The sequence below is a fragment of the Lysobacter sp. DMC97 genome (assembly GCF_056313745.1).
In genome coordinates this window covers 1-55485 of sequence record NZ_JBQUZR010000002.1, presented here as the reverse complement: position 1 = coordinate 55485, position 55485 = coordinate 1, and the positions used below count along the sequence as shown (strand labels likewise).

56 protein-coding genes (1 of these 56 only partly in view) are annotated in these 55485 nt (G+C 68.7%); 38 read left to right on the top strand and 18 right to left on the bottom strand.

Annotated features, from left to right (window positions below; translation table 11 throughout):
* A protein-coding gene (gene dnaA / locus ACT53Q_RS03265; RefSeq protein ID WP_476185228.1) for a chromosomal replication initiator protein DnaA crosses the window boundary here: on the bottom strand, positions 1–753 show its 5' portion. Its footprint begins 585 nt before the window's first position; only the first 753 of its 1338 coding nucleotides appear in the window; it begins with the start codon at positions 751–753; its stop codon lies beyond the left edge, outside the window.
* A gap of 313 nt (positions 754–1066) precedes the next feature.
* Here dnaA and rpmH point away from each other — a divergent pair, with 313 nt between their 5' ends.
* From rpmH to ACT53Q_RS03235, 6 genes are all read left to right on the top strand, one after another.
* The gene (gene rpmH / locus ACT53Q_RS03260) at positions 1067–1207 is read left to right on the top strand and encodes a 50S ribosomal protein L34 (RefSeq protein WP_041043460.1); all 141 of its coding nucleotides are present in this window, start codon (positions 1067–1069) and stop codon (positions 1205–1207) included.
* A gap of 97 nt (positions 1208–1304) precedes the next feature.
* Positions 1305–1754, top strand: a complete 450-nt coding sequence (gene rnpA / locus ACT53Q_RS03255) for a ribonuclease P protein component (protein ID WP_476185227.1) — start codon at positions 1305–1307, stop codon at positions 1752–1754.
* Positions 1751–3436: a membrane protein insertase YidC gene (yidC, locus tag ACT53Q_RS03250; protein WP_476185226.1), complete on the top strand. Its 1686-nt coding sequence runs from the start codon at positions 1751–1753 to the stop codon at positions 3434–3436. Before rnpA ends, yidC begins: the two co-directional genes overlap by 4 nt.
* A 105-nt stretch (positions 3437–3541) precedes the next feature.
* Complete coding sequence (locus ACT53Q_RS03245) at positions 3542–3907, top strand: hypothetical protein (protein ID WP_476185225.1); 366 nt, start codon at positions 3542–3544, stop codon at positions 3905–3907.
* 13 nt (positions 3908–3920) lie between these two features.
* Positions 3921–5267 carry a tRNA uridine-5-carboxymethylaminomethyl(34) synthesis GTPase MnmE gene (mnmE, locus tag ACT53Q_RS03240; RefSeq protein ID WP_476185224.1) on the top strand — a complete coding sequence of 449 codons (1347 nt, stop codon included), beginning with the start codon at positions 3921–3923 and terminating at the stop codon, positions 5265–5267.
* Between the two features lie 112 nt (positions 5268–5379).
* Positions 5380–6441, top strand: coding sequence for an energy transducer TonB (locus tag ACT53Q_RS03235; protein ID WP_476185223.1), 1062 nt, complete (start codon positions 5380–5382; stop codon positions 6439–6441).
* A 102-nt stretch (positions 6442–6543) separates the two neighbouring features.
* Here the strand turns inward: ACT53Q_RS03235 and ACT53Q_RS03230 are convergent, their stop codons facing one another.
* The gene (locus ACT53Q_RS03230) at positions 6544–6750 is read right to left on the bottom strand and encodes a hypothetical protein (RefSeq protein ID WP_476185222.1); all 207 of its coding nucleotides are present in this window, start codon (positions 6748–6750) and stop codon (positions 6544–6546) included.
* 490 nt (positions 6751–7240) lie between these two features.
* On the opposite strand from ACT53Q_RS03230, the gene aceK reads away from it, so the two are divergent.
* Complete coding sequence (aceK, locus tag ACT53Q_RS03225; RefSeq protein ID WP_476185221.1) at positions 7241–9001, top strand: bifunctional isocitrate dehydrogenase kinase/phosphatase; 1761 nt, start codon at positions 7241–7243, stop codon at positions 8999–9001.
* A gap of 10 nt (positions 9002–9011) precedes the next feature.
* On the opposite strand, the gene ACT53Q_RS03220 is transcribed toward aceK, so the two are convergent.
* Positions 9012–9260, bottom strand: coding sequence for a hypothetical protein (locus ACT53Q_RS03220; RefSeq protein WP_476185220.1), 249 nt, complete (start codon positions 9258–9260; stop codon positions 9012–9014).
* Positions 9261–9510: 250 nt separating this feature from the next.
* Here ACT53Q_RS03220 and ACT53Q_RS03215 point away from each other — a divergent pair, with 250 nt between their 5' ends.
* Entirely contained in the window at positions 9511–10383 is an 873-nt protein-coding gene (locus ACT53Q_RS03215) for a class I SAM-dependent methyltransferase (RefSeq protein ID WP_476185219.1), read from the top strand.
* Positions 10384–10500: 117 nt separating this feature from the next.
* Here ACT53Q_RS03215 and ACT53Q_RS03210 read toward each other — a convergent pair whose 3' ends face one another.
* Positions 10501–11046, bottom strand: coding sequence for a DUF1003 domain-containing protein (locus tag ACT53Q_RS03210; protein ID WP_476185218.1), 546 nt, complete (start codon positions 11044–11046; stop codon positions 10501–10503).
* Positions 11047–11109: 63 nt separating this feature from the next.
* Here ACT53Q_RS03210 and ACT53Q_RS03205 point away from each other — a divergent pair, with 63 nt between their 5' ends.
* From ACT53Q_RS03205 to ACT53Q_RS03195, 3 genes are read left to right on the top strand one after another with little or no spacing between them, the layout of a single operon-like run.
* Positions 11110–11655, top strand: coding sequence for a pseudouridine synthase (locus tag ACT53Q_RS03205; RefSeq protein WP_476185217.1), 546 nt, complete (start codon positions 11110–11112; stop codon positions 11653–11655).
* 59 nt (positions 11656–11714) lie between these two features.
* Positions 11715–12362, top strand: a complete 648-nt coding sequence (locus ACT53Q_RS03200; RefSeq protein ID WP_476185216.1) for a BglII/BstYI family type II restriction endonuclease — start codon at positions 11715–11717, stop codon at positions 12360–12362.
* Entirely contained in the window at positions 12359–12997 is a 639-nt protein-coding gene (locus ACT53Q_RS03195; RefSeq protein ID WP_476185215.1) for an MT-A70 family methyltransferase, read from the top strand. The genes ACT53Q_RS03200 and ACT53Q_RS03195 overlap by 4 nt, the downstream gene beginning before the upstream one ends.
* A gap of 29 nt (positions 12998–13026) precedes the next feature.
* Here the strand turns inward: ACT53Q_RS03195 and hrpB are convergent, their stop codons facing one another.
* Positions 13027–15555 carry an ATP-dependent helicase HrpB gene (hrpB, locus tag ACT53Q_RS03190; protein ID WP_476185214.1) on the bottom strand — a complete coding sequence of 843 codons (2529 nt, stop codon included), beginning with the start codon at positions 15553–15555 and terminating at the stop codon, positions 13027–13029.
* Positions 15556–15799: 244 nt separating this feature from the next.
* Between hrpB and ACT53Q_RS03185 the strand changes: the two genes are divergently transcribed.
* The 13 genes from ACT53Q_RS03185 (at position 15800) to ACT53Q_RS03125 (ending at position 24021) form a co-directional block, all read left to right on the top strand.
* Positions 15800–17569: an endonuclease gene (locus tag ACT53Q_RS03185; RefSeq protein WP_476185213.1), complete on the top strand. Its 1770-nt coding sequence runs from the start codon at positions 15800–15802 to the stop codon at positions 17567–17569.
* 58 nt (positions 17570–17627) lie between these two features.
* Positions 17628–18281 (top strand): hypothetical protein, encoded by a 654-nt coding sequence (locus tag ACT53Q_RS03180; RefSeq protein WP_476185212.1) that lies wholly within the window; start codon positions 17628–17630, stop codon positions 18279–18281.
* Positions 18282–18448: 167 nt separating this feature from the next.
* Positions 18449–18952, top strand: coding sequence for a hypothetical protein (locus tag ACT53Q_RS03175; protein ID WP_476185211.1), 504 nt, complete (start codon positions 18449–18451; stop codon positions 18950–18952).
* A gap of 76 nt (positions 18953–19028) precedes the next feature.
* Positions 19029–19406: a DUF7674 family protein gene (locus tag ACT53Q_RS03170; RefSeq protein ID WP_476185210.1), complete on the top strand. Its 378-nt coding sequence runs from the start codon at positions 19029–19031 to the stop codon at positions 19404–19406.
* Positions 19407–19408: 2 nt separating this feature from the next.
* Positions 19409–19798, top strand: a complete 390-nt coding sequence (locus ACT53Q_RS03165) for a hypothetical protein (protein ID WP_476185209.1) — start codon at positions 19409–19411, stop codon at positions 19796–19798.
* Between the two features lie 117 nt (positions 19799–19915).
* A complete protein-coding gene (locus ACT53Q_RS03160; RefSeq protein ID WP_476185208.1) occupies positions 19916–20242 on the top strand; it encodes a hypothetical protein in 327 nt (108 codons plus the stop codon).
* Between the two features lie 59 nt (positions 20243–20301).
* Positions 20302–20769 (top strand): hypothetical protein, encoded by a 468-nt coding sequence (locus tag ACT53Q_RS03155; RefSeq protein WP_476185207.1) that lies wholly within the window; start codon positions 20302–20304, stop codon positions 20767–20769.
* Between the two features lie 20 nt (positions 20770–20789).
* Positions 20790–21173, top strand: a complete 384-nt coding sequence (locus ACT53Q_RS03150) for a GFA family protein (RefSeq protein ID WP_476185206.1) — start codon at positions 20790–20792, stop codon at positions 21171–21173.
* 135 nt (positions 21174–21308) lie between these two features.
* Complete coding sequence (locus ACT53Q_RS03145) at positions 21309–21710, top strand: GFA family protein (protein WP_476185205.1); 402 nt, start codon at positions 21309–21311, stop codon at positions 21708–21710.
* 36 nt (positions 21711–21746) lie between these two features.
* Entirely contained in the window at positions 21747–22130 is a 384-nt protein-coding gene (locus ACT53Q_RS03140; RefSeq protein WP_476185204.1) for a DUF1304 domain-containing protein, read from the top strand.
* A 34-nt stretch (positions 22131–22164) separates the two neighbouring features.
* A complete protein-coding gene (locus tag ACT53Q_RS03135; protein WP_476185203.1) occupies positions 22165–22626 on the top strand; it encodes a ribosomal maturation YjgA family protein in 462 nt (153 codons plus the stop codon).
* Between the two features lie 109 nt (positions 22627–22735).
* Positions 22736–23635 (top strand): hypothetical protein, encoded by a 900-nt coding sequence (locus tag ACT53Q_RS03130; protein ID WP_476185202.1) that lies wholly within the window; start codon positions 22736–22738, stop codon positions 23633–23635.
* Entirely contained in the window at positions 23632–24021 is a 390-nt protein-coding gene (locus ACT53Q_RS03125) for a GFA family protein (protein ID WP_476185201.1), read from the top strand. The genes ACT53Q_RS03130 and ACT53Q_RS03125 overlap by 4 nt, the downstream gene beginning before the upstream one ends.
* Positions 24022–24096: 75 nt before the next feature.
* On the opposite strand, the gene ACT53Q_RS03120 is transcribed toward ACT53Q_RS03125, so the two are convergent.
* Together ACT53Q_RS03120 and ACT53Q_RS03115 are read right to left on the bottom strand one after the other, a co-directional pair.
* Complete coding sequence (locus ACT53Q_RS03120; RefSeq protein ID WP_476185200.1) at positions 24097–25266, bottom strand: serine hydrolase domain-containing protein; 1170 nt, start codon at positions 25264–25266, stop codon at positions 24097–24099.
* A 146-nt stretch (positions 25267–25412) separates the two neighbouring features.
* Complete coding sequence (locus ACT53Q_RS03115; protein WP_476185199.1) at positions 25413–26588, bottom strand: serine hydrolase domain-containing protein; 1176 nt, start codon at positions 26586–26588, stop codon at positions 25413–25415.
* A gap of 178 nt (positions 26589–26766) precedes the next feature.
* Here ACT53Q_RS03115 and ACT53Q_RS03110 point away from each other — a divergent pair, with 178 nt between their 5' ends.
* The 3 genes from ACT53Q_RS03110 (at position 26767) to ACT53Q_RS03100 (ending at position 32173) form a co-directional block, all read left to right on the top strand.
* On the top strand, positions 26767–27588 hold the full coding sequence (locus ACT53Q_RS03110; protein WP_476185198.1) for a TatD family hydrolase: 822 nt from the start codon (positions 26767–26769) through the stop codon (positions 27586–27588).
* Positions 27589–28094: 506 nt separating this feature from the next.
* On the top strand, positions 28095–29087 hold the full coding sequence (locus ACT53Q_RS03105) for an efflux RND transporter periplasmic adaptor subunit (protein ID WP_476185197.1): 993 nt from the start codon (positions 28095–28097) through the stop codon (positions 29085–29087).
* The gene (locus ACT53Q_RS03100; protein WP_476185196.1) at positions 29084–32173 is read left to right on the top strand and encodes an efflux RND transporter permease subunit; all 3090 of its coding nucleotides are present in this window, start codon (positions 29084–29086) and stop codon (positions 32171–32173) included. Before ACT53Q_RS03105 ends, ACT53Q_RS03100 begins: the two co-directional genes overlap by 4 nt.
* A gap of 12 nt (positions 32174–32185) precedes the next feature.
* Here ACT53Q_RS03100 and ACT53Q_RS03095 read toward each other — a convergent pair whose 3' ends face one another.
* Positions 32186–33502 (bottom strand): APC family permease, encoded by a 1317-nt coding sequence (locus tag ACT53Q_RS03095; RefSeq protein WP_476185195.1) that lies wholly within the window; start codon positions 33500–33502, stop codon positions 32186–32188.
* Positions 33503–33651: 149 nt separating this feature from the next.
* On the opposite strand from ACT53Q_RS03095, the gene ACT53Q_RS03090 reads away from it, so the two are divergent.
* From ACT53Q_RS03090 to ACT53Q_RS03065, 6 genes are all read left to right on the top strand, one after another.
* Positions 33652–34968, top strand: a complete 1317-nt coding sequence (locus ACT53Q_RS03090) for an amidohydrolase (protein ID WP_476185194.1) — start codon at positions 33652–33654, stop codon at positions 34966–34968.
* Positions 34965–35450, top strand: coding sequence for a hypothetical protein (locus ACT53Q_RS03085; protein WP_476185193.1), 486 nt, complete (start codon positions 34965–34967; stop codon positions 35448–35450). The genes ACT53Q_RS03090 and ACT53Q_RS03085 overlap by 4 nt, the downstream gene beginning before the upstream one ends.
* 82 nt (positions 35451–35532) lie before the next feature.
* Positions 35533–36351, top strand: coding sequence for an NADPH-dependent 7-cyano-7-deazaguanine reductase QueF (gene queF / locus ACT53Q_RS03080; RefSeq protein ID WP_476185192.1), 819 nt, complete (start codon positions 35533–35535; stop codon positions 36349–36351).
* A gap of 122 nt (positions 36352–36473) precedes the next feature.
* The gene (locus ACT53Q_RS03075; protein WP_476185191.1) at positions 36474–36779 is read left to right on the top strand and encodes a LysM peptidoglycan-binding domain-containing protein; all 306 of its coding nucleotides are present in this window, start codon (positions 36474–36476) and stop codon (positions 36777–36779) included.
* 57 nt (positions 36780–36836) lie between these two features.
* Positions 36837–37364, top strand: a complete 528-nt coding sequence (locus ACT53Q_RS03070) for a hypothetical protein (protein WP_476185190.1) — start codon at positions 36837–36839, stop codon at positions 37362–37364.
* A 132-nt stretch (positions 37365–37496) separates the two neighbouring features.
* Positions 37497–38204 (top strand): UPF0149 family protein, encoded by a 708-nt coding sequence (locus ACT53Q_RS03065; RefSeq protein WP_476185189.1) that lies wholly within the window; start codon positions 37497–37499, stop codon positions 38202–38204.
* Between the two features lie 163 nt (positions 38205–38367).
* Here the strand turns inward: ACT53Q_RS03065 and ACT53Q_RS03060 are convergent, their stop codons facing one another.
* Both ACT53Q_RS03060 and ACT53Q_RS03055 read right to left on the bottom strand, forming a co-directional pair.
* Entirely contained in the window at positions 38368–39510 is a 1143-nt protein-coding gene (locus tag ACT53Q_RS03060) for a PIN domain-containing protein (protein WP_476185188.1), read from the bottom strand.
* A 108-nt stretch (positions 39511–39618) separates the two neighbouring features.
* On the bottom strand, positions 39619–40812 hold the full coding sequence (locus ACT53Q_RS03055) for an NAD-dependent epimerase/dehydratase family protein (RefSeq protein ID WP_476185187.1): 1194 nt from the start codon (positions 40810–40812) through the stop codon (positions 39619–39621).
* A gap of 189 nt (positions 40813–41001) precedes the next feature.
* On the opposite strand from ACT53Q_RS03055, the gene icd reads away from it, so the two are divergent.
* Positions 41002–42330 (top strand): isocitrate dehydrogenase (NADP(+)), encoded by a 1329-nt coding sequence (icd, locus tag ACT53Q_RS03050; RefSeq protein WP_476185186.1) that lies wholly within the window; start codon positions 41002–41004, stop codon positions 42328–42330.
* A gap of 236 nt (positions 42331–42566) precedes the next feature.
* A complete protein-coding gene (locus ACT53Q_RS03045; RefSeq protein WP_476185185.1) occupies positions 42567–43634 on the top strand; it encodes a DUF5694 domain-containing protein in 1068 nt (355 codons plus the stop codon).
* An 89-nt stretch (positions 43635–43723) separates the two neighbouring features.
* On the opposite strand, the gene ACT53Q_RS03040 is transcribed toward ACT53Q_RS03045, so the two are convergent.
* From ACT53Q_RS03040 to ACT53Q_RS03025, 4 genes are read right to left on the bottom strand one after another with little or no spacing between them, the layout of a single operon-like run.
* On the bottom strand, positions 43724–43972 hold the full coding sequence (locus ACT53Q_RS03040) for a hypothetical protein (RefSeq protein ID WP_476185184.1): 249 nt from the start codon (positions 43970–43972) through the stop codon (positions 43724–43726).
* A complete protein-coding gene (locus tag ACT53Q_RS03035) occupies positions 43972–45333 on the bottom strand; it encodes a hypothetical protein (RefSeq protein ID WP_476185183.1) in 1362 nt (453 codons plus the stop codon). The genes ACT53Q_RS03040 and ACT53Q_RS03035 overlap by 1 nt, the downstream gene beginning before the upstream one ends.
* Positions 45330–46226, bottom strand: a complete 897-nt coding sequence (locus ACT53Q_RS03030; protein WP_476185182.1) for an ABC transporter ATP-binding protein — start codon at positions 46224–46226, stop codon at positions 45330–45332. Before ACT53Q_RS03030 ends, ACT53Q_RS03035 begins: the two co-directional genes overlap by 4 nt.
* Complete coding sequence (locus ACT53Q_RS03025) at positions 46223–46612, bottom strand: GntR family transcriptional regulator (protein WP_476185181.1); 390 nt, start codon at positions 46610–46612, stop codon at positions 46223–46225. The genes ACT53Q_RS03030 and ACT53Q_RS03025 overlap by 4 nt, the downstream gene beginning before the upstream one ends.
* A 220-nt stretch (positions 46613–46832) precedes the next feature.
* On the opposite strand from ACT53Q_RS03025, the gene ACT53Q_RS03020 reads away from it, so the two are divergent.
* Entirely contained in the window at positions 46833–48644 is a 1812-nt protein-coding gene (locus ACT53Q_RS03020; RefSeq protein ID WP_476185180.1) for an SLC13 family permease, read from the top strand.
* Between the two features lie 112 nt (positions 48645–48756).
* Here ACT53Q_RS03020 and ACT53Q_RS03015 read toward each other — a convergent pair whose 3' ends face one another.
* The 4 genes from ACT53Q_RS03015 to ACT53Q_RS03000 form a co-directional block, all read right to left on the bottom strand.
* Positions 48757–49950: an ABC transporter permease subunit gene (locus tag ACT53Q_RS03015; protein WP_476185179.1), complete on the bottom strand. Its 1194-nt coding sequence runs from the start codon at positions 49948–49950 to the stop codon at positions 48757–48759.
* Positions 49947–50693, bottom strand: coding sequence for an ABC transporter ATP-binding protein (locus tag ACT53Q_RS03010; RefSeq protein ID WP_476171596.1), 747 nt, complete (start codon positions 50691–50693; stop codon positions 49947–49949). The genes ACT53Q_RS03015 and ACT53Q_RS03010 overlap by 4 nt, the downstream gene beginning before the upstream one ends.
* A 187-nt stretch (positions 50694–50880) precedes the next feature.
* Positions 50881–52392, bottom strand: a complete 1512-nt coding sequence (locus tag ACT53Q_RS03005) for an alpha/beta hydrolase (protein ID WP_476185178.1) — start codon at positions 52390–52392, stop codon at positions 50881–50883.
* A 235-nt stretch (positions 52393–52627) separates the two neighbouring features.
* Positions 52628–53425 carry an FAD-binding oxidoreductase gene (locus tag ACT53Q_RS03000; RefSeq protein ID WP_476185774.1) on the bottom strand — a complete coding sequence of 266 codons (798 nt, stop codon included), beginning with the start codon at positions 53423–53425 and terminating at the stop codon, positions 52628–52630.
* A gap of 95 nt (positions 53426–53520) precedes the next feature.
* Here ACT53Q_RS03000 and ACT53Q_RS02995 point away from each other — a divergent pair, with 95 nt between their 5' ends.
* Together ACT53Q_RS02995 and ACT53Q_RS02990 are read left to right on the top strand one after the other, a co-directional pair.
* The gene (locus ACT53Q_RS02995; protein WP_476185177.1) at positions 53521–54483 is read left to right on the top strand and encodes an ABC transporter ATP-binding protein; all 963 of its coding nucleotides are present in this window, start codon (positions 53521–53523) and stop codon (positions 54481–54483) included.
* The gene (locus ACT53Q_RS02990; protein WP_476185176.1) at positions 54480–55262 is read left to right on the top strand and encodes an ABC transporter permease; all 783 of its coding nucleotides are present in this window, start codon (positions 54480–54482) and stop codon (positions 55260–55262) included. Before ACT53Q_RS02995 ends, ACT53Q_RS02990 begins: the two co-directional genes overlap by 4 nt.
* Positions 55263–55485: the final 223 nt, after the last annotated feature.

The following is a 55485-nucleotide window of genomic DNA, read 5'->3' as shown; positions in this document are numbered from 1 at the left end:
GCGCGGATAGCGGTCGCAGGTCATGATGATCTGCTGCCGGCTGTCGAACAGCGCGTTGAAGGTGTGGAAGAACTCTTCCTGGGTGCGGTCCTTGCCGGCGAAGAACTGGATGTCGTCGATCAGCAGCGCGTCGATCTGCTGGAACTGGCGCTTGAACTGGTCCGACGACTTTTCCTGGATCGAGCGGAAGAACGCGTTGTAGAACTGCTCCGAGCGCAGGTACATCACCCGCATGCCCGGATTGAGCCGGCGCATCTCGTTGCCGGCGGCGAACATCAGGTGGGTCTTGCCGAGGCCGGTGCCGCCGTACAGCAGCAGCGGGTTGTGCGCACGGTCGCCCGGTTTCTGCGCGGCCTGCAGCGCCGCGGCGAAGCCCAGCTGGTTGCTGCGGCCCTCGACGAAATTGGCGAAGGTGTAGTGGCCGTCGAGGTTGCCGCCGAACTCCGGCGCGGAGCGGTGGGCCGCCACCGCGGCCGCGTGGGCCTGGGTCGGCGTGGGCGCGGTGCTGGCCGCCGGCTTCGGCGCCGAGCCGACCTCCAGCGAGACCGTCGCGCCGTCGGCGAGGTATTCCATCAGTTCGGCGATGCGCGGCAGGTATTTCTCCTGCACGGCATCGCGCACGAACGCGTTGGGGGCGTACAGCACCAGACCGTCGTCGCGCAGGCGGGCCTGCAGCGGTTTCAGCCAGGTCTGGACCTCCTCCACCGGCAGTTCGGCTTCGAGACGTTCGAGACAGCGGGGCCAGGCATCCATCAGGGGTATCGGGCGGGGGTATCGGGATCGTACGGAGGCGCAACGCGCGGGAATGCGGACGCGGGAGAGCGCCGGGCCGGCCGCGGTATGCGCGGGACGGGCACGGTCGTAGCGGAGGCGTCTGCCGAGCCGGTCAGACTACCATCGCCCCGCCGCCCCCGCACCCGGCCGGGTGCGGGGGCGGCCGCGCATTTGACCGAAGCGCCGGGCGCCGGGCATAATCGCCGGTTCTTGCGGTTTCGGTGGTGCGCTTCGGCGCGGTTCCGTCGTCTCCGCCTCCGACACACGACTCAAGAACGCAACGAGCCCGACCATGGCCACCAAGCGCACCTACCAGCCCAGCAACCTCAAGCGCAAGCGCGACCACGGCTTCCGTGCCCGCATGAAGACCGCGGACGGCCGCAAGGTGCTCGCCCGCCGTCGCGCCAAGGGCCGCAAGCGCCTCACCGCCTGATCTGGCAGTCTGATCAGGCAGTCCTGGGGCGCAGCCTGTCGTCGCCGTCCGCGCGACACATGCGACAGGCCACGCTCCGTCTCCGGGCGGCATGCACATGACCCCCGGCCGTTCCGGCATCGCCCGCTACCCGCGCTCCGCGCGGGTACGCGCGCGCCCGGAATTCGACGCCGTGTTCGCGCAGGGACGCCGCGCGGCCAACGCGCTGCTGGCGCTGCATCATCTCGGTGACGACCGCCCCGCCCGGCTCGGCCTTGCGGTCTCGCGCAAGGTCGATCGTCGTGCCGTCGTCCGCAACCGCATCAAGCGCGTGTTGCGCGACCGTTTCCGCCACCTGCGTTCGGGTCTCCCCGGCGGCGCCTACGTGATCGTCGCCCGCAGCGGCGCTGCGCGCGCCAGCGGCACCGAACTCGGCGATGCCCTGCGCCAGGCCTTGCGCCGGCTTGCGTTGCCCCCATCCAAGGCCGGCGGCACAATGCCGCCCGCTGCTCCCTCCACCGCACAAGCGCCACGCAACGCTGGCGCGACGGATCCGTCCCCCACATGAATTCGATGCGCAGTTTCCTTCTGTTCGCCTGGCTGATGGTGGCGGCGATCCTGTGGATGGAGTGGAACAAGGAACAACAGCCGGTGCCGCCCGCACCGGTCGCGGCCACCGCCGCCGGCACGCCGGCCGATGGCCTGCCGCCGCCGGCCCTGCCCGGCGCGGTGCCGACCGCCGGTGCCGCCGCGCCCGCGATGACGGCCACGCCGCCGCCGGCCGCCAACGCGCCGACCGTGACTTTGTCCAACGACGTGCTGCGCCTGGTGCTTGATGGCGGCCACGTGCGCCGCGCCGACCTGCTCGGCTATCGCACCAGCCGCAACGATCCCACGCCGGTGCGGCTGCTCGACGACGCGCCCGCGCATCGCTACCTCGCCGAAAGCGGCTGGCGCAGCGCGCAGGGCGCACCGAACGCCAACGGCTTCGTCCTCGAACAGTCCGCCACCGACCTGCGCCTGGCCGACGGCGCCAAGGATGTCAGCGCGCATTTCGTCTGGACCGGCGCCGACGGCGTGACCGTGCGCCGCACCTACACGCTCGCACGCGGCAGCTACGCACTGCAGGTGCGCGACGATGTCGTCAACGCCGGCAGCAAGCCGTGGACCGGCGATGTGTACCGCCAGCTGGGCCGCATCCCGCCGAAGATCGACCACGGCCTGACCAGCCCCGAGCGCTTCGGCTTCAATGGCGCCGCGTGGTACACGCCGGACGCGAAGTACAACAAGCGCGACTACGACAAGTTCGACGACGACGGCAAGCTCGACCCGATCCGCGTCGACAACGCCAGCGGCGGCTGGATCGCGCTGCTGCAGCATTACTTCTTCGCCGCGTGGATCCCGCAGGCCGACCAGCACTCGAACTACGAACTGGCGCATGCCGGCGAACTCCGCGGCATTTCCGCCAGCGGCCCGCAGTTCACCGTGCCGGCCGGCGGCAGCGCGCACACCGTGGCGCGGCTGTGGATCGGCCCGAAGCTGCCCGAACAGCTCGCCGCGCAGGCCCCGGGCCTGGAACGCGCGATGGACTACGGCATCTTCCGCATCATCGCCGAGCCCATCCACAAGCTGCTCGGCCTGCTCCACGGCGTCACTGCCAACTGGGGCTGGGCGATCGTGCTGCTGGTGCTGATCATCAAGCTGCTGCTGTATCCGCTGTCGGCCGCGCAGTACAAGTCGACCGCGAAGATGCGCAAGTTCCAGCCGCGCATGGCGCAGCTGAAGGAGCGCTTCGCCAACGAGCCGCAGAAGTACCAGGAGGCGATGCTCGACCTGTACCGCAAGGAGAAGATCAATCCCGCCGGCGGCTGCCTGCCGGTGCTGATCCAGATGCCGATCTTCCTGTCGCTGTACTGGGTGCTGATCGAATCGGTGGAACTGCGCCAGGCGCCGTGGATGCTGTGGATCCAGGACCTGACCTCGCGCGATCCGTTCTTCATCCTGCCGGTGATCAACGCCGCGGTGATGTTCGTCACCCAGCGCCTGACCCCGATGGTCGGCGTCGACCCGATCCAGCAGCGCATGTTCCAGTTCATGCCGCTGATCTTCGGCGTGATGTTTGCGTTCTTCCCGGCCGGTCTGGTGCTGTACTGGGTCACCAACGGCGCGCTGGGCCTGCTGCAGCAGTGGTGGATGCTGCGCAAGTACGGCGAGAAGCCGAGCAGCGGCGGCACCGTCGCCAAGGCCTGATCGCGTCCCGTGACGCGACACGCGAAAAGCCCGCCGACTGGCGGGCTTTTCGTTTTCCGGCGCCATCGCTATCGTGCATGCCGACCGGGACCGGAGAAGCGCATCGTGCGTCCGAACATCAGCGAAATCTGGATCCTCGGCAGCGGCATGGTCGCGTTGCTGCTGGCCGCGGTTGCCGTGAACCTCGTGGTGCCGCAGTTCCAGGACATCTTCGACGGCTTCGGTGCGCAGTTGCCCTGGCTGACGGCGGTGTTCGTGAAGCACCGCCACGCGTTCTTCCTGTTGCCGCTGCTGCCGCCACTGCTGTGGTGGGGCCTGGCGCGGACTGCGGGCACGGCGCCCGGCACGCGCAGGAACGCGGCGATGATCGCTCTGCTGGTGGCGCTGGGGCTGACGTTCGTGATGGTGCCGCTCGCGATCATCGCGATGTACCTGCCGATCTTCGGCCTCGCTGGCGCCGTCGACGGTTGAGATGCACGCCGCCATGACCGTCACCGACACCATCGTCGCCGTCGCCACTGCCGCAGGTGCGGCCGGCGTGGGCGTCGTGCGCCTGTCGGGGCCGCGTTCGCGCGCGATTGCGACGACGCTCAGCGGCCGTCGCCCGACGCCGCGTCACGCGCATCACGCACGTTTCCGCGACGCCGACGGCGAGGTGCTCGACGACGGGATCCTGCTGTATTTCCGCGCGCCGGCCAGCTACACCGGCGAGGACGTGGTCGAACTGCAGGCGCACGGCAGCCCAGCCGTGCTGCGTGCGCTGGTCGATCGCTGCTGCGCGCTCGGTGCGCGCATCGCACGGCCCGGCGAGTTCAGCGAACGCGCCTTCCTCAACGGCAAGCTCGATCTCGCCCAGGCCGAAGCCGTCGCCGATCTCATCGCCGCCGGCGATGCGCGTGCGGCCCGCGCGGCGCGGCGCTCGCTCGACGGCGTGTTCTCGCGCCGCGTCGATGCGCTCGCCGACGCATTGCTCGGCCTGCGCGTGCACGTCGAGGCCGCGATCGACTTCGCCGACGAGCCGCTGGACACGCTGGGCGGGGACCGGCTGCGCGACGGCTTCGCCCGTGCCGCGGCGGATCTCGACGCGCTGCTGGTCGAAGCCGAACGCGGCCGCCGCCTGCGCGACGGCCTGCACGCGGTGATCGTCGGTCCGCCGAACGCCGGCAAGAGTTCGCTGCTGAACGCCCTGGCCGGCAGCGAACGCGCGATCGTCAGCGACATCGCCGGCACCACCCGCGACCTGTTGCGCGAGACGGTGCGCATCGACGGCGTGGAACTGACGCTCGTCGACACCGCCGGCCTGCGCGCGGGCGGCGACGCGATCGAGCGCGAAGGCATGCGCCGCGCCGGCGACGAGCTGACCCGCGCCGACCTCGTGCTGGTGGTGCTGGACGCACGCGATCCCGACGCCGGCCGCGCCGCGGTGGCGGACGCGATCGCCGGCGTGCCGCAGCGGCTGTGGCTGTACAACAAGGCCGACCTGGTCGACGCCGGGGCCGCCGGCGCCGCCTCCCGTCCCGGCGAGGACACGGTGCTGGTCTCGGCCCGCACCGGCGCCGGACTCGACGTCCTGCATGCCCGCCTGCGTGCGCTGGCCGGCGACGGCGAGGGCAGCGAGGGCACCTTCAGCGCCCGCGCGCGCCAGGTGGACGCCCTGCGTCGTGCGGCGGAGGCATTGGACGCTGCGCGGCGGTCCCTGGACGAGGACGTCCTGGAGCTGGCGGCCGAATCCCTGCGCGCCGCCCACGACGCGCTGGGCGAAATCACCGGCAGACTTGCGCCGGATGAAATACTCGGTCACATTTTTTCCCGTTTCTGTATCGGAAAGTAGACGCCGGTCGCACGCTGCGTCCGGAGGCATGACGCCGGCGTCGCGCTGGCACAGGATGTGCTTGAATTTTCTTGAAATTCCGCCGTTCCAGCCTTCAGGGGAGCCCATCGCGATGTCCATCGCCCATTCGCCCGTCGACGTCACCCGTCGCTCCGGATTCCGTTTCGCCGCACTATCGCTCGCGTTGACCGTCGCCCTCGCCGCCTGCGGCGGCAAGGATTCGGCGTCGACCGATCCCGCGACCGCCACGGGGACCACGCCGACCGATGCCGCCGCGACCACCGCGCCGGCCCCGGCCGTGTCCGCCCAGATCGCCGCGATGAGCGTCGACCAGCTGCGTACCGCCGCCAGCGCCGCCCAGGCCGAACAGCGCATGTACGCCCCGGCCGGCAACAACGCGATGGAGTACTACCTCGCCTTGCGCGACAAGCAGCCGAACGACGCCGCGGTGTCGAGCGCGCTGACCGACCTGATGCCCTACGCGGTGATCGCCACCGAGCAGAGCATCGGCCGCGACGATTTCGCCGAAGCGCAGCGCCTGCTGGCGCTGATGGAAAAGACCGACAAGGCCGCGCCTGCGCTCCCGCGCCTGAAGCAGTCGCTGACCGAGGCCCAGACCAGCTTCGCCGATCGCCAGCAGAAGCAGCAGCTCGACGCCGAAGCCGAGAAGGAGCGGCTGGCCAAGCTGGAGGAACAGCGCAAGCAGGACCAGGAGAAGGCGCAGCGCGAAGCGGCGCAGAAGCTGGCCCAGCAGCAGTCGCAGCAGGCCGAGGCGGCGCGCCAGGCGGACGCCGCGCGTGCAGCCGATGCGCAGCGCCAGGCCGATGCCCAGCGTCAGGCCGAAGCCGCACGCCAGGCCGAGGCACAGCGCCAGGCCGAAGCGCAGCGCCAGACGTCGACGCCGGCCGTCGCGACCGCGAAGGACCTGCGTCCGATCAGCGCCCCGGCGCCGAAGTACCCGGCCGAAGCGCTGCGAGCCAACCAGTCCGGCGACGTGGTGGTCGAGTTCACCGTCGCCACCGACGGCTCGGTCAGCAGCGCCCGCGTGGTGCGCGGCAATCCGCCGCGCGTGTTCGATCGCGAAGCGGTGGCGGCGGTCAAGCGCTGGCGCTTCCAGCCGATCGCCAACCCGGTGACCATCACCCGCACCATCGGGTTCAAGCCGGGCAACTGATCCGGTCGCGCACCGCGCGTCGCATCGATCCGCCCACGACGAAACGCCCGGCCTGGCCGGGCGTTTCGCGTTCCGGGCGATCGACGCGCACGCGCCGCCCGGTCATGCGGCACGCTCCAGATCAAGGTCCGGATCGAGATCCCGGTCCGGCGTCGCCGCGGGCGGCACCGGCACGGACGGCGTTTCGGGTGCGCGCACGCGCGCATGGCCGTAGCGCGGCGCGGTGCCGCGACGGCGGCCGTAGCGCGCACGCGGCGCGACCGGCTGCGGCGGATGAAGGAACAGCATTTCGGTCCTGAACAACTGCATGGCATCTCCTGTGTGGAACATCGGGGGAAAGCGCCGCCGCTGGCCGCGGTGCAGGCGCGGTCATCGGCAGGCGGCAAGCGGAGGCACGCCGCGCCGCCCGCGGGACGGGCGGCGTTGCGGCCTGGCTGAAGCACTTGGTGAAGCAATCGGCGAAGCGCCGGTTGAAGCGCCGGTTGAAGCGCCGGTTGAGGCACTTCGTGAAGCAGTGCGGCCCCCGCACCTGGCGTGCGGGGCCCGGCGGCACGTCCCTGTGCCGGGGGATCACCGTCCGTGCGCGCCGGCGGCTGCGTCGCGGACTTCCCCTGTCGTCTGCGCCTCCTTGCGGACCGGGCGGACAGTGTCGCGCGAGGGTGTCTCGCGGACTGCGACGGGAGATCGAAAGACCCTTGTTTTCAAGAGGTTTCGTGCATTCCCGCCACGTGGGAAATGATACGGCGGGGTGGTCTCACGGACTGCGATGGCGATGCCCGCGCGGGCGTACACTGCGGGCATGTCCAGCGCTTCCGCCGCCCCCCGTGACACCGCCCGCGAGGCCGCCGCGCTGGTCGCCCGCGGCTTCGAGGATTACAACGCGCGGTTCTCCGATCTCACCCGCCGTACGCGTCGCCGGTTCGAGCGCCGCGACTGGAAGCATGCGCAGGTCGACGCCGCCGCGCGCATCGATCTGTACGACGTCTGCATCAACGACACCCTCGCCCGCCTGGAGGCATTGCTGGAGGAACGCGTGCGCTCGCGACCGCTGTGGCGCGCGATCCTGCCCGCGTACGCCGAGCGCATCGTCGCGCTGCCGGATCGCGAGCTGTACAAGACCTTCCACAACTCGCTGGTGCGGCGCTTCTTCCGCATCGACGGCGTCGCGCCGGACCTGGAATTCCAGGCGCTCGACATCGTCCCGACCGGCGATTCCGCCTGCCCCGGCGAACTCGCACACCACGGCTTCGGTGCGGAGGGCGCGGACGCGGCGGCGACATGGCGCGCGATCTTCCTCGCGCTCGGCTGGGCCAACGGCTGGGCCGATCTCGACGCCAGCGCGAACGCCGTCGCCGACGCGTTCCGCAAGCGCGGCGTGGTCGGCGTGTCGCTGCTGAAGACGCCGTTCTTCCGCGAACGCCGCGCGTACCTCGTCGGCGCCGCGCATGGCGCATCGGGCGCTGACTATCCCGTGGTGGTCGCGCTGGTCAGCACGCCGGCCGGCGTGCGTGCGGACGCGGTGCTCACCGATGCCGAGGACATCTCGATCCTGTTCGGCTTCTCGCGCAGCCATTTCCATGCCGACCTCGCGCGCGTCGGCGACGTTGTCGCGTTCCTGCACCGGCTGCTGCCGCGCAAGCCGCTGGACGAACTGTTCACCGTGCTCGGCCGGATCAAGCAGGGCAAGACCGAGCGCTACCGGCAGGTGTTCCGGCATCTCGCCGAGCATCCGGACGAAACGCTGGTGCATGCCGACGGCGAGCGCGGCATGGTGATGGCGGTGTTCACGCCGCGCGACTATCCGGTGGTGTTCAAGCTGATCCGCGACCGCTTCGCGTATCCGAAGGATCTGGCGCGCAAGGACGTCGAGGACAAATACCGGCTGGTGTTCCGGCGCGACCGCATCGGTCGGCTGGTCGACGCGCAGGAATTCCGGCGGCTGCGCTTCCCGAAGCGGCAGTTCGCGCAACCGGTGCTGGACGAGTTGCTGCGCGAATGCGCGCAGACGGTGCGGCTGGACGGCGACGACGTGGTGATCGGCCACTGCTACGTGGAGCGTCGCGTGCGTCCGCTGGACGTGTACGCGCGCGAGTCATCCATGCGCGCGGCCGAGGCGGCGGTGCTGGACTACGGACAGGCGATCAAGGATCTGGCGCGCAGCAACCTGTTTCCGGGCGATCTGCTGCTGAAGAATTTCGGCGTCACCCGGCACGGACGAGTGCTGTTCTACGACTACGACGAACTGTGCCTGGTCGAGCAGTGCCGCTTCCGCGCGGTGCCGGCAATGCGCGAGGAGGACGAGACGCGCCCGCTCGACGAATGGCTGTATGCGGCGGCGGACGACGTGTTCCCGGAACTGTTCCCGCAGTTCCTGGGGCTGCCGGCCACGCTGCGCGCGACCTTGCGCGCGGTGCACGGCGAGATCTTCGATCCGGCGTGGTGGCGCGACGTGCAGGCACGCCTCGCCGCCGGCGAGCACTTCGACGTGCCGCCGTATCCGGCGTCGGCGTTGCTGGGAACGTCGTTGGAAGAAACGAAAACGGAAAACCCCGCCGCGTGAGCGGCGGGGGTCAGGCGGCGCGGCCGATGTGCGCCGCCGCGCTTGCGGCGGCGCTGTCGCCGGCGTTGCCGATCAGGGTCTCCACGACCGGCGACGCCGTCATCGACGGGGCTTCGGTCAGGGACAGGGTCTCCGGCAGCGTGCGGGGCTGGTCGGCCTCGCAGGGACGGCGGCCGTAGGTGCGGCCGTAAGTGCGCCGGTAGAGGCGGGAGGCGAGCGCGGGCTCGCGGGGGGCGTGAAGCCAGGTGCAACGGAACATGGTCGATCTTCCTGATGATGGTATGGGCGGGATTCGCCCGGGGTTCCCTGGATGCGGTGGTGACCGGACATCTGCGGTACTGCGGCGTCGCAGCCTCATGCTGCAACGCAACATATTTTGCCCCGGATTTGTTTCAATGCGTTACAGCCGACTGTCACCGTTGTCACACAGTCAGGTTCGACGCGCACTGGCGACCCTGTGCCGGGGCCGCCACAATCCCGGTCCCGCCTCCGCCGTCGACGAGTCCGCCATGTCCCGCAACGCTTCCTTCGCCGCCGTCCTGGCCCTTGCCGCTGCCGTCGGCACGGCCGTCCTTGCCGCAGCGCCGTCGCCCGCGCCGGCCGCGGAGCGGGCGTCCGAGGCCGCCGCGCTGGCCACGGCGATCGGCGGCGACTGGCGTGATCCGAAGAACAGCGCGCGCGACGTGTACCGCCATCCAGCCGAGACCTTGCGCTTCTTCGGCATCGCGCCGACGCAGCATGTGGTCGAGATCACGCCCGGCGGCGGTGGCTGGTACAGCGAGATCCTCGGGCCGTATCTGCGCGAGAAAGGCAGCTACACCGCCGCGATGGTCGATCCCGCGGCGCTGCCCGAAGGCCGTGGTCGCGACTACCAGCAGCAGGGGCTCGACGCGCTGAAGACGCGGCTGGCCGTGCATCCGGCGCAGTTCGACAAGGTCGCGTACGCGCTGTTCGATCCGAAGCAGCCGGTGTTCGGCGCGCCGGGCAGCGTCGACACGGTGCTGACGTTCCGCAACGTGCACAACTGGGTCGCCGCCGGCACCGCGCAGGCGTATTTCGATGCGTTCTTCGCCGCGCTGAAGCCGGGCGGCACGCTGGGCGTGGTCGACCATCGCGCGAAGCCGGGCACCGACCTGGAGACGATGAAGTCCTCGGGCTACCTCACCGAGCAGCTGGTGATCGACTACGCGACGAAGGCCGGCTTCGTGCTCGATGCGCGCAGCGAGGTCAACGCCAATCCGAAGGACGACACCCGCCATCCGAACGGCGTGTGGACGCTGCCGCCGACCAATCGCCACGACGCCGAGGACGACGCGATGTATCGCGCCATCGGCGAGAGCGACCGGATGACGCTGCGGTTCGTGAAGCCGCCCAAGGGATGAAATGAAGTGCCCGGCCATCCGGACCGCGTCCGCGCCCGGTGGCGCTGAATCGCGGGCGCCGAGCCTCCTCGCTTGCCGGCCGCTCGAAGCGGAAGACTCCGGTGAATCCGTGGCGCGTCAGTCCCGCGCCGCCAGCAGCCGCTGCAGCAGCGCGATCTGCTCGCCCTGCGCGGCGAGGATCTTCTCCAGCTGCTCCACGCGCAGCTGGTCCAGCTTGTCGTGCAGCGCCATGATTTCCAGCTCGGCCTTGAGGTTGACGGCGTAGTCGTGCTCGGCGGCCTCGCGGTCGCGTTCGGCGTGCCGGTTCTGGCTCATCATGATCACCGGCGCCTGCAGCGCGGCCAGCATCGACAGCAGCAGGTTGAGGAAAATGAAGGGGTACGGATCGAACGGGTGCGCGCGCAGCAGCCACACGTTCGCCGTCACCCATGCGCCGAGGAACACGAGGAACAGCCCGATGAAGGTCCACGAGCCGCCCAGCCGCGCCACGCCATCGGCGACGCGTTCGCCGAAGGTGCGGTCGTCGTCGGTCGCCGACGGCGGGCGGGCGGTGCGTTCGCGACGCAGCAGCTGCGAGAGCACGGCGCGTTCGGCCTCGGAGGCGTGTTCCCAGGCCTTGCCGAGCCAGCGCGGGGCGAGTGCGGACGGATCGAGGTGGTTCATGGCGTTGGTCGTGTGGGGAGCCGGCGACAGCATAGGCCCGGCCGTGGCCGGCGGCGTGCGCGGATGCTGATCGCGTTCAACAAGCCGTACGGCGTGCTGTGCCAGTTCACCGACCGCAGCGTGCCGCCGCGGCCGACGCTGGCGGAGTTCGGCCTGCCGGCGGGCGTGTATCCGGCGGGCCGGCTCGACCACGACAGCGAAGGCCTGCTGCTGCTGACCGACGACGGTGCCCTCGCCCATCGCCTGACCGACCCGCGGCACAAGGCGCCGAAGCGCTACCGCGTGCAGGTGGAAGGCGATCCGCAGCCGGAGCAGCTCGACGCGCTGCGCCGCGGCGTGGTGCTCAACGACGGCCCCACGCGTCCGGTGCCGGTGCAACGGATCGACATCGCGACGGCGATGCCCGACCTGTGGCCGCGCGATCCGCCGGTGCGCTTCCGCAAGACCGTGCCCGACGCATGGCTGGAGCTGGAACTGCGCGAAGGCCGCAACCGGCAGGTGCGGCGCATGACGGCGGCGGTCGGCCTGCCCACGCTGCGCCTCGTGCGCGTGGCCATCGGCGGCCACACGCTGGAGGGACTGCGGCCGGGGGCGTGGCGCAGGATTTGAGATTGTAGGATGCCAGTCTCCGCGTCGCGATTCGCGGGGCATATGGGTACACTGCACGCATGACGACGTCCTACCCGTTTGCACCAATTCCGGAAGCGCTTCATGCGCTCTACGAGGTGCACAATTTCAAGCATGCGGCTGAAGTGTTGAGCAGTTCATGCGCTCAGGAATACGAAGAACTATGTCGTGCCTTGACTGCGTTCCGGATCACTCGTGAAGACCTCCTGTCGCCAGGTGGAAACGAATCCCAGATTCCCAAGAAAGTGGCATCGTTGTTGCGCCACGGCGGATGGTTCGAGACGAGAATTCGCGGTGACCTCACGGTCAGGATTGAAACACATTCGGATGATGGCCTGATCAAGACAGAGCAGGAAATCAAGGATTTTCTGGACGGGCACAAGATCGATTTTGTCAAGGATCGTGTTGCATTCGACCTCGAATGGAATAGCAAGGACCAAACTTTCGACCGGGATCTGTATGCGTTTCGCGCATTCCATGAGGCCGGTGTGATCAGTGCCGCAGTGCTTCTGACGCGAAGCGAAAGCATGAATGAGGTGTTCAAGAAGCTCGGCATCATGAAGAAATACGGTGCAAGCACCACATGGATGGGGAAGTTGCTTTATCGTCTGAAAGCGGGCAGAAACGGCGGTTGCCCTGTACTGGTCCTTGGAATCACTCCCGCCCTCATCGAAGACTGGCAAGAATGAAAAGCGCATCCGAAGATCTTCTCAAGCGCGTCGGGGCGCGTCGTTTTTCGACAATTCTTGCCGACCCGCCCTGGCAATTCCAGAACCGTACCGGAAAAGTCGCGCCGGAGCACAAAAGGTTGAACCGATACGGCACGATGCAGTTGAAGGATATTTGCGCCTTGCCGGTATCGAAAGTGTGCGAGGACACCGCACATCTTTACCTTTGGGTGCCGAATGCGCTCCTGCCGGAAGGGCTCGAAGTGATGTCGGCTTGGGGATTCACGTACAAGGCGAACTTGATCTGGCACAAAATCCGGAAGGATGGTGGTCCGGACGGTCGTGGTGTCGGCTTCTATTTCCGGAATACGACCGAAATCATCCTATTCGGGACCCGTGGAAAGAACGCGCGGACGCTGGCGCAAGGTCGTCGTCAGGTGAACATCATCAAGACGATGAAGCGTGAGCATTCGAGGAAACCGGACGAGCAATACGAGCTGATCGAAGCCTGCAGCCCGGGACCTTTTTTGGAGCTCTTCGCGCGAGGTCCGCGAAAAGGTTGGGCGACGTGGGGCAATCAGGCCGATGACTATCAGCCGACCTGGGCGACCTACGCCAATCACTCGCAATCACATCGTCAAGCGATCACGCGCTGACGAAAACCGTTGATGGACCTGCCGCGGGATCACGTCCCCCGCGGCTTCGCCCGATGCGTGGCCGTCGCCGACCACGGATCGTCGGGCCACGGATGCTTCGGATAGCGCCCCTTCATTTCCTTCTTCACTTCCGGGTACGTGCGTTCCCAGAAGCCGTGCAGGTCCTGCGTGACCTGCAGCGGCCGGCCCGCGGGCGACAGCAGGTGCAGCGTGAGCGGCACGCGGCCGTCGGCGATGCGCGGAGTGTCGGCCAGGCCGAACAGTTCCTGCAGCTTCACCGCCAGCACCGGCGGCTGCGGCGCGTCGGTCTCGGCGTCGTAGGCGTAGGTGATGCCGCGCTCCATGCCCGACGGCACGGTGATGCGCAGCGGCGCGAGCGCGTCGATGCGCTGCCGCGTCGACCAGTCGAGGCCCGACTTCAGCGCTTCGGCGAGCTCGTCCTCCGCGAGCGCGTCAAGTCGCGTCTTGCCGGCGAACGCGGGCTTCAGCCAGGTGTCGAGCGTCGCGAGCAACGCTTCGTCGGACAAATCGGGCAGCGCGAGGTCGGGCATCCACGCGCGCAGGCAGCGGATGCGCGCGCGCCAGTGCACCAGCGACTCGCGCCACGGCAGTGCATTGAGGCCGAGCGTGCGCACGGCGTCGGTCAGCGCCTGCGCGGCCCGCGCGGGATCGACCTTCCCCGCCGGTCGCGCGTCCAGCACGATGCCGTCGAAGCGCTGCACGCGTTCGGCGACGAGTGCGCGGCGGTCGGCATCCCAGCGCACTTCGTCGCGATCGGAGAAATGCGCCGCGAAGTCGGCGCGCAGCCGGCGTTCGTCGACCGGTGCCGCGCGCAGCAGCAGCGCGTCGCCGCGCGCGTGGCGCAGTTCGCTCGCCACCAGCCACGGTTCGCCGATCAGTGCGCTGTCGTCGAACAGCGAGGCCATGCGCCCGTTCGCCAGCTGGTAGCGGCGACGGTCGCTGCCGTGGCGGTAGGCGATGCGATCGGGGAAGGCGTGGGCGAGCAGATCGCCGAGCGCGTGCGCCGGCACGTCGTCGGGTGCGCGCGCGTCGCAGCGCAGGCGGCGGCGCCACTGCGCCGCGGCCGCGTCGATCGCCTGCAACCCCGAGCGCGACGCTTCCGCTGGCGTGCGTCCGCGCCGGAACGCCGCCAGCGCCTGCCAGCGCGCGGCGAGCGCATCGCTGCGTCCGCCGCCGGGCATCGCGCGCAGGGGATCGCGGGCTTCGACGAGTGCGGCGAGGTCGCAGGCCAGCGCGGTGTCGCGCGGCGTCGGCGCGGCTAGCAGCATCGCCGCGAGCCGCGGATGCGTGCCGAGCGCGAGCATCCGCCGGCCGAACGCGGTGATGCCGCCGCCCGTGTCCAGCGCGCCGAGGCGCTGCAGCAGGTCGCGCGCGGCGGCGAGCGCGCCCGGCGGCGGAGCGTCGACGAACCGTAGCGCGTCGCTGCCCCACGCGGCGAGTTCCAGCGCCAGCGAGGCCAGCTCGACCTGCGCGATCTCCGGCCGGCGCTGCGGTTCCAGCCGCTGCGATTCCGGCCAGAGGCGATACGCCCAGCCCTCGGCGACGCGCCCGGCGCGGCCGGCACGCTGGTCGGCGGACGCCTGCGCGATCGTCACCACGTCCAGCCGCGAGAAGCCGCTGTTCGGGTCGTAGCGCGGCTCGCGGGCGAGGCCGCTGTCGATCACCGTGCGCACGCCGGGCAGGGTGACGCTGGATTCGGCGACGTTGGTCGCCAGCACCACGCGGCGGCGGCCGTCGGGCGCGGGCTGCAGCACGCGCGACTGCTGTTCCACCGGCAGTTCGCCGTGGAGGGTCAGGACTTCGACATCGGCCATGCCCGGCGCGTCGGCCAGCAGCGCCTGCACGCGGCCGATCTCGCGCTGTCCGGGCAGGAACACCAGCACGTCGCCGGGATGCGCGGCCAGCGCGTGCTCGACTGCACGCCGGGTCTGGTGCTCCGGCGCCTCGTCGCGGCGCGCGGGGAAGTGGGCGATCGTGACCGGGAAGCTGCGGCCGGCGCTGCTCAGCCGCGGGGCGTCCAGATCCCGCGCCAGCCGCTCGCCGTCCAGCGTCGCCGACATCACCACCAGGCGCAGGTCATCGCGCAGGCCGGCCTGCACGTCCAGCGCCAGCGCTAGACCGAGGTCGCCGGCCAGGTGACGCTCGTGGAATTCGTCGAACAGCAGCGCGCCGATGCCTTCGAGCATCGGATCGTCCTGCAGCATCCGGGTGAGGATGCCTTCGGTGACGACCTCTACCCGGGTCCTCGCCGAGACCTTGCTCTCGAAGCGGATGCGGTAGCCCACGGTCTCGCCCACCGCTTCGCCCAGCTGCTTCGCCATGAACCCGGCGGCCGCGCGGGCGGCCACGCGGCGGGGCTCCAGCATCACGATCTTCCGCCCCGCCAGCCAGCCGGCGTCCAGCAGCGCCAGCGGCACCTGGGTGGTCTTGCCGGCGCCCGGCGGGGCTTCCAGCACCAGCCGGGTGCCGGCGGAAAGGGTCTCGCGGATCGCTGGCAGCAGCGCGGCGATGGGGAAGGCAGGGGACGGCGTCGACATGATCCGCACAGGCTAGCAGCCCGCCGCCCGTCGGCCGGGAGGGGCGGGTCCGCGGGCGACCGCTGGCACCTGTCACACGTGTCGGCTAGATTGCCCATCCCCGTCTACGCTCCCGTGCGCCGGCGGGCCGCGTCGGGCTTTGGGGAGCCGCGCGGATGCAAAGCCGGTGGCCATGGATCGACGGCCTCCGCCGGAACACGCCCGGGACGTGCCTGTTCCATCCATCCAACCGAGAGATCTGTCTATGTCGCGTGTGTTGTCCACGATGTCGCCGCTCGCGTGCGCTCTGCTGCTCGCCACCGGCGCCGCCCATGCCGAAGTCTTCATCAACGAATTCCACTACGACGATTCCACCGCTTCCGGCGACACCGGCGAGCGCATCGAAGTCGTCGCCACCGCCGGCGAAACGCTGAGCAACTACAAGATTTACCTCTACAACGGCGCCACCGCGACCGCTGCGGTGATGTACGACAACGACCCGGTGCCGGCCGGCAGCCTGGTCACCTGCGGCGCGCAGGTGCGCATCGCCACCCTCGCCTACGCCACCAACGGCATCCAGAACGGCCCGGCCGACGGCATCGCGCTGGTCGACGGCGCCGGCCAGGTCGTGCAGTTCCTGAGCTACGAAGGCCAGATCAAGGCCAGCGACGGTCCCGCGGCCGGCCGCACCAGCCTCAACCTGTCCGTGTCCGAGACCGGCTCCGACGCCGCCGGCAAGTCGCTGCGCCTCAGCGGCACCGGCACCGCGTACTCCAACTTCACCTGGAACGCCCCGGCCACCCAGACCTTCGGTGCCTGCAACACCGGGCAGACCTTCGTCGCCCCGAACCCGCGCCCGGCCGTGAGCTCGACGACCCCGGTCGCCGGCGCCACCGACTTCCCGGCCGCCGGCAACCTTTCGGTCGTCTTCAGCGAACCGGTCGCCATCACCACCGGCGCGTTCACGCTGTCGTGCGCCACCTCGGGCACGGTCACCGGCCTGACCTACCCGACCTCCGCCTCCAACACCGCCAGCATCTCGACCAACACCGCGCTGGTCGGCGGCGAGGCCTGCACCTTCACCGTGGTCGGCAGCAAGGTCACCGACGCCAGCGGCCAGACCATGGCCGCCAACACCGTCGTGAACTTCAACGTCGCCTCCGGCGGCGGCGGCGGCACCGGCTACTACCAGCACGTCAACACCAGCAGCCCGTCGCAGCTGCGCTGCTCGCTCAACCAGACCATCCGTGGCCATACCGCGTACTCGTACAGCGGCGGCACCACCAACACGTGGACGATCCTCGAGATCGCCGACGAGGACCCGAACAACGCGGGCAAGATCCTCGACGTGTACTTGAACCACAGCTTCACCAAGGTGAGCAGCCGCGCCGGCACCGGCTCCGGCCTGGTCTACAACCGCGAGCACACCTGGCCGAACTCGCTGGGCTTCAGCAACTCCACCGGCAACCTCGGCCTGCCGCACTCGCCGTACACCGACACCCACATGCTGTACCTGTCGGAATCGGTCTACAACGCCGACCGCGGCAACAAGCCGTACGCCAACTGCCCGCAGTCCTCGGGTTGTGGCGAGCGCACCACCGAAGTGAACAACAGTTCCGGCGGCGGCAGCGGCGTGTACCCGGGCAACTCCAACTGGGTGATCAGCCCGGACGGCAACGGCGGCTCGTTCGAAGTGTGGAACAAGCGCAAGGGCGACATGGCCCGCGCGGTGATGTACATGGCCATCCGCTACGAAGGCGGCACGCACCCGACCACCGGCCAGAACGAGCCGGACCTGGAGCTGACCGACACCCGCAGCCAGATCGTCATCACCTCCGCTTCGCCGGCCTACATGGGCCTGCTGTCCACGCTGATCGCCTGGCACCAGGCCGATCCGCCGGATGCCGCCGAACGCGCCCGCAACGAAGTGATCTACAGCTTCCAGGGCAACCGCAACCCGTTCATCGACCATCCGGAATGGGCCACCAGCGCGCTGTTCACCTCGGCCAAGCCGGGCACCTGCACGCTGAACTGATCGTTCGACATCGCGATGCGACACGGAAACGCCGGCGGGAGACCGCCGGCGTTTTTGTTTGCTGGTCCATCGGCGATCGCGTGACAGCCTGTGGCCGTGGACGCTCGACCGATCCGGCCATCGCGTCGAAGTCATCTCTCTGCGGCTTCAACGACTGCGGTACGCTACCGGCAATGGGCATGACGATCCGTTCAAGCCGGCCGCGGGTCGAGACGTCGGCTGCGTGCCTACGCTACGCTGGCACGCGTCGGCCACCTCGCCATGGGCCGGCTTAACTCAGGCGTTAGCCACTACAGGGGAAATCGTGGCAATGGAAAATCCATACGCAGCACCTGCATCTTCCGTCAATGATCAGAAAAACATGGTGCCAGAGGATGTACTCAAGAAAATACGCAATGCCTGGGTTGCCGCCATCATTTCGGCAGGTATGACCCTGCTGATAACACTCATTGCCATGTCGGGTACGGAATTGATGGGGTTTTCCGCATGGCAACTGATGGACGTCGCATTAATCCTTGGTCTCGCGTTCGGCATCTACAAAAAGAGTCGAACATGTGCAGTCCTCATGTTCGTCTATTTCATCGCTTCTAAAATCATGCTCATGGCTCAGTCGGGCGCACCAAACGGCATTTTCCTGGCGATCATGTTTGGCTATTTCTACTGGCAAGGTGTGTCTGGAACTTTTTCTTATAACAAGATCATCAAAAGTTAGCCCATGCCGCAGTCTACTGGAGCGTTACTGGTCAGCAGAGAAGTCATGCTGGGTCGCTGTCTGCCGCATGACCCCGCCATCGAGCAGACATGCAACGGCTGGCTTCGCTATCCGTCGCATGCCGCTCATGTCGACCGTTAGGCCGCATCGGGAAACAGACAGCAGCCATGCAGCAACAAGAAGAAGGCGAGTTTATCGCCACGTTGATCTACCCTGAAGGCTATGCAAAGCAGGTCAATCAGGTTGCGACTGTGTGGTCGAACCAACTCCGATTCATCAAGAGAAAAGAGCTGGCGCTTGAACCCTTTGCTGTAGGGCCCGTACCGATTGCTGCCGTTCGCCGCATTGTCTACCGCAGAGAACTTGCGATTGCCCCGTTTCTGGTGGGTGTGCTCATCCTGTTCATCATCGCCATTGTTCTGCTTGGCCCAATTCCAGCAGGGACGCACATTCCTGTCGGCGCGTTGGCTGTGGCCGGGTATGCTGGATGCACTTGGATGCGAGGTGTCAAGCGGCACCGGATCGACTTTGAATTGCCTGACCGGGTCTTGAGCTGGCGTTCCAAAGCTGGGGATCTTGAGTTTGCAGAGCCAAGTGTCAACAAGGTCGTGGAGTTCGCAAGGAGCCGTGGACTTCTTGCTTCGGCTTCGGACCGCGGCTCTGGGGGCTGACAATTCGTCCAGGCCGACAGCGCTTCACGGTGCGGATCAACTCATCTGTCAGCAGTGCGCCGAAATGGATAGGTACTTGCACGAAAAGCAATTCATAGCCTCACTTCGACAGGCCTTCGGTACGGAAGCTGCCGCAACCGACCAATGGCTCATGGAGCGCGGTTGGGAAGAAGACCTTCTACTGGAATTGCCGCACCACTGGCTGGAAGCCTTCGCGGAGCAAACGAATGATGCAATCGCGCGTCGCGACAGCGAGACGGTCAAAAGGCACACCGAATACATGGCCCGCGGCTATCTGCAAGGCGGTGACGAGGTCAAGTGCTTCATCGATGTCGGCTATGCCGAGCACCTCCTGTGGCGATCGGATGCAGCCGAGAAGGCTTGGGCCTGGCCACAGATTGCAGCACCGGTGCGAGCGCTGTACGAGGAAATGTGGGGCGCATCTTACGATTGACGATGCGTCAAGCCGACGCCGCTTCGCGGTGTGGCCTCACTCAAGGCAGCAGGCCCATGAAGAGATCTTCGCGCGTGATGCTCGGTCTGGCGTGCGGCATCGTGATCACCCTACCGGCGCTCCTGTTGGCTGTCGCGTCTGCAGGAGCCGGCCACGGAGACTACGTTCTCGCCAGGGTCTTGTTCCCCTACACGGTGCTGCTCGCGCGGCTGGCAGGCGATACGATCACGGCTCCCCTGATCGGCATCGCGCTATCGCAGTTCCCCGCATACGGGCTCGCCTGTGCGCTGTATCGCCCGGGTGTGTGGGCGACCGGTGCGGCTGCACTGGCCGCGGCTCATGCCGCGGCAGCCATCGCGTGCTTCAGCGGTTTCCTGCCGAACTTCTCCTGAAGCATCGAAGAGAAGCCCGCCAACTCGTTCAAGCCGGCTGCGCGTCGTGGCATCGGCCACACGCCTGCGCTGCGCTGGCGCGTATCCGCTGCGCCCCTGTGAGTCGGCTAAACTGCGGTGTCACACCGTCGCAATCAAGAACTGGAGGATGTCATGGGAGCAGCTCAAATCGGCTTTGTCATTGGTTCTTTCGCACTGGCGTTACTTTTTGCTGCAGTCTGGCTGATCTTTTGCATGGTGATACCGGGACTACGAAAGAACCCTGATGTTTCCTATGGCGTTGCAATGGTGCTCGCAGTTCTCCCGGCGCTCATGACAGCGACGGGCATCAACATCTACAACATCGCGGGTTCAGGGCTTTGCATTGCATTGCTGGTATGGCAATTGCGCCGCGCAAAAACGCGACTCGCAGCCGCGGCCGCCAAGTCGAGAGCCGACAACTGACAATCCGTCCGAGCCAAGCCGGCATCGTGGCGCGGCTTGATTCAAGGGGTAAGAACAGCATGCACGAGAATCCCTACTCGTCACCACGAACAAGCGGCAACGAACGACGCGATACACCGCGTCGACCGCCGTCGGTGAAGCTTGCGGCCGCATGCATCGTATGTACTGTCCTGACGGGTCAGGCCAAATTCTTCTTCATCGATATGCCGATCACAGGGGTCCTGGCTGGCCTTGCGTTTACCGTCGTCCTTGGCGTCGCCGTGCTGGTCATTGCAGCCGTTCTTTCGCGAATGAACTGGGCCCGATGGGTGGTAGCGGCACTATTGACGGCCAACTTGTCGCTTTTTCCTGGTGCGATCGGTCACGTCTCGTTACCGGCGCTCGGGGTCATCCTGGTTGTCCAGGCCAGCTTCCAGTTGGTGGCGCTTGTGCTGATGTTCTTGCCGGCGTCCACCAGGTGGTACAGGCCCAATCATTCATCCAGGCCGCCGCCATCTCGCGACTCGCCCGGCGCGGACGCCCTGTGATTCGGATCGAGGACGTCCCCATGCATACCGATCCAACCCCATCCTCCCTGCACGGCGCCTGCCACTGCGGCGCCGTGCGCCTGTCGCTGCCCGCGGCCCCCGACATGGCGACGAGCTGCAACTGTTCGCTGTGCCGGCGCACGGGCGGCATCTGGGCGTACTACGCGCTCGGCACGGTCGCCATCGAAGGGCATCCGGAGCACACGGAAAGTTACGTCTGGGGCGATCGCACGCTGCGGAATTTCCGCTGCAGGACCTGCGGCATCGTCACGCACTGGGAGCCGATCGATCCCGAGCCCGGCGCGCGGCATGGCGTGAACCTGCGGAATTTCGAGCCCGTGTTGCTGGACGCCGTCGTCGTCCGGCGCTTCGACGGGGCGGACAGCTGGACGTACCTGGATTGAATGCGTGCGTCATCGCGTGGCGTGCACTTGCAGGTTCGCAGTCACCATCCAACAATTCGTCCGGACCGAGCATGCCGCACATTCCCCGCGGGTCATCGGGCCTTGCCGGAAACCGAAACGGGACAGGGAGACGTGATGGAAACGACGTTCGCAGGATCATGCTTGTGCGGGGCGGTCCGCTACACGGTCGAAGGAACTTTCGATCGCTTCTTTCTTTGCCATTGCGCGCACTGCCGCAAGGATACGGGTTCGGCGCACGGGGCCAACCTGTTCTCGTCGACCGCGAGGCTGGCCTGGCGCTCCGGCGAGGACATGGTCACGACCTACACGTTGCCCGGCACGCGCCATGCGCGGAGCTTCTGCGCCACCTGCGGTTCGGCGCTGCCGTTGTCGGGGGCCGGCATGCTGGTCGTGCCGGCCGGGAGCCTCGACACCGCCATCGACATCACGCCGGACGGGAACATCTTCACCGCCAGCCGCGCCGAATGGGACCATGACCTCGACAAGGCGACGGCCTATCCGTCATTCCCCGTATAGATCCGGACGATGGATTCATGCCGATACGGGGGCGTCATGGCCGACAGGCGACTCGCTGCAAACCTCCTGTGCGTTGTCGTCGCCGTTGCGCACCTTGGATTCCTCGTGCTCGAGATGTTCCTCTGGGATCATCCGATCGGTCGCGGCCTGTTTTCCATGACGCCGCAGATTTCGGCGGCAACAGCCGTGCTGGCGATGAACCAGGGGCTCTACAACGGCTTCCTCGCCGCGGGTCTGCTGTGGGGCATGCGCGCGGGGCGAACCGATGTGAAGGTGTTCTTCCTGGTATGCGTGATCGTCGCAGGCGTGTTCGGTGCCGTGACGGCAAGCCCGGTGATCCTGTTCGTGCAGGCGGCTCCAGCCATGCTGGCATTGGTTGCCGTGCTGTTGTCGGAGCGGAAGGTGTCGCGTGCGACCTGAGCAGCATCGTCGTGCCCTTCAACGCGGCAGGTTGTTGAGCAATACCGGATCGAATGCTTCCAACGTCGTCCTCGCCCACCCGAGGGCGCAGCGTCGCAATGCCTACGCACTCGCGATCCTGCTGACGATCGCCGTCGGGCTCGCGTCGCGCAGATGGCCGGGGCTGCTTCCGGAGGCGCTCGGCAAGTACCCGGGCGATGCGCTGTATGCCGTGATGATCTACTGGCTGGTCGCGCTTGTCCGTCCGCGCGACGGCATCGTGCGATCGGGGACGTTCGCGCTCGCGATCTGCTTCGCCATCGAAGGCCTGCAGCTCTGGCAGCCGCCGTGGTTGCAGGCGATCCGGGCGACGACGATCGGGCATCTGGTGCTGGGCTCGCACTTCAACGCGCCGGATCTGCTGGCGTACGCGGTCGGCGTGCTGGCGGCGATGGCGTTGGAAGCGCTGTCGGTCGCGCTGTCGGCCGCTGCGGAAGCAGCGAGCGACAAGGATTGAGGGGCCGACCTGTGGCAGATTGTCCGCGTCCCCGTTCGAGAGATCGCCGATGCATGACTGCGCGTCCACCCGGGTGATCGGACGGGTTCGATTCGGCCGAAGCCGCCTCGTGCGCGCCGCATGCGTCGTCGCGATGCTCTGCCTCTCCGCCTGCGCCACGGTCCGCAGCGACGGTGAAATCGCGCGCCTCCCCTTCACGCTCGGGCCGCAGGGCAACATGCTGGTCGAGGCGACGCTCAATCGCCGCGATCGCGTCACGCTGATGCTGCACACCGCGGCATCGCAGGTGATGCTGACCGAAGACGGCGTGCGCAAGGCGCCGAGCGTGCAGTTCGTCGGCACCGATGCCGTGGAGAGCTGGGGCGGGACGTCGTCGTCGCGCACGAGCCCCGGCAACGTGCTCGGGCTCGGTGCGCTCGAACGCCGCGACGTGCGCGTGTGGGAGGACGTGAATTCCGGCGCGGGCAGCGACGGCAAGTTCGGCCTGGATGCGTTCGGCGACCGCATCGTCGAAGTGGATTTCGACCGGCGCGAACTGGTCGTGCATGCGCGCCTGCCCGCGAAGACCGCGCACTGGCAGCGGCTGCCGCTGGAGCAGGCCGACGATGGCCTGTTCGTGACCGCGACCTGCCTGGTCGACGGCATGGCGATGCCGAACCGGTTCCTCATCCACTCCGGCTACGCCGGCGGCGTGCTGCTCGACGATGCCTTCGTCGCGCGCAACGGTCTCGCGGCGCGCATTCCGGCGACCGAAACCCAGCGCCTGACCGACGCCTTCGGCCACGTCATCGAGGTGCGCAAGGGCGTGCTGCCCGGATTCGCGCTCGGCGACGAGACATTGCATGACATCCCGGTCGGCTTCTTCCCGGGCGCAGTCGGCCGGCAGACGATGAGCGTGCTCGGCATGGCCGTGCTGGCCCGCTTCGATCTGGTGTTCGATCTGCCGGGCAAGACGCTGTACCTGCATCGCCGCGACATGCGGTCCGACGACAAGGAGACTTCGCGATGATCACCGGCACCTGCCACTGCGGCAACCTGCGCTGGACCTTCGATGCCGTGCCGGACGGCGCCACCGCCTGCAACTGCACGGTGTGCCGGCGCTACGGCGCGCTGTGGATCTACGGCCACGAGGACGACGACGTCCGCGTGCAGGGCGAGACGCGCGCCTACGTCCGCGGCCGTGCGATCGAATTCCACTTCTGCCCGCACTGCGGCGGCATGGGCTACTGGCGCGGGCTGCGGCTCGAAGACGACGGCCGGCGACGCCTCGCGGTGAACGTGCGCATGGCCGAACCCGACGCGGTCGCGATGATCCCGATCGATCACTTCGACGGACTGGACACGTTCGAGGACCTGCCGCGCGACGGCCGCTGCGTCGGCGATTACTGGGCCTGATCCGCATGCCGGATCGATACCGCGACGCGGCGAACCCGAAGGCCCGCCGCGCCGCAGTCGCTCGACGGCCGTCGCTCAGCGGCGATCGTGCGTGCGCGTGAACGTGATGCGCACCGGCGCGGGCGCGCGCTTGTCCGCCACCGGCTGCGCGGGCAGTGCTTCGGCGCGGTACAGCGTGGCGGCCGGCGCGGTCACGACGTTGACCAGTGCGCGGATGTCGGTGATGTCCGGCGCCAGCTTGAAGCGCTGGTCCTTCACCAGCAGCACGCCGCCGACGTTCGAGCCGTAGTCCACCCACGGCGTGAAGCCGAAGGCGCCGGGGCTGGAGATCACCAGCGCGGTCGCGTTCGGATCGTTCGCGCTGTCGATCCAGTGGCCGATGCCGTAGCCGAAGCCGTCGGTGTACGGCGGTCGCGACAGGTTCTGCGTGCCGACGGTGCGGTCGATCGACATCGCCGCCAGCGTCGCTGGCGAGAGGTACACCTTGCCGTTGTAGCGGCCGTTGGCCAGCAGCATGTCGACGACGTGGCCGTAGTCTTCCAGCGTGCTGCGGCCGCCCTCGGCGATGCGGGGGTTGGCCATGCGCACGTAGCCGGCGACGGTGGAATCATAGGCGTAGTCGGTCTGGGTCAGGCCCAGCGGCGTCACCGTCTCGGCGATGAAGAGGTCGTCCCAGCTCTTGCCGCTGGCGATCTCGGCCATGCGGCCGGCAACCTGCATCGAGTTGCCGCCGTAGGCGAAGACCTTGCCCGGCGTGCCGATCAGCGTGGAGTTCGCGAGGATGGTGTTGGCACAGTCGCCGAGGGTGATGCGCTGGTTCGCCATGCACAGGTTGTCGGTGTCGGGCAGCGCGCTGGTGTGCGAGAACAGCTGCGCGAGCGTGATGCCTTTCTTGTCGGCCGGCGCATTGGGGAAGTACTGGCCGACGGTGTCGCTCCAGCGCATCGTGCCCTTGTCGACCAGGCGGGCGACGGTGAGGCCCGACAGCCACTTGCTGCCGGAGGCGATCGGCACGCGGGTGGTCAGCGAATAGCCGCCGAACGCGCGGCGATAGACCACGCTGCCGGCCTTGTTCACGCGCAGCGAGGCGCCGTCGAGCGCGTGGTCGGTGACGAACGTCTGCATCGCGCTGGTGACCGGCGTGAAGTTGTAGAGCGGCGCCGCCATCGCCGCGCCGGCGGTGACGAGGGCGACGGCGAGGACGGAACGGGCGCGACGGGGGAGGAAACGCGGGGAAAGACGCATGGGGAATCATCCATGGAAAGGTGGAAGGAATGCGGAACGTGGACAGCGTCGGAACGGCCGTGTCGCCTCGCGGGATCGCGGGCGACGACGGCAGACGCCCGCCCCGGCGAACCTGGGCGGGCGGATGCGCCGCGAGGGCGCGGCACTCAGTGGCGGTTCGCGGCGTTCGCGAGCGCGGCGGTGCGCACGCGGGCGGCCTTCGTCGCGAACGTCGGCAGCGGCTGCGCCGGCAACGGATCGGCGATGTACAGCGCGGCGGCGGGCGCGGTCACCACGTTCACCATCATGCGGATGTCGTTGATGTCGTCGAACAGCCGCGTGTTGTCGTCCTTCACCAGCAGCACGCCGGCGACCTGCGTGTTGTGGTCGACCCACGGCGTGAAGCCGAACGCGCCCGGCGAAGAGACGATCAACGCCGAAGTCGGATCGATCCACTGGCCGAGGCCGTAGCCGTAGCCGACCGACGTGGGCGGACGCGAGACGTCGACGGTGCCCACGGTGCGGTCGCGCGCCATGTACTCGATGGTGAGGCGATTCAGGAAGCGGCGGCTCGGCAGGCAGGTGCCGTCGGCGCGGTAGTCGAGGCAGCCCCAGGCCAGCACCATGTCGACGACCTTGCCGTAGTCGTCGAGGGTGCTGCGCACGCCGCCGGCGATGCGCGGATTGGTGTTGCGCACGTAGCCCAAAGCGGTCGACGAGGTGGCGTAGTCGGTGCCGGTCAGGCCGAACGGCGTGACCATCTCGGCGATGAAGAGGTCGTCCCAGGCCTTGCCGGTGGCGATCTCGGCCATGCGCCCGGCGACCTGCATCGAATTGCCGCCGTAGGAGAACACCTTGCCGGGCTGGCCGATCAGCGGCTGCTGCAGGATGCGGTTGGCGCAGGTGGTCAGCGTGTACAGCGGGTTCGACATGCAGAAGTCGTCGCCGCCGGGCAGTGCGCTGGTGTGCGAGAACAGCTGTTCGAGGGTGATGCCCTGCTTGGCCGGTTCGACGGTCGGGAAGTACTGGCCGACGGTGTCGCTCCAGCGCATCTGGCCCTTCTCGACCAGGCGCGCGATGGTGATCGCCGACAGCCACTTGCTGGCCGAGGCGATCGGGATGCGGGTGTCGAGCGCGTAGCCGCCGAACGCGCGGCGATAGACCACGCTGCCGGCCTTGTCCACGCGCAGCGACGCGCCGTCGAGCGTGTAGGTGTCGACCAGCGATTGCATCTCGGTGGTGACGGGGCGGAAGTCGTAGCGGACGGCGGCATCGGCGGTGCAGGACCCGATGGCGAAGAGTGCGACTGCGGTGGCGAGGGTGGAACGAAGCAGTTGGAACATGGCGTGTCTTCCTTGTGGGTTGGGGGACGCGCAAGGAAACGCCGGTCTTCCGCGCGGGTTGACCCCGCGCCGGAGTGCAGTTGTGAACGGATGTGTCGACGGAAACATCTCGTCACATGCGCGGGCCGCGACGCGCCATTCCGTACAATGCACGCCTGTCCTTCCCTGCCGGACCCGCATGCACACGAGCGCCACGCCGCTGATCGACATCGGCGCCAACCTCACCCACGAAAGCTTCGACCACGATCGCGAAGCGGTGCTCGCCCGCGCGCGCGACGCGGGCGTGACGAAACTGGTGGTCACCGGCGCCAGCCGCGAGCATTCGCCGAAGGCGCTGATCCTGGCGCAGACGTTTCCCGGCACGCTGTACGCCACCGCCGGCGTGCATCCGCACCACGCGGTCGAATACACCGACGAATGCGATGCCGAGATGCGCGCGTTGCACGCGCATCCGGAAGTGGTCGCTGTGGGCGAATGCGGTCTCGACTATTTCCGCGACTTCTCGCCGCGGCCGGCGCAGCGGCGCGCGTTCGAGCGCCAGCTGCAGCTGGCGGCGGACCTCGCCGCCGACGGGAATGCCAAGCCGCTGTTCCTGCACCAGCGCGATGCGCACGCCGACTTCCTGGCGATGATGAAGGACTTCGACGGCCGCCACGGCCCGGCCGTGGTGCACTGCTTCACCGGCACCCGCGAGGAGCTGTTCGACTGCCTTGATCGCGACTGGTACATCGGCATCACCGGCTGGCTCTGCGACGAGCGTCGCGGCCAGCACCTGCGCGAGCTGGTGAAGCACATCCCCGCGGACCGGCTGATGATCGAGACCGACGCGCCCTACCTGCTGCCGCGCACGGTGCGCCCGCAGCCGTCGCATCGGCGCAACGAACCGATGTACCTCGCGCACATCGTCGAGGAACTCGCCCGCGATCGCGGCGAGTCCGTGGAGGCCGTCGCCGCCGCGACCACCGCGACGGCGACGGCGTTCTTCCGGCTGCCGGCGTGACGCGTCCCGGTCAGGGGCACATCTCGGTGTAGCACGCGTAGTCGTGTCGAGCACCGCCAGCGCGTCGACGATCGCGGCTTCGCGGAAGCCGTCGATGCGGCCTTCGCCGATGTACAGCAGCGGCCCGAGCTGCCGTCCGATCACGAAGAACGCCGGCACCAGCGGCCAGGGCAGGAGCGTTCTCAGGCGCTTCGGCATCGCGGTTCCCTGCGTGCAGCGCCGGTCGGAGCGGCGTTCCTCGATCGACGCCGACGATGGCACCGGGCGGCGCGATCGGCCGCCGCGATGCAGCAAGCCGCCGCCGGCTGGCTGAATCCGGCGTTCATCATCCGCCGGACGGTCCCGGACATTAGTGAACTTGCCGGTACACTGCCGCTTCCTTAACCGCGATACGCATCATGCCGGTCCGTGCCCGTACCGTCCTGCTGGCTGCAGGGCTCAGTCTTGTTCTCGTCGCCTGCCAGGATGACAGCCCTTCCCCGCAAGACGCGGGCGCGAGCAAGGCGATGGTGGTGACCGTCGCGCCCGTGCGCGCCCGCAGCCTCCCGCGCGGGGTCTCGGTGTCCGGCGCGGTGGCCCCGGTCGAGGAGATGCAGCTCGGCGTCGAACTGGGCGGCTTGCGCGTGACCGCGCTGCACGTCGAGGTGGGCGCCCGCGTCGAGCGCGGCCAACCGCTGCTGGAACTGGATCACCGCACGCTCGACAGCGACCTGGCGCAGGCCGAGGCCGCGCTGCGCGAGGCCGAGGCCGGCGCGCAGCTCGCGCGCGCCAACCTGGCCCGCGGCCAGGGGCTGGCGAAGGACCGCTTCATCAGCGCCGGCCAGCTGGACGAACTGCGCGCCGCGCGCACCCAGAGCGAAGCGCGCGTCGGCACCGCCCGCGCCGCCCGCGATGGCGCCGCGCTGCGCCGCAGCTTCGCCGACCTGCGCGCGCCGGCCGCGGGCATCATCTCGAAGCGGCTGGTGCAGCCGGGGCAGGTGGTTGCCGGTGGCGGCGAATTGCTGCGGCTGATCCGCGACGGCCGCCTGGAATGGCGTGCCGAACTGCCGGTGGGCCAGCTCGGGCAGATCTCCCCCGGCGATCGCGTCGTGCTGACCGCGCCGTCGGGCGCCCGTGTCGACGGCCGCGTGCGCGCGGTGAGCCCGGGCGTCGATGCCGCCACCCGCACCGGCACCGTCTACGCCGACCTGCCCGATCCGCAGGGCCTGGCGCCCGGCGCCTACGTCGAGGGCCGGATCGACACCGGCCTCGCCGATGGCACCACCGTGCCGGTCGCCGCGGTGGTGCTGCGCGACGGCTTCCCCACCGTGTTCCTGGTCGACGGCAAGGGCCTCGCCCACGCGCAGCGCGTGCGCACCGGCATCAAGCTCGACGACACGATCGAACTGCTCGATGGGCCGAAGCCGGGCACCCGCGTGGTGGTGCAGGGCGCGGGCTTCCTCGCCGAGGGCGACCGCGTCCGCATCGTCGAGGCGCCGGCCGCGGGCGCGACGCCGTGACCGGCGGCGGCAATCTCTCGTCCTGGGCGATCAAGCGGCCGCTGCCGGCGCTGATGGTCTTCTTCGTGCTGTGCGTGGCCGGCCTGTGGGGCTTCCACTCGCTGCCGGTCGCGCGCTACCCGGACATCGCCTTCCCGATGACCACGGTGACGGTGAACAAGCCCGGCGCCGCGCCGGCGCAGCTGGAGACGGAGGTCACGCGCAAGATCGAGGATTCGGTCGCGACGATCTCGAACGTCAAGCACATCATGTCCACGGTTTCCGAGGGCAGCAGCGTCACCGCGATCGAATTCAACATCGACACGGACCTGTCGGTCGCGCTGGACGACACCCGCGACGCCATCACCCGCGTGCGCAGCGACCTGCCGCAGGACATCCTCGAACCGGTGGTCGGCAAGGTCGACATCAGCGGCTCGCTGCAGACCTGGGCGGTCTCCGCGCCGGGCATGACCGCCGACGAGCTGTCGTGGTTCGTCGATCGCGACATTTCCCGCGCGCTGTACGGCGTGAAGGGCGTCGCCAACGTGAAGCGCATCGGCGGCATCGACCGCCAGGTGCGCGTGGACCTCGATCCGCAGGCGCTGATCGCCTACGGCATCACCGCCGGCGCGGTGTCGCAGCAGCTGGCGCGGATCCAGGCCGACCAGCCGGGCGGCCGGACCGAAGTCGGCGGCCAGGAGCAGACGCTGCGCGCGCTGGGCACCGTCGCCGACGCGCAGCAACTGCGGGACTACAGCATCGCCCTGCCCGACGGCCGCGCCGTGCGCCTGTCGTCGATCGCGCACGTGCACGACGATGCCGCCGATCCGACCCAGGTCGCGCTGCTCGACGGCAAGCCGGTGGTCGCGTTCTCGCTCGCGCGCACCCGCAAGGCGGACGAAGTGCGCGTCGCCGCCGACGTGCGCGCGGCGCTCGACGCGCTGGAGGCATCGCACCCGGGCGTCGGCTTCGAACTGGTCAGCACCACCGTCGAACAGACCCAGCGCTCCTACGCGTCGTCGATGACCATGCTGTGGGAAGGCGCGCTGCTGGCGCTGCTGGTGGTGTGGTGGTTCCTGCGCGACTGGCGCGCCACATGGGTGTCGGCGGTGGCGCTGCCGCTGTCGATCATCCCGACCTTCGCGGTCATCGCGTGGCTGGGCTTCAGCCTCAACATGATCACCCTGCTCGCGCTGTCGGTGGTGGTCGGCATCCTGGTGGACGACGCGATCGTCGAGATCGAGAACATCGTCCGCCACCTCGGCATGGGCAAGTCGCCCCGGCAGGCCGCGGCCGACGCTGCCGACGAGATCGGTACCGCGGTGATCGCCACCTCGATGACGCTGGCGGCGGTGTTCGTGCCGGTGGCGTTCATGCCGGGCATTCCCGGCAAGTTCTTCCGCGAATTCGGCTGGACCGCCGCCACCGCGGTGCTGTTCTCGCTGCTGGTGGCGCGCCTGCTCACGCCGATGATGGCCGCGTACCAGCTCAAGCCGCACACGGGCCCCGAGACCGAATCGAAGCTGATGACCCGCTACCTGGGCTGGGTCGATGCGGCGCTGCGCCATCGCGGGCGCACGCTGTGGATCGCGCTGGGGCTGTTCGTGGCCTCGCTGGCGCTGGTGCCGCTGATCCCGACCACCTTCATCCCGTTCACCGACCTGGGTCGCAGCAACCTCAGCCTCGAACTGCCGCCGGGCACCCCCATCGAACGCACCACTGCCGTGGCCGAGCAGGCGCGCGCCCGGCTGGCCGACATCCCCGAGCTGAAGCACGCCTTCACCATGGTCGGCAGCGTGCTGGACCTCGGCGATCCCGGGAAGACCGGTACGGGCGAGGCGCGCAAGGCGACGGTGGTGCTCGACTGGGGCCTGGCCAAGGACCGCCACCGCGGCCAGCAGGTGCTCGAACGCCTCGTGCGCGAGCGTCTGGCCGACCTGCCCGGCGTGAAGATCCGCTTCATCAGCACCGAACCGGGCGAGATGATGCAGCTGGTGCTCGCCGGCGACGATCCCGCGAAGCTCGAAGCGGCCGCCGCCGGCGTCGAGCGCGGCCTGCGCGGGCTGTCCGGCCTCGGCAGCGTGGCCTCGTCAGCGTCGCTGCTGCGTCCCGAGGTGCAGGTCGTGCCGGACCCGGCGCGCGCCGCCGACCTGGGCGTGGCCACCGCCGACATCGCCGACGCCACCCGCATCGCGACCGCGGGCGATTACACCCAGCGCATGGCCAAGCTCAACCTGGCCGATCGCCAGATCCCGATCCGCGTCGGCTTCGCGCGCGATGCGCTGCGCGATCCGGCGCTGATCGGCCAGCTGCGCGTGCCCGGCCGCAACGGCCCGGTGCCGCTGTCGGCCGTCGCCGACATCCGCGACGGCAGCGGGCCGTCGGTGATCTCGCGCTACCAGCGCCAGCGCAACATCACGCTGACCGCCGAGCTGGACGGCCGCCCGCTGGGCGAGGTGATGAACGAAGTGCAGGCGCTGCCGGCGGTGAAGAACCTGCCCTCCGACGTGCAGTTCCTCAAGGCCGGCGACGCGCAGATCTTCGTCGAACTGTTCATCGGCTTCGCGCTGGCGATGGTCGCGGGCCTGGCCTGCATCTACATGGTGCTGCTGCTGCTGTTCAACCACGCCATCCAGCCGCTGACCATCCTCACCGCGGTGCCGCTGTGCGCCGGCGGCGCGTTCGGCGCGCTGCTGCTGACCGGCACCGCGCTGTCGCTGCCGGCGCTGATCGGCCTGCTGATGCTGATCGGCATCGCCACCAAGAACTCGATCCTGCTGGTCGACTACGCGGTGGTGGCCGAGGACGAACACGGCCTGAGCCGCCACGATGCGTTGATCGACGCCTGCCGCAAGCGCGCGCGGCCGGTGATGATGACCACGCTGGCGATGGGCGCCGGCATGCTGCCGCTGGCGCTCGGATTCTCCGGCGATTCCAGCTTCCGCGCGCCCATGGCGTGGGCGGTGATCGGCGGCCTGATCACCTCGACCCTGCTCAGCCTGATCGTGATCCCCGCCGCGTACTCGCTGCTGGACGACGTGGGCCAGTGGATCGGCCGGCGCGTGCGCGGCCGCCGCAAGCAGGCGGCGCACCCCGCGGCGGGCTGACCCGCCGCGGCCTCAGCGCCGGAACGCCCGCAATCCGGCGTAGATCGCGACCAGCGCCGCCAGCGCGATGAGAATGGCAGCCCATTCGTCGGGCTTGAGCGTGGTGACGATCGCGACCATCGCCGCGACCGCGACCAGCGGGATCGCCGGGCCGCCGGGCATCACGAAGGGTTCGCCGCGCTCGCGCAGGTCGCGCGTCTGCGCGCGCCACGCGGCGACGCCGACGAAGCCGTACATCAGGCAGATCGCGCCGCCGGAGATCAACGCCAGCTTGTCGAAGCTGCCGAACAGCGCCAGCGTCCACGCGATGCCCGCGTGCGCGACCAGCGCCAGCAGCGGCACGCGGTGCGACGCCGACACGCGGCCGAACACGCGCGGCAGGTAGCCGTCGCGGCCCAGCGCGAACACCAGCCGCGACGTGCCCAGCAGATTGCCCATCAAAAAGCCGGTCATCGACACCGCGGCGGTGAGCAGCAGCAGCGTGCGGCCCGGTGCCCACAGCGCGGCGGCGGTATCGGCCAGCGGCACGCCGCTCTTCGCCAGCGCCGGGCCCAGCAGCGTCTGCCCGGCGATCTGCAGGCCGAGGTAGAGCAGCACGACCAGCAGGATCGCGGCGATGGTCGCGCGCGGCACGCTGCGCGCGGGATCGCGCAGCTCGCCCGACGGCACCAGCGCGGTCTCCATGCCGGAGTAGGCGAACATCACCAGCACCATCGACGCGCCCAGCGCCGAGAACGACGGCACGTCGGCGAGGCTGAAGCTGATCTTCGCCGGATCGATGAACCACACGCCGATCGCCGCCAGCGCGAACAGTGGCGTCAGCTTGAGCGTGGCGAGCGTCGCGATCGCGCGTGCGCCGAGTTTCACGCCGAACGCGTTCAACGCGAACAGGGCGAGATACACCACCGTCAGCAATCCCGCGCGATGCCACGGGTCGGCGAACGCCGGCGACAGCGCCGCGACCTGCGACGACAGGCCGTCGGCGACGCCGGCGCTGGAGGCGAGGTTGCTGATCCACATCAGCGCGCCGGCCAGGAATCCGGCGAACGGCCCGAACACCGCGGTGAGATACGTGTACGGCCCGCCGGTGGCCTGCGTGCGGCTGCCGATCGCGGCGAAGCACAGCGCCACCGGCACGATCGCGAGGGCGCCGGCGATCAGCGCCAGCGGCGCGGCGATGCCCATCTGCGTCGACAGCGAGGCCGGCATGCGGAAGATGCCGCCGCCGACGATCACGTTGATCACCGCCGCGGTCAGCGCCAGGCTGCCGACCGCGCGGACCAGGGCGGCATCGCCTTCGAGCGGACGGGCGGCGGGCGTGTCGGACATGGGCGGCTCGGTGCGGACGGCGGACGCGGCAGCCTCGCACGGGGCGTCGGCTTTGGCGAGTGCGTCCGCAGCATGACGCCATGCCCGCACGCACGGTGTCGCGGCCGGCATGCGGTAGCATCGCCGCAGCCCCGTCCGGAGATCGCCGCATGCGCCACGCCCTGCTCGCCCTGTCGCTGACCGCCGCCCTCGGCGCGGTCGCTTCGCCCGCCCGTGCCGGCGATGCGCGTCCCGACGTCGACGCCCAGGCGCAGCGGCTGCAGCCGAAGGTGCTGGCCTGGCGCCGCGACTTCCACCAGCACCCCGAACTCGGCAACCGCGAGACGCGCACCGCGAAGATCGTCGCCGACCACCTGCGCGCACTGGGCTTCGAGGTGAAGACCGGCATCGCGACCACCGGTGTCGTCGCGGTGCTCAAGGGCGGCAAGCCCGGCCCGCGCATCGCGCTGCGCGCCGACATGGATGCGTTGCCGGTGACCGAACGCAACGCGCTGCCGTTCGCGTCGAAGGCCACCGCGGTGTTCCGCGGCGAGACCACCGGCGTGATGCACGCCTGTGGCCATGACGCGCACACCTCGATCCTGATGGGCGTGGCCGAGGCGCTGGCGGCGATGAAGGCCGACCTGCCCGGCGAAATCCTGTTCGTGTTCCAGCCGGCCGAGGAAGGCCCGCCGGACGGGGAAAAAGGCGGCGCCTCGGAGATGCTGGCCGAAGGCATCTTCCGCGACTTCAAGCCGCAGGCGGTGTTCGGCCTGCACGTGTTCAGCACGCTGCCGGCGGGCACCGTCGGCTATCGCAGCGGCCCGGCGATGGCGGCGTCGGATCGCTTCAACATCGTGATCAAGGGCCGGCAGACGCACGGCTCGCGGCCGTGGGGCGGCATCGACCCGATCGTCGCCGCGGCCGAGGTCGTGACCAGCGCGCAGACCATCGTCAGCCGCCGCCAGAACCTCTCGCACCTGCCGGTGGTGGTGAGCTTCGGCGCGATCAAGGGCGGCATCCGCTACAACATCATCCCCGACCAGGTGGAACTGATCGGCACCATCCGCACCTTCGACGAAGGCATGCGCCAGGCGGTGTTCGCCGACCTGAAGAACGTGGCCGAACACGTCGCCGCCGCGCACGGCGCCACCGCCATCGCCCATGTGCCCGACACCGAAGGCAATCCGGTGACGGTGAACGATCCCGCGCTCACCGCGCGCATGGTGCCCAGCCTGGAGCGCGCGGTCGGCAAGGATCGCGTGCTGCCGCTGGACCTCAACATGGGCGCCGAGGATTTCTCGTACTACGCGAAGGAAGTGCCCGGGTTCTTCTTCTTCGTCGGCGCGACGCCGGCGGGCAAGGACCCGGCGACCGCGCCGTCGAACCATTCGCCCGAATTCTTCCTCGACGAATCCGCGCTCGACGTCGGCCTGCGCTCGATGCTGCAGGTGGTGCTGGATTACCAGAACGGTGACGCGCAATGAGCCGCGTCAGGCTGTCCATGGCGCTCCTGTTCGGGGCGGCCGTCGCCATGATCGGCCCGGCGTCGGCGGACAAGCGCAGCGACGACCTGTCCGGCCACTACCGCGTCCGTGGCGAATGCGCGTACAGGACGCAGGACGGCGAGTACCGCGACTGCGTCGCCTGGAACACGCTGGCGTTGAAGCGGGATGCGGAGCCGGGGCGCTACCGCTATGAACTCGACACGGCCACGTTCGCGACGACCGCGGGCGGCTGCGACCTCAGTGGTTCGCTGCAGGAAACCGTCGTCGACGGGGAGCGGCGGCTCGTGGCGATTCCCGACGAGGAGAACCGCTGCCCGCTGCGCTTCGTCGAGCGGTCGCGGTCGCTGGTGCTGGAAGTCGATGCCACGCTGGACGCCGACACCGCATGCCGCAAGTTCTGCGGCGCCAACAGCAGTCTCTACAGCGATCCGTTCCCGCTGCGCTCCCGGCGTCGTCGCTGACGCACGCCATCCCCGCCGTGGCGGACCGGCAGCGACGGGTCGCCCGGTTCGGACCGTTCGCGCGGCAGGCTAGACTGTCGCGATGACGCATCCCGACATTCCGCTCGGCCGCGAGGTCGCGTATCCCGGGCAGTACGATCCGACGCTGCTGTTCCCGATCCCGCGTGCGCAGGCGCGCGGCGAGATCGGCGTCGACGACGCGGCGCCGCCCTTCATCGGCCACGATCGCTGGCATGCCTACGAACTGAGCTGGCTCGACGCGCGCGGCAAGCCGGTGGTCGCGACCGCGACGCTCACCGTGCCGGCGACCTCGCCGCACCTGATCGAATCGAAGTCGCTGAAGCTGTACCTCAACTCGTTCAACGGCGGCCAGCGCTACGACAGCGCCGACGCGGTGCGCGCGGTGATCGTCGCGGACCTGTCCGCCGCCGCGGGCGCACCGGTCGACGTGGCGTTCGGGCTGCCGCCGTTCGCCGAGGGCGCGGACGGTGCGGAATCGATCGACGGCCTCGACGTCGACATCGATCGCTACGGTCCGCCGGATGCGTCGCTGCTGTCGGCCGACGGCGACGCCATCGTCGAGGAGACGCTGCACTCGGCGCTGCTGAAATCGAATTGCCCGGTGACCGGCCAGCCGGACTGGGCCGGCGTGCGCATTGCCTACCGCGGGCCGCGGATCGATCGTGCCGGCCTGCTGCGCTATCTCGTGTCGTTCCGCGATCACGCCGAATTCCACGAGCAATGCGTCGAACGCGTGTTCGTCGACCTGCTCGCGCGTTGCCGGCCGCAGGCGCTGTCGGTGGAGGCGCGCTACACCCGTCGCGGTGGCCTGGACATCAATCCGTGGCGCGCGACACCGGGCACGCCGCCGCCCGCGGCCGGGCGCGACGCCCGCCAGTAGCGCGGTCGTCGTGCACGATCCCGCGACTGATTCGCGGTACGGAAAAATACCCGGGATCGATATGGATTCTTAACATGGCGCGTGTCAATGTGGCCCCGCCATTCCGGCAGGAGCCCGCGACCATGACCACTCCCGACAAACCCGATTTTTCCAACGTGCAGTCCGGCTTCACCACCACCGAAGAAGTGATCGGTGGCAGCGGTGGCGGCGGCGGCACCGGCGAGCAGACCTACACCATCGAGAAGGGCGACACGCTGTCGGCCGTCGCCAAGCGCTTCTACGGCAAGTCGAAGTACTGGCACCAGATCTACGAGGCCAACCGCGACACGATCGAGGACCCGGACCGCATCTTCCCCGGCCAGACGATCAAGCTGCCGGCGATCGACATCGACGGCGACGGCGATCTCGACGATCCGACGCTCGGCTGAGCCGAACGCCGAAACCGCTCCGTCAGGAACTTCATCGCCCGTTTCGAGGACCCCGCCATGACCCGCCACACCCCGTCGTTCCGCAAGGCCCTGTTCGTCGCCGCGATCGCCAGCGTCGCCATCGTCGGCTGCAAGAAGAAGGAAGAAGCGCCGGCCCCGGCGCCCGAACCCGTCGCCGCCGCGCCTGCACCGGCCCCCGCGCCGCCGCCGGCCCCCGCCGCCACCGCGTCGGTGGTGTCGGTCGACCTCGGCACCGCCGTCGGTCCCGACCTCAAGCTCACCGCCGCCGGCACCAGCTTCAAGCCGAAGGACACCATCTATGCCGTCATCGGCACCACCACCAGCGACCCGGCCGCCTCGGTCCCGGGCAAGCTGGGCGTGAAGTGGAGCTTCGACTACGTCAACAACGGCAAGCCCGAGCCGATGACCGTGAACGAGGAAAGCAAGGACATCAGCTTCACCGGCACCGGCGCCAACGAGTTCCACATCAGCAAGCCGGACGGCTTCCCGCCGGGCAAGTACAAGCTCGAAGTCTCGCTCGACGGCACCGTCGTGCAGACCAAGGAATTCGACGTCGCCAAGTAACGCCGACGGCATCGCGATCCACGCGCAGGGCGCGGCTCCGGCCGCGCCCTGTTTCGTTTCCGGCATGCGGGTCCGGGCAGGCCGGCGCGCGGTCGATTACCCTATCCCGCCCCGAAAAGCGCAGGCGCCGCCATGTCCACGCCCGATTTCCTCGACGACGCCCGCCTGGAGCGCCTGTCCGAACTGCTCGACACCCGCGCCGTGCCGTTCAAGGGCTTCAACCTCGAAGCGCTGGACGGTTTCCTGTCCGCGCTCGCCGTCGGCCCCGAGGACGTGCCCGCGGAGGAATGGCAGCCCGTCGTGTGGGGCGGCAAGCCGCCGCGCTGGGACGGCGAGGCCGAAGCGGCCGACGTCGCCGGCCTGCTCGCGTCGCACCAGGCGATGGTGGTGCAGCGCGTGCGCCACGGCAGCGAAGACCTGCCCGACGCCTTCGCGCCGCTGCTGTGGCTGCCCGAGGATCCGTCCGAACACGAGGACGACGAACTCGACGTCGGCCGCGACTGGGCCTACGGCTTCTTCCGCGGCGTCGAACTGCGCGAGGCCGCGTGGGAAGCGTGGCTGGACGAACACGACTGGATCGACGAGATCTTCGGCATGCTCGATCGCCTCGCCAGCGGCGAAGTGCTTGGCGAAGACCCGACCGCGGAACCTACGCCGCTGGAATACCGCGAGCGCCTCGGCATCGTGATGGAACTGCCCGATATGCTCGCCGACCTGCACCACCACCGCATCGACGCCCTCACCCCGCGCACCCCGATCCGCCGCGACGCCAAGCCCGAACGCAACGATCCGTGCCCCTGCGGCAGCGGGAAGAAGTACAAGAAGTGTTGCGGGGTGTGAGGGTGTTCGAGCGGTCGCCCGCGACGAACCGCATTGCGCAGGGCGCATGACGCTTCGCTTGTGCATGAATTCCCATGCGTCTTGCGGCCCTTTGTAGGCTGGGTGCTTTGCACCCAGCTTCAACGCCATGACGATGCTGGGTCAATGACCCAGCCTACGGCCCTCAGCGCATATCAAACACGATTTCGCGAAAGCCAAGGGAGTAGGTTGCTGGCGCGATATCGACATCAATGTTCCATCGCCCCGCATCTACATCGAGACGAACATTTGTCAAGCGGATAAAGAAATTGACGTCGATACCGTCGCCCAGGGTTTTCTGCTCTGAGGCCAACGCGATCTCTTCTCGATCAATGCTGTCCCACACGTAGAGATAAATAAATCCATTTAGTTCCACTTCAACATGAGCAGACACTGAAACAATCCAGGCAAACTCGCTGTCGTCATCGTCTTCCCATATCTCAATCCTCTTCTCAAGAGAAATACTAGCTACACTTGTTTCAGTTATCTCCATTTCCATTCGATTGCCGATATCCGGGATAAATTCTGATGTATCCCAGTACGCCTCTTCGGTCACGTGCTTTTGAATCGCGTCTGCAATTGCATGTCTGATGGCTGATTCTGGGTCATCCAAGTAGCCCTTGACCTTCTCGACAACCTCGTTAGCTGTTTGACCAGTAGCGACAAATAATGTGGTCAGAGCTTCAATCGACTTCATATAAAAAAGGCAGCCCGATGTGTTTGCATATTGCTCCCATCCGCTATCTCCGGAGACCACAATTCCCATTGTGTGATTAACTTCGGCGTAGCGCTTCAACAACTGAAGAGTAGCGGCATCTGGGAATTCGCACTTTTTCTTGGCCTCAAAAGGCGGGTTCTGGTCAAAGTAGTCAGAAAACAATTCATGCCCATCCAGATCACCTAGGTCTAGAATTTTGCCATTGCAGCGTTTAATGAATTCGTCCATCTCTTCGGCAAACTGCTTTCGCGCGGTGGCTTTTGCATCGAGGGCAGCAATAGCCTCAGCCAAGGGCTGAACGTCTAGGCCGGAGGCTCGCTTGATGGCGACGATCGCACTGTCCATCTTCAACATCGACTCCTCTACGCCTTCCATCCGATGCGACATAACCTCTTGTTCGATAATGGGAGAGAGGACGAGTTGTAGGCCGTCTGGGAGCTGATGCGGCAGTTGATGTAGTTCTCCTTTGCTAAATTGAAAGCCAGCTCGCTGGATGACCTCCGTGTCAATGCATAGAAAGGTAACTCGTTTGCTCCAGATGTCGTCGGGTGTGAGCGTATCGGCAGGCATAGAAAACCTTCTTGGCTATGAGACTTAGATATTCATATTTTTGGTTAAAAGTGCCATTCCGCGATTACAACATCCCGTAGCCATCGGCGTGGCTAAGATTTCGCACTGCTACGTGCCCCTCGCCCTCCACGCCCCCAACACCTCCGCCTCTCGCTCCGCCGTCAGCCCCGCCTTCAGCGGCGCATTGCGGCGTGCCTCCGGCTGCGCGTCGAACCACGCCAGCGTCGCGGCGGTGGTGTCGGCGAGGCTGCGGAAGGTCAGGCCCGCGGCGATCGCGCGGGCGTTGCTGCGGCGATGGAAGCCGGCGGTCTCGCCGCCGCCGGGCAGCCACACCGGCAGGTCGGTCCAGCCCGAGACGTTCTGCGCTTCGAGGAAGTCCGCGGGCACGAAGGTGAATCGTGCGCCGGCGCGCGTCGAGGCGCGGATGCCGTACAGCAGCGCCGCGGTGTCGAGCGGATAGTCGGGGCCGAAGGCGTTGAACGTGCCGTGCGTGCGCGTTTCCGCGAGCCGCACCATCCATTCGCCGAGATCGCGGGCGTCGGCGAACGTCACCGGGTCGCGGCCGTCGCCGGGGCACAGCACCTCGCCGCCGCGGCGCAGGCGCAGTGGCCAGTAGGTGAAGCGATCGGTCTCGTCGCCGTGGCCGACGATCAGCCCGGGCCGCAGGATCGTGGTGCGGTCGCCGAAGTGCTTGCGCGTTTCCGCTTCGGTGGCCGCCTTCAGGCCGGGATACTTGCTGAGGTCGGCGCGCAGGCCGGGCGCGGTTTCCTGCAGCGGATCGCCGTCGAACGTCGCCAGCGGCGCGGTCTCGTCCTGGCCTGGCGTGGCGTTGTCGGCGTAGGCCGAGACGCTGGACACCATCGTGTAGCCGCCGACGTGGCCCTTCAGCACCGCGGCCACGTCGCGGATCCACGCCGGCACGCTGCTCGGGTTGTCGATGCAGGCGTCCCAGCGCCGGCCCTTCGCGACTTCGGCCTTCAGCGACGCGTAGTCGTTGGTGTCGCGATCGCCCAGCAACTGTTCGACCTGCCCCGGCCATTCCGGCTGCTTGCGGCCGCGGTTGAAGATCGTCACGCGATGCCCGCGCGCCAGTGCGTAGCGCACCTGGTGCGGCCCGATCAGGCCGGTGCCGCCGAGGATCAGCAGATCGAGTGGCTTGTCCGCGCGCGCGACCGCCGTCGTGTCGTTCGTCGCCACGGCGCTGGATGCCGCGGCGTTCGATGGCGTGGACCACGAGGGGCCGGCGACCGCGGCGGCCCCGAGCGCGCCGAGGCGGAGGACGTCGCGACGATGGATCGGCATGGGCGAAGCTCCGGGGTCGGCAGGGACGAGGCTTCGATCCTGCGCCGCGGGCACGGCGTGCTCCCGTGCCGGAAGTCAGCCGCCGGCACCACCGCATGTCTCGCCGATCGTCGGGCTTCCCCCACTTCCCCCGACCCGCGACAATGGGCGTCTGGCCGGCGCGCCGTCGGCCACCAAGGAGACCGTTACATGGCCGATTTCACCCCCGTGGTGCCCGAAGGGGGCGCCCGGATCACCAAATCCGCGGTCGGGCTGAATGTCCCGGACCGCCCGATCATCCCCTTCATCGAAGGCGACGGCACCGGCCCGGACATCTGGCGCGCCAGCGTCCGCGTGCTCGACGCCGCCGTGGCCAAGGCCTACGGTGGCCAGCGCCAGCTGATGTGGATGGAAGTCCTCGCCGGCGAGAAGGCGTTCAACGCCACCGGCAGCTGGCTGCCCGACGCCACCGTCGACGCCTGCCGCGACTACCTGGTCAGCATCAAGGGCCCGCTGACCACGCCGGTCGGCGGCGGCATCCGCTCGCTCAACGTCGCGCTGCGCCAGATGCTGGACCTGTTCGTCTGCCTGCGCCCGGTGCGCTGGTTCGAGGGCGTGCCCTCGCCGGTGAAGAAGCCCGGCGACGTCGACATGGTGATCTTCCGCGAGAACACGGAGGACATCTACGCCGGCATCGAGTTCGAGCCGGGCACCGCCGACGCGCAGAAGGTGCTGGATTTCCTGCAGAAGGAATTCCCGAAGGGCTTCGACAAGATCCGTTTCGGCACCAAGGCCAGGACCGACGACTGGAACAAGGCGCTGGAAGGCATCGGCGCGCCGGCGCGCGACCTGCCGGTGCAGGTCGGCATCGGCATCAAGCCGGTGTCCTACCTCGGCACCGAGCGTCTCGTCCACAGCGCGATTGCCTATGCGATCGAGAACAAGCGCAAGTCGGTGACGCTGGTCCACAAGGGCAACATCATGAAGTACACCGAAGGCGCGTTCCGCGACTTCGGCTACAAGGTGGCCCGCGACTTCTTCGGTGCGGTCGAACTCGACGGTGGTCCGTGGCACGTGATTCCGGAAGGCCGTCCGGGCGCGGGTCTCGTGATCAAGGACGCCATCGCCGACGCCTTCCTGCAGCAGATCCTGCTGCGCCCGAAGGAATACGACGTGTGCGCCACGCTGAACCTCAACGGCGACTACCTGTCCGACGCGCTGGCCGCGCAGGTCGGCGGCATCGGCATCGCTCCGGGCGCCAACATCAACACCGTGACCGGTCACGGCGTGTTCGAGGCGACCCACGGCACCGCGCCGAAGTACGCCGACCTCGACAAGGTGAACCCGGGTTCGGTGATCCTGTCGGGCGAGATGATGCTGCGCTACATGGGCTGGACCGAAGCTGCCGATGCGATCATCCACGCGATGGACGGCGCGATCGCCAGCAAGCGCGTCACCTACGACTTCGCCCGCCTGATGGACGGCGCGACCGAGGTGAAGTGCAGCGAGTTCGCGGACGAGATCATCAAGCACCTCTGATCGCGTTCGTCATCGCGGCAACGAAAAGCCCGGGGAAACCCGGGCTTTTTCGTGGGTCGCCTTGCGCGGAGGCGACCCGGGAATCGAAGCGCGCCGCGGCGACGGTGTGGCCGAGTGGCCTCCGGCCCCATGACTTGCGCGACTGTCCGCCGTCCCCCGGCGCCGGCATCCTGTGCCAGCGCGAGGTCCCGATGCATCGGGACACTCGCGCCTTCCTTCCTCGCCAGGTGTCTCGCATGTCCACGTCACGCGCGCTGCGGTCGCTGTCCGTCCTCGCCCTGTCCTTCGTCGCCCTCAACGTGTCCGCGCAGGCGGTCGATCTCGCGGAATTCGAGCACGACCTCCCCGGGCCGCGCACGCAGGTGCTGGTGCTGGGCTCGACCCACCTCTCCGGCATGCCCGACGGCTTCCGCGCCGAGCAACTGGAACCGGTGCTCGAACGGCTGGCGCGCTACAAGCCGGAAATCATCACCATCGAAGCGCTGCCCGGCGAAGCCTGCGACACGTTGCAGCGCTACCAAGCGACGTATCCGGATGTGGCGAAGGACTACTGCCGGGACACCGATGCGGCCCGCAGCGCGACGGGGCTGGACGTGCCTGCGGCCCAGGCCGAAGTGGAGAAGACGCTGGCCGCATGGCCGGCCTCGCCCACGCCCGCGCAGCGCCGGCATCTGGCCGCGCTGTTCGCCGCCGCCAACGACCGGGCATCGATGGTGGTGCAGTGGTTGCAACTGCCCGAGGCCGAGCGCCGACCGGGCGATGGGCTGGACGACGCGCTGGTCGCGCTGGCCGGGAAGACCGCGCAATCGAAGAACGAGAACGTCATGATCGCGGCCGTGCTGGCGGCACGCCTCGGCCTGCAGCGCGTGTATCCGGTCGACGATCATTCCGCCGACGCCATCCAGGCCAAGGCCGGTCCGGCGCTCGGCGAGACGATGCAGACGATCTGGTCCGCGTCGGCCGGCGCGCCGGTCCTGGTCCGGGCCAAGGCGCTGGAGGACGCCGGCGACATGCTGGCGCTCTACCGGTTCTACAACGGAGCGGAAGCGCAGCATGCGTTCATCGCATCCGATTTCGGCGCAGCGCTCCACAGCCGCGACCCGCAGCGCTACGGCCGCCAGTACGTGGCCTGGTGGGAAACCCGCAACCTGCGCATGGTCGCCAACATCCGCGAGGCGATCGGCAACCGGCCCGGCGCGCGCGTGCTGTCGATCGTCGGCGCCTCGCACAAGGCGTATTTCGATGCCTACCTCGGCCTGATGCACGACATCGACGTGGTCGATGTCGCACCGTGGTTGCGCTGACGCGGCGTCGTCATCGCGATGTGTCCTGCGACGCCCGGCCCATGGCCGGACGTCGTGCGTTCGGGCGCGACGCGCGCGCGCACCCGCGCTCAGCCGACGAAGAACGGCCGCGGCCTGCGGAGCAAGCGCGATGCCGCCCACACGCAGGCGGCGAGCGCAAGGCCGGTGCCCGCGACCGACGCGACGACACCCACTTCCCCGGCCGCATGCAGCGGCCACAGGACAGCGCTGCATCCGAGGATGCCGGCCGCTACGATCTGCGGCGGCCAATCGGCGAGGCGCGGGTCCGCGAGCACCGCGCAGACGTACGCGAGCAGCCCCGAGGTCCCCGCGATCATCATGATCGCCGCCGGGACGAACAGCGCCGGGCCGCCCCCCAGTCGGACGAGCAGCAGGAACAGCCCGAGGGCGGCGGACAGCAGGCCTGCGTCCAGCAGGATCGGCTTCGCCAGCGCCGGCAACAGCAGGGACTGCATGCGGGCGTTGCCGCCCAGGCCGGCAGCAGGCCGAGTTCGGCGCTCTCCGATCCCGAGGCGATGTCCTGCGCGCGTTCCAGATACATCACCATGCGCTCGATCAGCAGGACGGCGATCGGCAACACGAGTGCGATCATGATGGCGATCGTCGCCGATCCCTTATTCCATTTGCCCCAGTAGAAAACCGGCAGCAGCAGTAGCAGCTTCCTCACCAGGCCTTCCCGCGCGAACCGGAAGCCGTCGCTCTCCGCGAAGGGAGGCCCCAGGCACGCGCGCAGCGCGGGCAAGCGTTGAGTCTCCCGCACCGGCGCGTAACCGCCGGACAGCAGGGAATGCCGGCGCTGTCGCGGCAGCCACCCGCTGTCGTCCTCCGCGCCCAGCAAGGCCCCGCTTTCCCCGGGGATCCGCCTGCGTCGGTACACCACGTCTTCCAGCACGGAGAGGAATGCCCGTTCCTCCTGCGCCCGCGGCACATGCAGCCCGCCGCTGGCCGCCACCGACACCCACAGGGCGATGCAGGCCGGGGCGAGGAAATAATGGAAGACGAACATGAAGCGGCCGAACGATGCCTCCTGCAGGGAGACGAAGGCCGCCAGCGGAAGCAGCAGGATGATGACGCTCGTGACGAGGCCCGCGCGCGGCCGGGCATTCGAGACGATCGCCTCATGACCCGTCCATGCCGCCATCAGCGTCGACAGGAGCAGCAGGACGCGGGGGTACTGCGACCTGAGCGGGAGGTCGTGCCAGTCTTGTCCCGCGATGTGGACGAGCGTCGGAATGGTCAGCACGAACAGCACGAAGAGCTGGTGTTCGAGCGGGATCGCCCACAGCAGGACGACGCTCATCGCCAGCGCGCAGTAGAGGACCCCGGCCACCACCGGTACGCCACCGGCGGCATCCGCGATGCCCCAGGTCGCGGCGAAACCGCCGATGCCCAGCAGCGCCAAGGCCAGCGCGCCCTGGGTGCGGATGGACGGCAGTCCTTCGCGGTAGGCGCCCGACATCAGCAGCACCAGCTTCGGCCAGCACGCAAACAGCGGCAGCAGGCCGAGGATCGCCGCGCGGATCGTCCACGGCATCGGCAGCAGCGGGATGGCCGCGACCACGAGCACGAAGGCGAGGCCCACCGCGCTCCGGGGCAGGCTCGCCCACAGCAGTGCCGGCAGCCTTGGCAGGAAGCGCCGGATGCGCGGCCGTGCGTGCGTCGAGGTCACCGCGCTCATTGCGAGATCTCGACGAAGAGGTCTTCCAGCGACAGCCGGTCGCTGCGCACGCCGGGGGCATCGAGCAGCGCGGGCCGCGGCGCGCCCGGCTCTGGCAACAGGAACAGGCTCGCACTGCCGTCGTCGCGTGGGCGGTACGCGATCTTCCCGGGGATTGCGCGATCAAGGTTTGCGGCGATTTCCGCCGGCACATGCACGCGCAGGTGCCGTTCCTTCAGCGCGTCGAGTTCCGCGTGCAGCACGATGCGCCCCTCGTGCAGGAAGGCCACGTGCGACGCCACGCGCTCCAGGTCCGAGACGATGTGGGTGGAGAACAGCACCGTGCAGCCGGATTCGCTGCCGCGCTCGACGATGTCCCGCAGCAACTCGCGGCGTGCGACCGGATCGAGCGACGCGGCCGGTTCGTCGAGTACCAGCAGTTCCGGCCGCGAGGCCAGCGCGCGCGCGATCGCCACGTGCTGGCGTTCGCCGGGCGACAGCCGGCTCAACGGCACCCGCGTGGGCAGGCGGGCCCGCGCGAGGAAGTCGCGGACGTACTCGTCGTCCCACCCGGGATAGAAGCGCCCGACGAAATCCAGCATCTGCCGCGGCGTCATCCAGCCCATGGCCTCGGCTTCCTGCGGGACATAGCCGAGGCGCTGCCTGGCGGTGTCGCCGAGCCTCTCCGCCGGTTCGCCCCAGACCTGCGCGGTGCCGCTGTCCGGTTGGGTCAATCCCAGCAGGCAGCGGATCAGGGTGCTCTTGCCGGCGCCGTTGCGTCCGATCAGGCCGAGGACCTGGCCCGGCTCGACCGTCAGCGAGACGTTCGACAGGACGTCGCGCCCGTCGTAGGCCTTCTGCAGGTGCGTGGTGCGGATCGGGGGGGCCGCGGTATGTATCGCGACGTGGCTCATGCAGTGTCCTCCTCCATGGTGCGACGAAGCCGGTCCAGCACGGCGTCCGGCGAGAGTTCGAGTTCGCGCGCCTGCCGCGCGAGGGCGGTCAGTGCAGGCGCCAGCAGGGCCCAGCGGGCGTCGTCGTTGGCGGTCTGCGTGCGTGCCGCCACCGCCATGCCCTTGCCGCGCAGGCGCTCCAGCACGCCTTCGGCTTCGAGCTGGCTGTAGGCCTTGGACACGGTCATCGGGTTGATCGCGTAGGTCGCCGCCACGTCGCGGACCGAGGGCAGCACGGTGCCGGCCGCCAACTGCCCGCCGGCGACGAGGCGCCGGATCTGGTCGCCGATCTGGCGGTAGATCGGCTCGGGCGACTGGGGCTGGATGTGGAGGATGACCGTGTCCATGTGTATTACTACAACAATACACGTGGGCCGCGTCAAGCATGAGGAATGGCAGGGGTCCCGGCTTCGACCTGCTCGGCCACGTCGGCCGCGCCCGCCACGTCGTGCGGGATGCGGGCACGAGGCCGCGGCCTGCATGCGGGCAAGGGGCGGCCTCCGCGGCGCATGAAAAAGTGCACGGCACGCTCTAAGGTGGAAGCCCCCGGATGGCCCGAAGGCGTCGATGGAAGCGCAGCAAGTCTTGTTCCTGGTGATCCTGTTCGCCTCGCTGGTGTTGTTCGTCAGCGAGAAGCTGCGCGTGGACGTCGTGGCGATGCTGACCCTGCTGGCGCTGACGCTGACCGGCATCCTCGACCCGAAGCAGGCGCTGTCCGGCTTCTCCAGCGAACCGGCGATCATCGTCGCGACGGTGTTCGTGCTGTCGGCGGGCCTGTCGGCGACCGGCATCACCGATCGCATCGGCGCCGGCATCGCGCGCGCGGCCGGCAGCAGCGAATGGCGCACCATCGCGGTCGTCATGCCGGCCACCGCGGCGCTCGCGGCGTTCACGCACCACGTGATGGTGACGGCGATGATGCTGCCGATCCTCATGCGGCTGGCGCGCGAGCAGAAGATCGCCACCTCGCGGGTGCTGATGCCGATGTCGCTGGCGGCCTCGCTGGGTACCACGCTGACGCTGATCAGCGCGCCCGCCTTCCTGCTGGCCAACGACCTGCTCAAGCGCGACGGCCAGCCGGCGCTGGACATCTTCGCGATCACGCCGATCGGCGCGTCGCTGGTGCTGCTGGGCACCGCCTACATGCTGCTGACGCGCTGGCTGGTGCCCAGGCGCAGCGGCGAGTCGGGCCAGCCGGACTACTTCCGGCTGGAGCACTACTACACCGAGCTGGTGGTGGAAGCCGGCTCGCCGTGGATCGGCAAGCCGCGCGCCGCGTTCGAGAAGGCCTTCGGCGATCGCCTGCAGGTGCTGGATCGCATGCGCCCCGAGTTCCCGCGCCACCATGCGCTCGGCGATGCGCCGCTCGACGCCGGCGACGTGCTGCTGGTGCGGGCCTCGCCGGACGAGATCGCGTCGATCGGGCACGAGCCGGGGCTGGCGCTGCATGCCGTGGCGAAATACGGCGAGCGCTCCGACCAGGAGCCGGGCGCGAAGCCCGTGAGCGACGAGCAACTGGTGCAGGCGATCGTGGCGCCGCGTTCCGAATTCATCGGCCGCAGCGTGGCCGGCATCGATTTCATGCGCAACCTCGGCGTGGCGGTGGTCGGCCTGTGGCGCAAGGAGGGCTGGCTGCACGGCGAACTGTCGGAGACGCCGCTGCAGGAAGGCGACCTGCTGGTGCTGTGGGGCCGGCCGCAGACGCTCGAAGCGCTGGCCACACACCACGGCTTCCTGATGCTGATGCCCTTCGACGGACAGCAGAAGAGCCGCCGCCGCGCCCCGCTGGCGCTGCTGATCATGGCCGGGGTGATCATCGCCTCCGCCACCGAACTGCTGCAGCCGCAGATCGCCTTCCTCGCGGGTGCGGTGGCGATGGTGCTCACCCGCTGCGTCGGCGTGGAGCAGGCGTACCACGAGATCGACGTGCGCATCTACGTGATGATCGCCGGCGTGATCCCGCTGGGCATGGCGATGGAGCGCACCGGCACGGCGGCGCTGTTCGCCTCGCTGCTGCTGGACCACGCGGCGCAGTGGTCGCCGCTCATGCTGCTGCTGGTGATGTTCGCGGCGGCGGGGCTGCTCACGCAGATCCTGTCCGACGCCGCGACCACGGTGCTGCTCAGCCCGATCGCGGTGGCGCTGGCGCACGGGCTGGGGCTGTCGCCGACGCCGTTCGTCGTGTGCACGGCGATGGGCGCGGTGGCGTCGTTCCTCACCCCGATCGGCCACCACGGCAACCTGCTGATCCTCAATCCCGGCCGCTACACGTTCGGCGACTTCCTGCGGATCGGCATTCCGCTGACGCTGCTGATCGCCGTCGTCTGCGCGTGGCTGTCGCGCTGGCTCTGGCTCGACGGCCCGCTGCTGCCGGCGTGATGCCGGCACCGATGCATCGGCGCGATCAAGAAAAAGCCCGGCGGATACCGGGCTTTTTCGTGCGTTTGCTTTCGGTAGAGCGGCCTGAAGGCCGCTCTACCGAGCAGGTCGGTCAGGACGAGATCGCCAGCTTCTCCTGCCGGTAGCGCCAGATCGCGGCCAGCCACAGCGCACCGGCCAGGGCGAACGCGCAGACGAGGTAGATCGCCCATTGCTCCATCGACGCCGCCTCGCCGCGGGTCGCCTTCACCAGCATCTGGTTCTGCGACAGGAACGGCACCGCGTACTGCCACAGGTCCTGGTCCTTCAGCGGATACGCCATCAGCGCGTAGCCGGGCAGCATCGGCATGAACATCAGCCAGACCATGTGGCTCTGCGCTTCCTTCATGCTCTTCGCGCCGGCGGAGATGAAGGTCAGCAGCGCGGTGCCGATCAGCACCAGCGGCGCCAGCACCAGCAGCATCCGCCCGATCGCCGGGAATGACACGTCCAGCGCCGACGCCATCGCGGTATGCGCCATCGCCGCACTGAGCTTGAACGACAGCAACGTCAGCACGACGCTGCTGATGCCGATCAGCCCGGCCGCGGCCATCTTGCCGGTGACCAGCGTGCCGCGCGGCGCGGGCGTGGCCAGCAGTGGTTCCAGCGACTGGCGCTCGCGCTCGCCGGCGGTCACGTCCATCGTCAGGTTGGCGCCGCCCATGAAGGCAAACAGGGTGAGGATCAGCGGCAGGATCACCGACATCAGCCGGCCCTGCTTGGCTTCCGGCGTGGCCACGTCGCGCTGGGTGACGGCGACCGGCGTGCCCACCAGCGGACTCACGCCGCGCGCCACCAGCCGCAGCGCGCCGACCTGGCGGCCGTAGCCTTCCAGCGCGCTGCGCAGGCGCTGGATCGGCACGTCGGTGTTCGTGCGCGTGGTGTCGGCGACGATCTCCACCTTGGCCGGCTTGCCCGCGCGCCACTGCTCGGCGAAATCGGGCGAGATCACCAGCGCGACGTCCTCGCTCTGGTCGCGGATCGCGGCCACCAGGTCCTTCGGCGGCGTCTTCGGGTGGATATCGAGCGTGCCGAGGAATTCGATCAGGTTCGGCGCGTACTGCGCACCGACGACCGGGATCTGCAGCGGTTTCTCCAGCTGCGTGCTGACCCGCGATTCCATCAGCTTGCCCATGCCCAGCATCAGCAGCGGATACATCAGCGGGCCCAGCAGCAGCGCCATCAGGAACGTGCGCCGGTCGCGGACGAAGTCGCGCAGTTCCTTGCGGAACACGGCGAGGAAGGTGGCGAAGGACGAGGGTTTCATGCGTGCAGGCCCTCCTCCGAGCCGATCAGCTGGACGAAGGCGTCCTCGAGGTTGTCATGGCCGGCGCGCGCGCGCAGTTCGTCGGGCGTGCCATCGGCCTTCACTTCGCCGGCGGCGATCACCACGATGCGATCGCACAGCGCGGCGACCTCCTGCATGATGTGGCTGGAGAAGATCACGCAGCGTCCTTCGGCGCGCAGCTGGCGCAGGAATTCGCGCAGGCCGCGGGTGGTCATCACGTCGAGCCCGTTGGTCGGCTCGTCCAGGATCACGTTGCGCGGATCGTGGACCAGCGCGCGCGCGATCGCGGTCTTGGTGCGCTGGCCCTGCGAGAAGCCTTCGGTGCGGCGGTCGAGGAAATCCTCCATGCCCAGCGTCGCCGCCATCGCCGCGGTGCGTTCCGCGATCGTCTTCGCGTCCAGCCCGTGCAGCTCGCCGAAGTAGGCGATGTTCTCGCGCGCGGTCAGGCGCTTGTACACGCCGCGCGCGTCGGGCAGCACGCCCAGCCGGCGGCGCACCGCGGTGGCGTCCTTCGCCACGTCGATGCCGTCGACGGTCACGCCGCCCTGGTCGGGCGACATCAGCGTGTAGAGCATGCGCAGCGTGGTGGTCTTGCCCGCGCCGTTGGGCCCGAGCAGGCCGGTGATCTCGCCGTCGCGCGCCTCGAAACTCACGCCGCGCACGGCCTGGACCAGACCGGTCTTGGTCTTGAACGATTTGTGCAGGTTCTGGACCTGGATCATGACTGCCTCTGGATGCGGGACGGCATCGTCATTGCCGCGAAGGAAAGGGGGCGCGTCGGCATGGCATGCCTCGAACGCAGTGACTGGCAATGCCCCCCGAGTCGGGGGGCCGCGCCGCAAGGCGCGGGGGGGTTGGAGGGACGTCGGCGTATCCGAAGCGCCGAAGAGGCAATCGTCGCGACGTTCATCAAGGCTCCCAACCGTAATTGCCCGCGAACGGCGGCGACGGCTTCAGCCGCTTGAGGCAGCCGGCATCGAGCGACTTCGCGTCGGCCTTCTCCACGAACTGCGCGACCAGCTTCGGCATGCAGCCGGTGGCAATCACGTTGTGGCCCTGGCCCGGCGCCAGCAGGTGGCGACCGTTCGGCAGCGTCTTCACGACCTCGTCGCCGTAGCGCGGCGGCGTCACCGGGTCGTATTCGCCGCTCATCGCCAGCAGCGGCACATCGCCGGCCAGCGGCTTGCGGAAGTCGGCCGCGCGCTTGCCCTTCGGCCACACCGCGCACTGCGCCTGCTGAAAGGCCACGAACTCGTTGCCGATCACGGTGTCGGCGTCCTTCGGATCGGCCGCGATCTCCGGGTCCTCGGTGCAGATCACCGACAGCTCCATGCCATGCATCATCGCCTCGGACACCTCGCCGTAGACCATCCGCGACTGCGCCAGCAGGCTTTCGTAGCGGCCTTCCGACGCCTCGTGCACGATCCACGGCAGGATCGACGCCGCCTGCGGCTGGTAGGCGTACATCCGCAGCAGGACCGCCAGGTGGCCGTAGGTCGGCGCTTCCTCGCGCCAGTCGCCGCTGGTGGGATCGCGGTAGCGCACCGGCGCCAGCCCGCCCGCACGCAGGCGTTCGCGCAGCGTCTTCATCGTCGCGGCCGGGTCGCCCAGGTGGTCGCGGCAGGCCGGTTCGGCGCGGCAGCGCGCGAACTGCGTCGCCAGCGCGGCGTCGAGGTTGCGCGCGTGCTCCTGGCCCAGCACCAGCGAATTGGGCACCACCGAATCCAGCACCACCGTGCGCGTGTGCGCCGGGAAGTGCATCGCGTACTGCTGCGCGACGCGGGTGCCGTAGGAAATGCCGATGAGGTTGAGCTTGTCCGCGCCGACCGCCGCGCGCAGCGCGTCGAGGTCGCGGATGTGGTCCGCGGTGCCGTAGTAACGCAGGTCGGAGGTCTTCGAGAGCGTGTCACGGCAACGTTCGGCGAAGGCGCGGGCGCTGTCCGGCGAGTCGTCGTTCTCCTCGGTCACGGCGTTGCGGCCTTCGCTGTTGCGGCATTCCAGCGGATGCGACCCGCCGGTGCCGCGCGCGTCGACCAGCAGGATGTTGCGGCTGTTGCGCAGGTCCGACAGCGCGTCGTCGAGCATCGGATAGCTTTCGAGGATCGACTGCCCCGGGCCGCCGGCGATGATCACCACCGGGTCGGGCTGCGCCTGCTTCTTCGCCGGGATCATCGCCACCGCCAGCGTGATCTTGCGGCCCGCGGGCACGTCGTGGTTCTCGGGCACGTCGAACTTCGCGCACTCGGCCTCGACCGCGCGGCCGAATTCACCGCCCAGCGCGCAGGGCTTGAACACGACGCTGCCGTAGCGCAGGTCGCCGCGGGCGTCGGTGTGGGGTGCCGCTTTCGGCGCCGCCGCGTCGTGGCCGCCGCAGGCGGCGAGCGACAGGGCGAGCAGGGACGGCAACAGGAGTCTGGTCATGGGCGGATTCTCGGGCGGGGCCGGCCGGGACGGGCGCGGCGGAACAGCGTGGATGCCGACCAAGACGCGGCGGCGCGCCGAATGTGACCGGCCCGCGTGACGGGGGCAAGGGCCGGAGGTCGGGGCGTGGGTGATGGCCGCGGCAAGCGGGTGCCGGCCGCGACGCGGCGGCGTGCGGTCCGAGGGTGATGGCGGCGGAAGGCAGGCGCGGCCGGCGTGCGGCCGCGCGGCAGCGTCACTTGCTGCTGATGTATTTCTCGCGGCGGATGTGCGGCACCGGCAGGCCGTGGTGCTTCAGCGTCTCGAAACAGGCGTCGACCATGTTCGGATTGCCGCAGAGGTAGGCGATGTCGGTCTCGCCGTCCGGCACGAGCTCGGCCAGCTGGTCCTGCACGTAGCCCTTGCGCACGTCGGCGTGCGCGTGCGGCGAACCGGCTTCCGGCAACTCGCGCGAGAAGCACGGCACGAAGCGGAAGTTCGGGTGCGCGTCGGCGAAGGCGCGGAACTCGTCGCCGTACAGCAGTTCGGTCGGCGTACGCGCACCGAACAGCAGCACGACCTGGATGTCGTGCTTGGCGATACGCGCCGCGATCTGCGGCAGCATCGCCCGGTACGGGGTCACGCCGGTGCCGGTGGCGATGAGCACGTAGCGGCGGTTGGTGTCGTTGGGCAGCAGACAGAAACGACCGTACGGGCCGCTGGCGGTGATGTGCCCGCCGATCTCCAGCCCCTCGAACAACGCCGTCGCGGCGCCGCCGGGCACGTAGCTGACCGCGATCTCCACCGTGCTGTCGGGCGCCGGGGCGTGGTCGTGCTGGGTGGCCAGCGAATAGCTGCGCTTGGTCGCGGTGCCATCGGCGTAGGCGAAGTGCACCTGCAGGAACTGGCCCGGGACGTAGTCCAGCGACTGTCCATCGTCGCGGACGAAACTGAGGTGGGCCACGGTCGGCGCCAGCATGCGGCGGCCGACGAGCTTGAGCGGGAATTGGGCGGACACGAAGCGAAACCGTCCTTTGGAGAAGCGTGCTGGAATGGAGTGTTGTCCGGCCGCTCCGGGCCGGCGGCCTATACTACCCGTTCCGCCGCGCGCCACCTCCCGCACGATCGCCGCGGCCCCAGGAACCCGCCATGACCGCCGACCCCAACCCTTCCGGCGCGCCCACCGCGCCCGCTCTCGCCGTCCGCGACCTGCGCAAGACCTACGACAACGGCGTCGAGGCGTTGAAGGGCGTGTCGCTGGACGTGGCCCCCGGCGGCTTCCATGCCCTGCTCGGCCCCAACGGCGCCGGCAAGTCCACCCTGATCGGCATCGTCAGCTCGCTGGTCAACAAGACCTCGGGCGAGGTCCGGGTCTTCGGCCGGGACCTCGTCGCCGACCGCGATGCCGCGATGCGCCTGATCGGCCTGGTCCCGCAGGAGATCAACTTCAACATGTTCGAGAAGCCGTTCGACATCTGCGTGAATTACGCCGGCTTCTACGGCGTACCGCGCAAGGAGGCGATGGTCCAGGCCGAGCGCGTGCTGAAGGAGGCCCAGCTCTGGGACAAGGCCGACAAGATGAGCCGCACCCTGTCCGGCGGCATGAAGAGAAGGCTCATGATCGCCCGGGCGATGATGACCTCGCCGAAGCTGCTGATCCTCGACGAACCCACCGCCGGCGTCGACATCGAGATCCGCCGCGGCATGTGGAAGACGCTCAAGGAGATCAACGCGGCGGGGACGACCATCATCCTCACCACGCACTATCTGGAAGAGGCCGAAAGCCTCTGCCGGCACCTGGCGATCATCGACAAGGGCCGGATCGTCGAGCAGGGCCCGATGAAGGCGCTGCTGGCCAAGCTCGACGTCGAAGGCTTCGTGCTCGACATCGACGGCAGCCTGCCGGCGACGCTGCCGGCGATCCCCGGCGCCACCCTCGTCGCCGAGGACGAGCACACGCTGGATCTGGAGATGCCGCGGGCGATGGACCTCAACGGCGTGTTCGCCGCGCTGGACGCCGCCGGCATCCGGGTGCGCTCGATGCGCACCAAGACCAACCGCCTGGAGGAACTGTTCGTGCGCCTGACCGGCCACCAGGAGGTGGCGGCATGAGCCCGACCCTCGGCCGGCGCCACCGCACGGCGCTCTACACCATCGCCCGCCGCGAGGTCATGCGCATCCTGCGCATCTGGGGCCAGACCCTGGTGCCGCCGGCGATCACCATGACCCTGTACTTCCTGATCTTCGGCGGCCTGATCGGCTCGCGCGTCGGCACCATGGACGGCATCAAGTACATGGACTTCATCGTCCCCGGCCTGGTGATGATGAGCGTGATCCAGAACAGCTACGGCAATATCTCGTCGAGCTTCTTCGGCGCCAAGTTCGGCCGCCACGTCGAGGAACTGCTGGTCAGCCCGATGCCGTCGTGGGTGATCCTCGGCGGCTACGTCGCCGGCGCGGTGCTGCGCGGCCTGATGGTGGGCGTGATCGTGCTGTGCATCGCGATGTTCTTCACCCACGTGCGCGTGCCGCACCCGCTGGTGACCTTCACCACGGTGCTGCTGGGCGCGACCATCTTCTCGCTCGCCGGCTTCGTCAACGCGGTGTACGCGAAGAAGTTCGACGACATCGCGATCGTGCCGACGTTCATCCTCACGCCGCTGACGTATCTCGGCGGCGTGTTCTATTCGGTGAAGCTGCTGCCCGCCTGGGCCGAGGCCGCGACGCACCTCAACCCGATCTTCTACATGGTCAATGCGTTCCGCTACGGCCTGCTGGGCGTGTCCGACGTGCCGCTGTGGCTGGCGTACGCGCTGATGCTGGGTTTCGTCGTCGTGCTGGGCGGCGCGGGCCTGTGGTTGCTCAAGCGCGGCGTGGGCCTGCGCAGCTGAAAAAAGCCCGGGAAATCGGGCTTCCGGTGCGTATCGGAAGCACGCGGGTGAACGACGACGAAAAGTTTTTTGCACGCAACTGTTGCACAACGACCGGAGCCCCCCTATAGTGTGCGGCTCCCGAGGGCACTTCGTTGTCACCGGGCCGAAACAAAAAAGATGAGGCGCTGAGGCCGATTCTTGAGTTCTTTGACAGTGTGCGCAGGTGACTTGTGCGGGCGTC

Coding starts and splice junctions, on each gene's coding strand:
- ACT53Q_RS03165 (WP_476185209.1), top strand. CDS start 19,409: ATGCGTCAAGCCGACGCCGCTTCGCGGTGTGGCCTCACTCAAGGCAGC.
- ACT53Q_RS03005 (WP_476185178.1), bottom strand. CDS start 52,392: ATGACCAGACTCCTGTTGCCGTCCCTGCTCGCCCTGTCGCTCGCCGCC.
- aceK (WP_476185221.1), top strand. CDS start 7,241: ATGTCCAGCGCTTCCGCCGCCCCCCGTGACACCGCCCGCGAGGCCGCC.
- ACT53Q_RS03065 (WP_476185189.1), top strand. CDS start 37,497: ATGTCCACGCCCGATTTCCTCGACGACGCCCGCCTGGAGCGCCTGTCC.
- rpmH (WP_041043460.1), top strand. CDS start 1,067: ATGGCCACCAAGCGCACCTACCAGCCCAGCAACCTCAAGCGCAAGCGC.
- ACT53Q_RS03125 (WP_476185201.1), top strand. CDS start 23,632: ATGATCACCGGCACCTGCCACTGCGGCAACCTGCGCTGGACCTTCGAT.
- ACT53Q_RS03195 (WP_476185215.1), top strand. CDS start 12,359: ATGAAAAGCGCATCCGAAGATCTTCTCAAGCGCGTCGGGGCGCGTCGT.
- ACT53Q_RS03230 (WP_476185222.1), bottom strand. CDS start 6,750: ATGCAGTTGTTCAGGACCGAAATGCTGTTCCTTCATCCGCCGCAGCCG.
- ACT53Q_RS03150 (WP_476185206.1), top strand. CDS start 20,790: ATGCATACCGATCCAACCCCATCCTCCCTGCACGGCGCCTGCCACTGC.
- ACT53Q_RS03060 (WP_476185188.1), bottom strand. CDS start 39,510: ATGCCTGCCGATACGCTCACACCCGACGACATCTGGAGCAAACGAGTT.
- ACT53Q_RS03085 (WP_476185193.1), top strand. CDS start 34,965: ATGAGCCGCGTCAGGCTGTCCATGGCGCTCCTGTTCGGGGCGGCCGTC.
- queF (WP_476185192.1), top strand. CDS start 35,533: ATGACGCATCCCGACATTCCGCTCGGCCGCGAGGTCGCGTATCCCGGG.
- ACT53Q_RS03140 (WP_476185204.1), top strand. CDS start 21,747: ATGGCCGACAGGCGACTCGCTGCAAACCTCCTGTGCGTTGTCGTCGCC.
- ACT53Q_RS03120 (WP_476185200.1), bottom strand. CDS start 25,266: ATGCGTCTTTCCCCGCGTTTCCTCCCCCGTCGCGCCCGTTCCGTCCTC.
- ACT53Q_RS03075 (WP_476185191.1), top strand. CDS start 36,474: ATGACCACTCCCGACAAACCCGATTTTTCCAACGTGCAGTCCGGCTTC.
- ACT53Q_RS03045 (WP_476185185.1), top strand. CDS start 42,567: ATGTCCACGTCACGCGCGCTGCGGTCGCTGTCCGTCCTCGCCCTGTCC.
- ACT53Q_RS03090 (WP_476185194.1), top strand. CDS start 33,652: ATGCGCCACGCCCTGCTCGCCCTGTCGCTGACCGCCGCCCTCGGCGCG.
- ACT53Q_RS03200 (WP_476185216.1), top strand. CDS start 11,715: ATGACGACGTCCTACCCGTTTGCACCAATTCCGGAAGCGCTTCATGCG.
- ACT53Q_RS03025 (WP_476185181.1), bottom strand. CDS start 46,612: ATGGACACGGTCATCCTCCACATCCAGCCCCAGTCGCCCGAGCCGATC.
- yidC (WP_476185226.1), top strand. CDS start 1,751: ATGAATTCGATGCGCAGTTTCCTTCTGTTCGCCTGGCTGATGGTGGCG.
- ACT53Q_RS02995 (WP_476185177.1), top strand. CDS start 53,521: ATGACCGCCGACCCCAACCCTTCCGGCGCGCCCACCGCGCCCGCTCTC.
- icd (WP_476185186.1), top strand. CDS start 41,002: ATGGCCGATTTCACCCCCGTGGTGCCCGAAGGGGGCGCCCGGATCACC.
- ACT53Q_RS03220 (WP_476185220.1), bottom strand. CDS start 9,260: ATGTTCCGTTGCACCTGGCTTCACGCCCCCCGCGAGCCCGCGCTCGCC.
- ACT53Q_RS03155 (WP_476185207.1), top strand. CDS start 20,302: ATGCACGAGAATCCCTACTCGTCACCACGAACAAGCGGCAACGAACGA.
- ACT53Q_RS03205 (WP_476185217.1), top strand. CDS start 11,110: ATGCTGATCGCGTTCAACAAGCCGTACGGCGTGCTGTGCCAGTTCACC.
- rnpA (WP_476185227.1), top strand. CDS start 1,305: ATGACCCCCGGCCGTTCCGGCATCGCCCGCTACCCGCGCTCCGCGCGG.
- ACT53Q_RS03095 (WP_476185195.1), bottom strand. CDS start 33,502: ATGTCCGACACGCCCGCCGCCCGTCCGCTCGAAGGCGATGCCGCCCTG.
- ACT53Q_RS03035 (WP_476185183.1), bottom strand. CDS start 45,333: ATGAGCGCGGTGACCTCGACGCACGCACGGCCGCGCATCCGGCGCTTC.
- ACT53Q_RS03215 (WP_476185219.1), top strand. CDS start 9,511: ATGTCCCGCAACGCTTCCTTCGCCGCCGTCCTGGCCCTTGCCGCTGCC.
- ACT53Q_RS03175 (WP_476185211.1), top strand. CDS start 18,449: ATGCAGCAACAAGAAGAAGGCGAGTTTATCGCCACGTTGATCTACCCT.
- ACT53Q_RS03030 (WP_476185182.1), bottom strand. CDS start 46,226: ATGAGCCACGTCGCGATACATACCGCGGCCCCCCCGATCCGCACCACG.
- ACT53Q_RS03115 (WP_476185199.1), bottom strand. CDS start 26,588: ATGTTCCAACTGCTTCGTTCCACCCTCGCCACCGCAGTCGCACTCTTC.
- hrpB (WP_476185214.1), bottom strand. CDS start 15,555: ATGTCGACGCCGTCCCCTGCCTTCCCCATCGCCGCGCTGCTGCCAGCG.
- ACT53Q_RS03070 (WP_476185190.1), top strand. CDS start 36,837: ATGACCCGCCACACCCCGTCGTTCCGCAAGGCCCTGTTCGTCGCCGCG.
- ACT53Q_RS03020 (WP_476185180.1), top strand. CDS start 46,833: ATGGAAGCGCAGCAAGTCTTGTTCCTGGTGATCCTGTTCGCCTCGCTG.
- ACT53Q_RS03015 (WP_476185179.1), bottom strand. CDS start 49,950: ATGAAACCCTCGTCCTTCGCCACCTTCCTCGCCGTGTTCCGCAAGGAA.
- ACT53Q_RS03110 (WP_476185198.1), top strand. CDS start 26,767: ATGCACACGAGCGCCACGCCGCTGATCGACATCGGCGCCAACCTCACC.
- ACT53Q_RS02990 (WP_476185176.1), top strand. CDS start 54,480: ATGAGCCCGACCCTCGGCCGGCGCCACCGCACGGCGCTCTACACCATC.
- ACT53Q_RS03055 (WP_476185187.1), bottom strand. CDS start 40,812: ATGCCGATCCATCGTCGCGACGTCCTCCGCCTCGGCGCGCTCGGGGCC.
- mnmE (WP_476185224.1), top strand. CDS start 3,921: ATGACCGTCACCGACACCATCGTCGCCGTCGCCACTGCCGCAGGTGCG.
- ACT53Q_RS03105 (WP_476185197.1), top strand. CDS start 28,095: ATGGTGGTGACCGTCGCGCCCGTGCGCGCCCGCAGCCTCCCGCGCGGG.
- ACT53Q_RS03185 (WP_476185213.1), top strand. CDS start 15,800: ATGTCGCGTGTGTTGTCCACGATGTCGCCGCTCGCGTGCGCTCTGCTG.
- ACT53Q_RS03040 (WP_476185184.1), bottom strand. CDS start 43,972: ATGATCGCGGGGACCTCGGGGCTGCTCGCGTACGTCTGCGCGGTGCTC.
- ACT53Q_RS03010 (WP_476171596.1), bottom strand. CDS start 50,693: ATGATCCAGGTCCAGAACCTGCACAAATCGTTCAAGACCAAGACCGGT.
- ACT53Q_RS03235 (WP_476185223.1), top strand. CDS start 5,380: ATGTCCATCGCCCATTCGCCCGTCGACGTCACCCGTCGCTCCGGATTC.
- ACT53Q_RS03145 (WP_476185205.1), top strand. CDS start 21,309: ATGGAAACGACGTTCGCAGGATCATGCTTGTGCGGGGCGGTCCGCTAC.
- ACT53Q_RS03210 (WP_476185218.1), bottom strand. CDS start 11,046: ATGAACCACCTCGATCCGTCCGCACTCGCCCCGCGCTGGCTCGGCAAG.